The organism is Pseudomonas sp. TH31, from assembly GCF_016650815.1.
Taxonomy (GTDB): domain Bacteria; phylum Pseudomonadota; class Gammaproteobacteria; order Pseudomonadales; family Pseudomonadaceae; genus Aquipseudomonas.
In genome coordinates this window covers 57,672-115,342 of the sequence record NZ_JAEKEZ010000013.1, presented here as the reverse complement: position 1 = coordinate 115,342, position 57,671 = coordinate 57,672, and the positions used below count along the sequence as shown (strand labels likewise).

Sequence of the window (57,671 nt, the reverse complement as noted above, 5' to 3'; positions counted from 1 at the left end):
GCTCGATTCACCTGGCCATCAAGCAAGCCAGCCAGGACGTCGGCCAGCACCACAAATTCAACACCGCCATCGCCCAGGTGATGACGCTGATGAACGTGCTGGAAAAAGCCCCGCAAGGCACCGAACAGGATCGCGCACTGCTTCAAGAAGGTCTGGAAACCGTGACCTTGCTGCTGGCTCCAATCACGCCGCACATCAGCCATGAGTTGTGGAATCAGCTGGGGCATGCCGATCCTGTGATCGACGCCGGCTGGCCGGTGCAGGATGACAGCGCTTTGGTACAGGACAGCCTGACACTGGTCATCCAGGTCAACGGTAAACTGCGCGGCCAGATCGAAATGCCGGCCAGCGCCACCCGCGAAGAAGTCGAAGCCGCTGCTCGGGCCAATGAAAACGTGCTGCGCTTCGTCGATGGCCTGACTATTCGTAAAGTGATTGTAGTGCCCGGGAAACTGGTCAATATCGTCGCCAGCTAATTGGATCAGGCGCCAGGTGAGCCTGGCGCCGCGTAAAACCTTTCGGGCCGCACGGTCGGCCCACATGGTTTCAAGGGGAGCAACAAGATGATCAAACGCAACTTGCTGGTGATGGGCCTCGCAGTCCTGTTGAGCGCCTGCGGTTTCCAGCTGCGCGGCACCGGCACCACTGAACTGGCGATCAAGGAACTCGACGTGAGCGCCCGCAACGCTTACGGCGAAACCGTGACTCAACTGCGCCAGGTGCTGCAGAGCAGCGGCGTCAAGGTCTATACCGGTGCACCGTATAAGCTGATTCTGACCGATGAGCAGGAAAACCAGCGCATCCTCAGTTATGCCGGTGCCGGCCGTACGGGTGAGTACCAGGTGACCACCGTGCTGAACTACGACATCCGTGGTGAACACGATCTGTCACTGATAAGCGACAAACTCGAAGTGCAGAAAATCTTCATTCACGACGGCAACAACCTGGTGGGTTCCGACCAGGAAGCCAGCACGGCTCGCGTAGAAACCCGTCGCGAGATGGTTCAACGCATGATCCTGCGCCTGCAACAGATCACCCCGGCTCAGCTGGATCAGTTGCAAGCGACCGCGAATGCGCGTGCCAAGGCTGACGCCGATGCACTGCAAGCCGCACAGAAGGCTGAAGCGCAAACGCCGCGTCAGTCGCCTGTCGAAATCCCGCAGCAGTAAGACTTACGGGGCGCCCTGGCGCCCCGTTTGCCCTCTCTTATGAAACTCGCCCCCGCCCAACTCGCTAAACACCTGCAAGGTGCCCTTGCGCCGGTCTACATCATCAGTGGCGATGACCCACTGCTGTGTCAGGAAGCGGCCGACGCCATCCGCGCGGCTGCCCGCCAGCAGGGTTTCGATGAACGCCAGGTCTTCGCCGCCGACGCCAGTTTCGACTGGGGAACGCTGCTGCAGGCTGGCGCCAGCATGTCGCTGTTCGCTGAAAAGCGTCTTCTGGAACTTCGCCTGCCATCAGGCAAGCCGGGTGACAAAGGCGCCGCCGCGTTTATCGAATACTGCGCGCGCCCGGCCGAAGACACCGTGCTGCTGATCAGCCTGCCCAAGCTCGATGGCGCCGCTCAGAAGACCAAGTGGGGCAAGGCGCTGGTTGAAGGTCCACAAACCCAGTTCGTGCAGATCTGGCCGGTGGATGCCAACCAGTTGCCGAGCTGGATTCGCCAGCGGTTGTCTCAGGCTGGCCTGTCTGCCAGCCAGGACGCCGTCGAGCTGATCGCCGCGCGGGTCGAGGGCAACTTGTTGGCCGCCGCCCAGGAAATCGAAAAGCTCAAGCTGATGGCCGAGGGTGGCCAGATCACTGTCGAAACCGTGCAAGCGGCCGTAGCCGACAGTGCACGCTTTGACGTGTTCGGCCTGACTGACGCGATTCTGAACGGCGAAGCCGCCCACGCCTTGCGCATGCTCGAAGGGCTGCGTGGCGAAGGTGTCGAACCACCGGTGATTCTCTGGGCCCTGGCCCGTGAGCTGCGCTTGCTGGCCAGCCTGGCGCTGCAATACAGCCAGGGCGTGCCGCTGGACAAGGCGTTCAGTTCGGCCCGACCACCGGTCTGGGACAAACGCAAACCGCTGATGAGCAAAGCCCTGCAACGCTACTCGGCGCAACGCTGGGCGCAGTTGTTGCTGGAAGCGCAGCGCATTGATGCGCAGATCAAGGGCCAGGCGGCGGGTTCGCCGTGGATGAGTTTGAGTCGGCTGTCGTTGTTGATGGCCGGGCAGAGATTGTCGTTGCCGGCCGAGTAAGATCAAAAGCAAGATCAAGAGATCGCAGCCTTCGGCAGCGCCCACAGGCGCGTAGGAGCTGCCGAAGGCTGCGATCTTTTGATCTTTCTTCCTACAAAACTCACATCCATCTGCCCTATAGACAGAACCCGAACTTCGGCAGATTATTTCCCCCGCAAAACCCACTCATCCGAGAGATCTGATCATGAGCAAAAAGCCACCCAGGCATGGCCCCAACAAGGCCAAATCCATTATCGCCCAGCCACTGTTCCGTAGCCGCCAGGAACCCGCCGGCAAGGGCAAAGGCAGCTACCGCCGCGAAGCCTTCCAGTCTAATAGCTGGGAGGCTTCTTACTTTCTGGCCGCTTAAAGCAGAACACCCCTTCTCCATGTTAAGGTCTGCACCTGATTCGTATTCTCTGGACCTGTGCATGCCCCTTTGTCTTTCCCGTCGTTGGCACCTTCGCCAATTGATTGCTGCCTCCAGCCTCATACTGCTTGTCGCCTGCGCGGAAAAACCGACCGCCGCCGACGCCCAACCGCTTCAGACTGTCCCCGTCGCAACGGCCCCTGCGGTCATACCGCCAGTCGTGCCGACAGGTGAAAACCTCGACATCCAGCCGACGCAAACCTTCGCTGAATGGCAGGCCGGTTTTCGCAAGGAGGCCCTGGCCGCCGGCATCCGCGCCGATGTGTTCGACCGTGCGTTCGCCAACGTCAGCTTCGATGAGAGCGTCATCCGCGCCGACCGTAGCCAGCCAGAGTTTTCCCGCCCGGTGTGGGAATACCTCGATGGCGCGCTGTCACCGTTGCGGGTGCGTAAAGGCCAGGCGCTGATCAGCCAGTACGCCGATACCCTGCAAGCCATCGAACAGCGCTATGGCGTTGATCGCCAGGCACTCGTGGCGGTGTGGGGCATGGAAAGTAACTTCGGGCAGTTCCAGGGCACCAAGTCGGTGATCAATTCCCTGGCGACCCTGGCCTATGAAGGCCGACGCCCGGGCTTTGCTCACGCGCAGTTGATTGCCGCCCTGCAGATCCTGCAACAGGGCGATATCACACCGGAGAAAATGCTTGGCTCCTGGGCCGGCGCCATGGGCCAGACCCAGTTCATTCCAACCATATACAACACCCTCGCCGTAGATTTCGATGGCGACGGTCGTCGCGATATCTGGGGCAGCCCGGCCGATGCCCTGGCTTCGACCGCGCACTACCTGCAAAGCTCCGGCTGGCAGAAAGGCCAGCCGTGGGGCTTCGAAGTGCAACTGGCTGGCGGCTTCAATTACGCCCTGGCCGACGGCGCCATCCGCAAAAGCGTTGCCGAATGGCTGCAACTGGGCGTGACGTTGCCCAATGGCGAACAGATGCCGGCCGGTGCTGAACACCTGTCTGCCGCCCTGCTGCTGCCGGCAGGTTATCGCGGCCCGGCGTTCCTGATCCTTGATAACTTCCGGGCGATCCTCAAGTACAACAACTCGTCGTCGTACGCCTTGGCAATCAGCCTGTTGTCCGAGCGCTTCAGCGGCGGCGGACTGGTCAGTGGCACCTGGCCAAAAGATGATTTACCGCTGAGCCGGAGTGAGCGGATCGAGTTGCAAAACCTGCTGAGCACCCAGAATTACGAAGCGGGCAATGCTGATGGGATCATCGGCGCCAATACCCGCAAGGCGATCCGTAGTGCCCAGCAGTCGTTTGGCTGGCCAGCGGATGGGTATCCGACGCATAAGCTGCTGGAAGGTTTGCGTAACCGCTAAAAGCAAAGATCGCAGCCTTCGGCAGCTCCTACGGGTGTACACAAAACCCTGTAGGCGCTGCCGAAGGCTGCGATCTTTTGGCGACGCGGTACTACCTGACCACCACATCCTGCTCCAACACCAACACCTTGTTCCCCGCATCCAGCCGCACCAACGCGCCCATCGGCAACGTCAGGTTCGGATCACAATGCCCGCTGCGCCAACCGGCGAGCACCGGAATCCGAAACGGCTCGAAGGTTTGCTTGAGCAGCAATGCCAGCGCACCCGCATCAACCCCCGCCACATCCCCGACCAGAACCCCACGAAGCTTGGCCAACGTGCCCGCCAGGCGCAATTGCGTCAGCAGCCGGTCAATGCGGTACAGCGGCTCGTTGACGTCCTCGATGAACAGAATCACACCCTCTGCATCCATTTCGTAAGGCGTGCCCATCGTCGCGGCAATCATCGACAGATTGCCGCCCAGCAAGCGCCCATGAGCGATGCCAGGCTCGATCGTGATCAACGGGTAGGCCACCGGATGGGACAACACGCTGCCCGCCTTCACCTGCCCGCGCAGCATGCTGAAGAACGACGACTCGGTCGGCTGCTGTTTGTCGTCCAGCAGGTCAGCGTTGAGCAGCGGACCATGAAAGGTCACGAAGCCTGCATAACGACTGATCGCCAGGTGCAACGCGGTGATGTCGCTGTAGCCGATAAAGGGCTTGGCATTGGCACGTAACAAGTCGAAGTCGATGCGATCCAGCAAACGCGGAGTACCGTAACCGCCACGCAGGCAAATGATGGCGTCGACCTCGGTGTCGGCGAAGGCCCCGTGCAGATCATTGAGCCGCACATCGTCACTGCCGGCCAGGTAGCCATCTTTCTCGTAAACGCCAGGAAACACCCGCAACGCATAGCCCCGGGCGCGCATCCATTGCAGCGCCCTGTCAGTGTCCAGCGGCGCGGGGCCGGCGGGCGCAATCACGCCGATCAACCCTTCCGGCGGCAAGGCCGGTACAGGTGCGAGAGGAAAAAGGGTGTGGGTCGGTCGAACGGTCATCCATGAATCTCCCTGCGTGACAACGTCTGCACACAGTAGTCAGGAACGGTAACAAACAGAAGAGGCTCAGTTGCGCCGCGCATTACAGGAAAAGCCTCTGCTGGACGTAGGCAAAGCAAAAAAACGCCCGCAAGGCCTGAAGAGCCATGCGGGCGTTTTTTGTGTCATCGGCCAATCACAAGGACGACATCAGCTCGGCTTTAACCAGCTTCGCCTGCTCGTCGGCATGGTACGAGGAACGTACCAACGGGCCGGAAGCCACGTTCTTGAAGCCCATCTTGTAACCTTCCTCGGCAAACCAGGCGAACACGTCCGGGTGGACGAAACGCTGCACCGGCAAGTGGCTGCGGGACGGTTGCAGGTACTGGCCGAGGGTCAGCATGTCGATGTCGTGTTCGCGCATGCGCTTCATGACTTCGATGACTTCTTCGTCGGTCTCGCCCAGGCCAAGCATCAGGCCGGACTTGGTCGGAATGTGCGGCATCATCTGCTTGAAGCGTTGCAGCAGCGTCAGCGACCACTGGTAATCCGACCCAGGACGCGCAGCCTTGTACAGGCGCGGCACGGTTTCCAGGTTGTGGTTGAACACATCCGGCGGCTCGGCGGCGGTGATTTCCAGTGCCACGTCCATGCGGCCACGGTAGTCCGGGACCAGGGTTTCGAGTTGCACGTTCGGCGACAGCTTGCGGATCTCGCGGATGCAGTCGGCAAAGTGCTGGGCACCGCCGTCGCGCAGGTCGTCGCGGTCCACAGAGGTGATCACCACGTACTTGAGTTTCAGGTCGGCGATGGCAATAGCCAGGCTTTGCGGCTCGTTGACGTCCAGTGGTTTCGGACGGCCGTGGCCGACGTCGCAGAACGGGCAGCGACGGGTGCAGATGTCGCCCATGATCATGAACGTCGCGGTGCCGCCGGAGAAACATTCACCCAGGTTCGGGCAGGACGCTTCTTCGCAAACGCTGTGCAGCTTGTGTTTGCGCAGCAGGGCCTTGATGCGATCGACTTCCGGGGATACCGGGATGCGCACGCGGATCCAGTCAGGCTTCTTCGGCAGTTCGGTGGTCGGAATGATCTTTACCGGGATGCGTGCAACCTTCTCGGCGCCGCGCAGCTTGACGCCGGCTTCAACCTTGGCACGCGGGGCCGGGCGCTCGGTAACATCCAGCGTCGGGATCATGGTTTGCACTGCATCAGTAGTCATATCAGTCGATTCCGCCCGTGAGGGTCGTCTGCTCAGCATAGTCGAGGTGTTTGACGAGCTGCGCGCGCAGCCGGGCACTTACCTCGGCAAATTCAATCGATCCTGCGTGATCGCTCAGCTGGGTCATCGCCAGCCCGGCGTAGCCGCAGGGATTAATCCGTCGAAACGGTTCCAGGTTCATGTCCACGTTCAGGGCCAGGCCATGAAAGGAGCAACCATGGCGGATCCGCAGACCCAAGGACGCGATTTTCGCCCCGTCGACGTAGACGCCCGGCGCGTCGGGCTTGGCTGCGGCAGTAACGCCATAGCTGGCCAGCAACTCGATCAGGCAAAGCTCCATGCGGGTGACCAGGTCACGCACGCCGAAACCCAGTTTGCGCACATCCAGCAACAGGTAAGCCACCAATTGGCCTGGGCCGTGATAAGTCACCTGACCGCCGCGGTCAACCTGCACCACCGGGATATCTCCCGGCAGCAACAGGTGCTCGGCCTTGCCGGCCTGGCCCTGGGTGAACACCGGAGGGTGTTCCACCAGCCAGATCTCGTCCGCCGCGTCAGTGCCGCGTTCGTTGGTGAAGCGTTGCATGGCATGCCAGACCGGCTCGTAAGCCATCTGGCCGAGCTCACGAAAGCCCAGCGCGCCAGACATCACAACACCATGTGCACGAAACCGGTAGCCCGCAACTCGCTATTGATGTCGTACAGCTGGTCTTGACCGGTGGCGATGATGTGCAGCTGGATGGTGGTGTACTTGCCGTTGCTGCTTTGGCGTTCGTCCACACGCTCATCGTTGACCGTCGCGTGTTTCTTGACGATGTCGATGATCTTTTGCTTGATGTCGACAATGGTGTCGCCGATCACTTTGATCGGGTAATCATTGGCGGGAAATTCGATCTTTGGCGCCTTTACTTCGGTATCTGTCATGGCGTAACGGCCTCGTAAGCGTAAGCCGTGGCAACGAACATGGCCCCGCTCCGGATGGGAACGGGGCCATGCTGGTCCACACTAATTCAGTTGAACAAGCCGTAGAAGAATAGACGGATGCTATCCCACATGCGGCGGAAGATACCACCCTCGTCGACCGCGTCCAGAGCGATCAGGTCAGCGCTGTGCACTACCTTGTCGTCCAGTTTCACTTCGACTTTACCGATCACGTCGCCCTTGGCGATTGGCGCAACCAGTTGCGGGTTCATGGTCATGCTGGCGGCGAGCTTTTTCAGCTGGCCTTTTGGCAGGGTCATGGTCAGGTCTTCAGCCAGGCCGGCCTTGACTTGATTGGTGGTGCCTTTCCAGACAGGGGCCTGAGCCAGCTCGGCGCCTTTCTGATAGAAGGTCTGGGTTTCGAAGAAGCGGAAACCGTAGGTCAGCAGTTTTTGCGTTTCGGAAGCACGAGCCACTTCGCTGTTGGTGCCGAACACCACGGCGATCAGGCGCATGCCATCACGTACAGCCGAAGACACCATGCAGTAGCCGGCTTCCTCGGTGTGACCGGTTTTCAGACCATCAACGGTCTTGTCGCGCCACAGCAGCAGGTTGCGGTTAGGCTGCTTGATGCCGTTCCAGAAGAACTCTTTCTGCGAGTAGATCGCGTAGTGAGCCGGGTCTTCGTGGATGATCGCGCGAGCCAGGATTGCCATGTCATGAGCTGTCGAGTAGTGCTCAGGGTTCGGCAAGCCGGTCGGGTTCATGAAGTGGGTGTTGGACATGCCCAGATCAGCGACCGTTTTGTTCATCAGGTCGGCGAACGCGTCTTCGCTACCGGCGATGTGCTCGGAGAGCGCAACACTGGCGTCGTTACCCGACTGAATGATGATGCCGTGCAGCAGGTCGCTGACAGTGACCTGCGAGCCAACCTTGATGAACATCCGCGAACCGCCGGTACGCCAGGCGTTCTCACTGACCGTCACCGGGTCGTTCTCGCCGATCTGGCCGCGACGGATTTCCAGGGTCGCGATGTACGCGGTCATCAGTTTGGTCAGGCTGGCGGGCGGCAGACGCTGGTCACCGTTGTTCTCGACCAGCACGTTGCCGCTGCTGGCGTCCATGAGCACGTAGGATTTAGCGGCCAGTTGCGGTGGCGACGGCATCATTTCTACCGCAAAAGCGGCAGGCGTGATGAACAGCGGGACTAACAGGCACAGGCGTTTGGCAAAGGTGGTGATGTTCATCCGTCTCTCGAAATCGCTAATGGAAACTGCCCAGGGGCAAAACTAATCAGACAACCGTCTAACGGGTTGTCGCGTGTTCAGTTGCTCACTCTGTAACCCTTGCCGGGCTTTTATTCTTAACGAGCCAACAACCCGGTTCACCCCCCAAAACGCAAGCGAACCGTCAATCAAGTACTGCGTGTTACTCGGCGGTGACCAGGCTCGGCGAACCGAGATTGGCCATACGCACGCTGTTCTGCACTTGCTGGATCTCACCCTGAGAACCGATCGGCCCCATGCGCACCCGATGCAGTGTCTGTTGGTTGCGCACGATCGAGCTGATGAACACTGGAGCGCTCACCATCCCGCTGAGCTTCGATCTCAGGAGTTCTGCAGCGTCCGGGTTGGCGAACGCGCCCACCTGCAGATACTGGCCAGAGGCTGGTACAGAAGCGTTTTTTTGCATTGATCTGCACAGGCACAGTGTCCGAGGCGTGTTGCTGCGCCGGTGGCGTCCACTGCTCGACAGTCCCCGCAGAAGCGGTAATCGTCGGCGCGGCATTTTGCGCTACTTGAGGCTCATTGAGCATCAAAGGCGCCGGACGGCCCTTGGCAGCCCACCACTCTTGCGGATCAATCCCTTCAACCTTGACCCGCGCGGTACCGATTTCGGCATAACCGAGCTTCTTGGCGGCAGCGTAGGACAGGTCGATGATGCGGTCCGAATAGAACGGCCCACGGTCATTGACCCGCAGGATCACGCTCTTGTTGTTGTCCAGGTTGGTCACCCGAACGTAACTCGGCAGCGGTAAGGTCTTGTGGGCGGCACTCATGCCGTACAGGTCATACACTTCGCCATTGGCGGTGTTCTGGCCGTGAAACTTGGTGCCGTACCAGGAGGCGGTGCCGGAAGCGACGTAGCGCTTGGAGTCGCTCAACGGGAAGTAAGTCTTGCCCAGCACCGTGTACGGGTTGGCCTTGTAAGCGCCAGTGTGCAGGGTCGGCGTGGCGTCCGGGATGCGCGAAACGTCGACATCCCACCACGGCGCGCCGTCTTTGTGGGCACGGTTGACGTCCAGCCCCGGCATGGCGCGCACAGCGGTCCCAGAGGACTTCTGAGTCGGCGCACGGCTGGTCGAACAACTGGCGAGCAGCACCGCCAACGCGGCGAATGCCATCAGCTTCAGGGGTTTTTTCATAGGCAATGCCCGCATTACTTGACGCCCCGTGCTTGGACCAGCTGTTCAGACAGTTGATGTACGGCCATGGCGTACATCACGCTGCGGTTATAACGCGTGATCGCGTAAAAATTCTTCAGGCCCATCCAGTATTCAGGGCCATTGTCACCTTCCAGGCGGAAAGCGGTGACCGGCATATCGTCGCGCAGCGCATCATGACTCGACCACCCCAACGCCCGCAACTCCCCGACGGTTTTTGTCGGCTCGATGCCGGTGGTCAAACCGTCGTCGACCTGATCGCCACGCACGTCGGCGCGGCTGACCACAGGCTCACCGGCCACCCAGCCGTGGCGCTTGAAGTAACTGGCGACGCTGCCAATGGCATCGTCCGGGTTGGTCCAGATATTAATGTGGCCGTCACCGTCGAAGTCCACAGCATAAGCGCGAAAACTGCTCGGCATGAACTGCGGCAAGCCCATGGCGCCGGCGTAAGAGCCTTTGAGGGTCAACGGATCAACCTGCTCTTCCCGGGCCAGCAGCAGGAATTCACGCAATTCCTTGCGGAAAAACTCGGCACGGGGAGGATAGTCGAAACCCAGGGTCGACAACGCGTCGATCACCCGGTAATTGCCGGTATTGCGGCCGAAAAAGGTTTCAACGCCGATGATCGAGACAATCACCTGGGCCGGCACACCGTATTCCTGTTCGGCACGGGCCAGTACCGCCTCGTGCTGACGCCAGAAGTCCACACCACGGGCAATACGCGCGTCGGTGATGAACATCGGGCGATATTCTTTCCACTGCTTGACCCGTTCGGCGGGTTTGGAGATGGCGTCCAGAATCGCCTGCTTGCGTTCGGCTTCACGGAACACAGCCATCAGTTGCTCCCCGGCAAAGCCATAGTCGCGGGTCATTTCACCGACGAATTCAGCCACCTGGGGTGAGCCTTCGTAATCGCCGGCCCGCGTTTGTTCCGCGGTACCAAGGATGCCTACCAGGCCGACCCACGGCGCGTATCGAGTCGCCCAGCCACGCATTGCTTGCATTGAAATCTTCACCTTATTCAAACCTGTGCGATCCACTTACGATGGGTATGGATCGACATCAAAACCCCAAACGCTGACAGCAGCGTCACCAGCGAAGTTCCACCGTAGCTAATAAACGGCAACGGCACCCCCACAACCGGCAACAGGCCACTGACCATACCGATGTTGACGAAAACGTAAACAAAAAACGTCATGGTCAGGCTACCGGCCAGCAATTTGCCGAATAAAGTCTGGGCCTGGGCGGTAATCACCAAGCCGCGACCGATCAACAACAGGTAAATCAGCAACAGCGCGCAAATGCCCACCAGGCCGAATTCTTCGCCCAGTACCGCAATAATGAAGTCAGTGTGGCTTTCCGGCAGGAAGTCCAGGTGCGACTGGGTGCCCAGCAGCCAGCCCTTGCCGAATACGCCGCCGGAACCAATGGCCGCCTTGGACTGAATGATGTTCCAGCCAGTGCCCAGCGGATCGCTTTCCGGGTCGAGGAAGGTCAGGATTCGCTGCTTCTGGTAGTCGTGCATGATAAAGAACCACATCGCCACCGCCACCGGGATGACCGCGACCAGCACGCTGAGAATCCAGCGCCAGCGCAAACCACCCATGAACAGCACGAACGCGCCACCCGCGAGGATCAGCAGCGAGGTGCCGAGGTCCGGCTGGCGCACGATCAGGATAAACGGTAACCCGATAAGGAACAGACTGACGCCCACATGCTTGAGCTGCGGCGGCAAAGTACGTTTGGACAGATACCAGGCGATCGTCGCCGGCATCAGGATCTTCATGAATTCCGACGGCTGGAAGCGAATCACCCCGGGGATGTTGATCCAGCGCGTGGCACCCATGGCGTTGTGGCCCATGACGTCCACCACCACCAGCAACAGCACGCCCAGCACATAACCGATCGGCACCCAGCGGGCCATGAATCGCGGTTCGAACTGGGCAATCACGACCATCGACACCAAACCAATGCCGAACGAAGTGGCTTGCTTGGCCAGCAGGTCCCAGCTCTTGCCACTGGCCGAATACAGCACGAACAGGCTGCCGGCGGCGAGGGTCAGCAGCAGGATCAGCAACGGGCCGTCAATGTGCATGCGTTGCAGCAGCGTCGCACGGCGACGCATCACGTCCTCGCTGGAGAGGATGCGATCGAAATTACTCTTCACGGGCCGTAGCCTCCGCGCTGATAGGGCCGGCGTATTCCGGTTTGAGTCGGCCATCCTGGTCCAGGAGCCAGGCATCCATCACTTGTCGCACCACGGGCGCCGCAACGCCAGAACCGGACTCGCCGTTCTCGACCATCACCGACACCACGATTTTCGGGTTGTCTGCCGGCGCAAAGCCGACGAACAAGGCATGGTCGCGGTGACGTTCCTGAACCTTGGAGCGGTCGTACTTCTCGCCCTGCTTGATCGCGACCACCTGGGCCGTACCACTCTTGCCGGCAATCCGGTATTGCGAACCAACGGCCGCTTTACGCGCGGTGCCGCGAGCGCCGTGCATCACTTGCTGCATGCCGTGGTTGACCTTGGTCCAGTCGGACGGGTCGCGCAGGACGATGTCAGGCATCGGATTGTCATCCTTCGGCCGCTCGCCCTCGACAGTCTTGGCCAGGTGCGGACGGTTCCAGACACCTTTGTTGGCGACCAGCGCCGTGGCTTGCGCCAGTTGCAGTGGCGTGGATTGCATATAGCCCTGGCCGATCCCCAGAATCAGGGTTTCGCCCGGGAACCAGGCCTGCCGCCGGGTCGCACGCTTCCACTCGCGGGATGGCATCAGCCCCGGGACTCTTCGAACATGTCCAGCGAGACCTTTTGGCCAATGCCGAACTTGCCCAGGTACAAGGACAACCGATCGATGCCGAGCTTGTGGGCCAGGTCATAGAAGTAGGTGTCGTTGGAACGCATGATCGCCGTGTCCAGGTCCACGTAGCCGTCGCCGGTACGGTTCCAGTTACGGTATTTGTGATCGTAGTTGGGCAGCATGTAGTAGCCGGGGTCGAAGACTCGGGTCGAGGCCGTGACCACGCCCGAATCCAGACCGGCAATCGCCACTGCGGGCTTGATGGTCGAGCCCGGCGGGTACAAACCACGTAGCACGCGGTTGAACAGCGGCCGATCGATGGAGTCGCGCAGCTCGGCGTAAGCCTTGAAACTGATGCCGGTGACGAACAGGTTCGGGTCGAAACTCGGCTGACTGACCATGGCCAATACTTCGCCGGTATTGGGGTCCAACGCCACCACGGCACCACGGCGACCACCGAGCGCCGTTTCCGCGGCTTCCTGCAATTTGATGTCCAGGCTCAGGACGATGTCCTTGCCGGGAATCGGATCGGTACGCTTGAGTACGCGCAATACGCGGCCCCGAGCGTTGGTCTCGACTTCTTCGTAACCCACCTGGCCATGCAGCTCGGGCTCGTAAAAGCGCTCGATGCCGGTCTTGCCGATGTGATGAGTGCCGCTGTAATTGACCGGGTCCAACGACTTCAGCTCTTTCTCGTTGATCCGGCCCATGTAGCCCACGGAGTGCGCAAAGTGCGCGCCCTGCGGGTAATGCCGCACCAACTGCGCGACCACCTCAACACCCGGCAGCCGGAACTGGTTCACCGCGATCCGGGCGATCTGCTCTTCGGTCAGCTCAAACAGAATCGGCACCGGCTCGAACGGCCGACGCCCCTGTTTCATGCGCTTCTCGAAGATCCCTCGATCCTCGGGGGTCAGTTCCAGCACCTGGACGATCACGTCGAGTATTTGCTGCCAGTCGCCGGAGCGCTCGCGAGTCATGCTCAGGCTGAAGCTGGGCCGGTTATCGGCCACCACCACGCCATTGCGGTCGAAGATCAACCCGCGAGTCGGCGGAATCGGCTGCACGTGGACGCGGTTGTTCTCCGACAGGGTCGAGTGGTACTCGTACTGGATGACCTGCAGGAAATACAGCCGCGCGATCAACACACAAATCAGCGCAACCACCGCAATGGCCCCGAACACGACGCGGCCACGCACCAGACGGGCGTCTTTTTCGTGGTCCTTGATGCGGATCGGCTGGGGCATGAGGGCAGAGCTACTTGTGGTAAGGGTGGCCGGACAGGACTGTCCAGGCACGATACAACTGTTCGCCGATCAGAATCCGCACCAGCGGATGCGGCAACGTCAACGGCGACAACGACCAGCGCTGATCGGCCCGGCACAGACTTCCGGCGCCAGCCCTTCGGGGCCACCGACCATGAAATTCACCGTGCGCGAGTCCAGCCGCCAGCGATCGAGTTCGACCGCCAGTTGCTCGGTGCTCCAGGGCTTGCCGTGGACTTCGAGGGTGACAATCCGCTCGTTCGGCCCGACCTTGGCCAGCATGGCTTCGCCTTCCTGACGGATGAAGCGCGCCACGTCGGCGTTCTTGCCACGGGTGTTGAGCGGTATTTCCACCAGTTCCAGCGCCAGCTCGGACGGAAGACGCTTGGCATATTCATGCCAGCCTTCTTCCACCCATTTGGGCATGCGTGAACCGACGGCGATCAGTCGCAGTCGCACAGCGGTCCCTTACTGCTGGTCTTTGTTGAGCTTGATGAAATGCTCGTGGGTGTTTTCCGGGCTGTGGTGAGCCGCGTTCAGAGCACGGCTCTGTTCGGCGCCGGACCACAGACGCTCCAGGTCGTAAAACTGACGAGCCGAGGCAGTCATCATGTGCACGATGACGTCATCCATATCCAGCAACACCCAGTCGCTGTCGCCCTTGCCTTCTTCACCCAGTGGCTTGACGCCCAGGGCTTTGACCGCTTCGCGGACCTTGTCCAGCATCGCGCCGATCTGACGGTTCGAAGTACCGGTGGCGATGATCATGAAGTCAGTGATGCTCTGCTTTTCACGAACGTCGATGACCTGGATGTCCTGGCCTTTCACGTCTTCCAGGGCTGCAACGGCAACCTTGACCAGCTCTTCACCACGCAGTTCCGGTCCGGTTGGGACCTCTACTGGCAGCGGGGCGCTCTTGAACGTGCCTTTGCGCTTTACTTTAGTTACGTCTTTGTTCGTCATATAAAACTCGTTTTGCTCGTATGTTCGGGCGCTTCGTTACACGTGATCACGTGCCGTGAAGCGTGCCCTTTTTTTCAGTTCGACGCACGGTACAGACCGTGCGCATCGATGTAGGCCAGGACCGCGTCGGGCACCAGGAAACGTACCGACTTACCGCTGGCCAGCAGTTGACGGATCTGGGTGGCGGATACCGCGAGCGGTGTCTGCCAGACGAATGCAATCTGTCCGCTCGGCCCTTTGAGGGCCAGCGGGTCGCTCACCGAGCGTGCCGCCAACAGATTGCGCAAGGCATCCGGCGGTTCGCTGTCGGCATCCGGGCGTTGCAGCACCAGGATGTGGCAATGCTGGAGCAACTCTTCCCAGCGGTGCCAAGTGGGCAGGCCGCAAAATGCGTCCCAGCCCAAAAGTAGAAAAACCTGGGTCTCAGCGGCCATTTCGGCGCGCATCAATTCCAGGGTATCGATAGTGTAGGACGGTTTGTCCCGCTGCAATTCACGGGCGTCCACCACCAACGGCGCCACACCGGCTACCGCGCACTCAACCATCGCCAGACGGTCCTGCGCCGACACCTGTGGCGTGTCCCGATGCGGCGGCCTGGCACTGGGTGTCAGACGCAGTTCATCGAGGTCCAGCGATTCGGCGACTTCCAGCGCACCGCGCAAATGGCCGATGTGCACCGGGTCGAAGGTTCCGCCCAGCACGCCAATGCGTCGAGGCTCAGCCTCGCCGGCAGTGACCGGGGCTGACGGGTCGAGGTCGCCCAAGTCAGACCGACTCCTGTCCGCGCAACTGGCCGTCGCCAACCACGATGTACTTCTCGCAGGTCAGACCTTCGAGGCCCACCGGGCCGCGGGCGTGCAGCTTATCAGTAGAAATGCCAATCTCGGCACCCAATCCGTATTCAAAGCCATCGGCGAAGCAGGTCGGCGTGTTGATCATCACCGACGACGAGTCGACTTCAGCCACGAAACGCCGGGTGTCAGCGAGGTTTTCACTGACGATCGAATCGGTGTGGTGAGAGCCGTACTTGTTGATGTGCTCGATGGCCTGATCCAAACCGTCGACCACGCGGATCGACAGAATCGGCGCCAGGTACTCGGTGTTCCAGTCTTCTTCAGTCGCGGCAACGGCCTCGATGATCGACCGGGTGCGTTCGCAACCGCGCAGTTCAACGCCTTTTTCGCGGAACTGTGCAGCCATCGATGGCAGGAAATCTTTGGCAACGCTTTGATCCACCAGCAAGGTTTCCATCGCGCCGCAGATGCCATAACGGTACGTCTTGGCATTGAAGGCGATGCGCCGGGCTTTCGGCAGATCGGCGTGGGCACTGACGTAGACGTGGCAGATGCCGTCCAGGTGTTTGATCACCGGCACCCGAGCGTCGCGACTGACCCGTTCGATCAAGCCCTTGCCGCCGCGCGGCACGATCACGTCAACGTATTCAGGCATGGTGATCAGCGCGCCGACGGCAGCGCGGTCAGTGGTTTCGACCACTTGCACCACGGCGGCAGGCAGATCGGCCTCGGCCAGGCCGCGCTGGATGCAGGCGGCAATGGCACGGTTGGAATGAATCGCTTCGGAGCCGCCACGCAGGATGGTTGCATTGCCGGACTTCAGGCACAGGCTGGCGGCATCGATGGTCACGTTCGGGCGGGACTCGTAGATGATCCCGATCACGCCCAGCGGCACACGCATCTTGCCGACCTGTATACCGGACGGGCGAAAGCTCATGTCGCGGATCGCGCCGACCGGGTCAGGCAATGCCGCGACCTGACGCAGGCCAACGATCATGCCGTCGATCCGTGCCGGGGTCAGTGCCAGGCGTTCCAGCAAGGCAGGTTCAAGACCATTGGCCCGGCCGGCGGCCAAATCCAGTTCATTGGCCGCCGTCAGCTCGCCGCGTGCAGCATCCAGCGCATTGGCAGCCGCCTGCAAGGCGCGGTTTTTCTGCGCAGTGCTGGCACGGCCGATGATGCGCGACGCTTCACGGGCAGCGCGACCCAGGCGGGTCATATAGTCGAGGACGGACTCAGTCATGGTCTGGAGTGGTCTTTGCTGGATTTTGGAAAAGAGTAAAGCGGCAGATTATAGCTGTCGCGTCCCTGGACTAACAGCGGTGACGGGCGGATGGTCGAAATGGAGGGCAATTTGCCGACGTTCAGCCGTGATTAAGCTGCAAATTGTTATCATCGTGACTCAATCAGCCCTGATAAACGCCGTTCATCATGTCCAACCTGACTGTTCGCGCCTCCGTTTCGAGCCTGCCCACGGCGCTCCCGGACGGTTTTTTCGACCGCGACGCACAAATTCTGGCCCGGGAGTTACTCGGCAAAGTCATCCGTCACCGGGTCGGTGACCTGTGGCTCAGTGCCCGGATCATCGAAACTGAAGCGTATTACTGCGAAGAAAAAGGCAGTCACGCCTCCCTTGGCTACACAGAAAAGCGTAAGGCTTTGTTTCTGGATGGCGGCCACATCTATATGTATTACGCCCGGGGTGGCGATTCGCTGAACTTCAGCGCCCAAGGGCCGGGCAATGCGGTGCTGATCAAATCCGCTTATCCGTGGGTCGATGAATTGAGTGGGCCAGCGAGTCTGGCGCAGATGCTGGTGAACAACCCCGACGCTCAAGGTCGCCCTCGCCCCTCGCAAAAACTCTGCGCCGGGCAAACACTGCTGTGCAAGGCGCTGGGGTTGAAAGTGCCGGTCTGGGACGCCAAGCGCTTCGATCATGAAGTGTTGCTGGTGCAAGACGTCGGCCCGGCCCCCGCCCACATCATTCAAACCACCCGCCTGGGCATTCCCCATGGACGTGACGAACATCTGATGTACCGCTTCGTTGATGCGGCTTATGCGCCGTATTGCACGCGGAACCCGCTGCGCCGGGGGCAGGTCGAAGGTCGCGATTATTTTTTGTTGTAAACACAATCCCCCCCTGTAGGAGCTGCCGAAGGCTGCGATCTTTTGATCCTGTTTTCAGCGGTATCAAAAAGCTGAAGATCAAAAGATCGCAGCCTTCGGCAGCTCCTACGCGGTGGTCAATTCGTAAAGTGGAGTTGTAGGTATGGGCCCATGGCTCGATAGCATTACCGGTTGGTTGACGGTCAATCCGCAGTGGCTGGCCGCCGCGGTGTTCATAGTGGCCTGCGTGGAATGCCTGGCGATTGCCGGGCTGATCGTGCCCGGTACCGTTTTGCTGTTTGCCGTGGCGGTGCTGGCCGGCAGCGGCGCGCTGCCACTCGGCGAAACACTATTGCTGGGTTTTCTCGGTGGTTTGTTCGGGGACATGGTTTCGTACTTTCTTGGGCGACATTTCCACCAGAACATTCGCCGCCTGCCAGGCTTGCGCAATCACCCGGAATGGATCGCCGGGGCCGAGTCTTATTTCCAGCGGTATGGCATCGCCAGCCTGTTAGTCGGGCGCTTCATCGGGCCGTTGCGGCCAATGCTGCCGATGGTCGCCGGGATGTTCGACATGCCCTTCCCTCGCTTCGTCGCCGTCAGCCTGCTGGCCGCCGCGGGCTGGAGCGTTGCCTACCTGCTGCCCGGCTGGGCCACGGGCGCGGCGATTCGCCTGCCATTACCGGAAGGTTTCTGGCCTGAAGCCGGGATTGTCGCCGGCAGCATCGCGGTCATGATCGGTTTGAGTGTCACCAGCAGCCTGCGTCGTCATCGCCACGCCAGCGCCTTCATTGCCAGCGTGGGCCTGTTGATTCTGCTCGGGCTGTTTTTCGGCTACCCGCACCTGACTGCGCTCGATCAAGGCTTGATGGCTCTGGTGCAAGAACACCGCAGCCCGATGATGGATGAGGTGGCCGTCATCTTCACGCTGATCGGCGAATTCCGAAATATGCTGGTGTTCAGCGCCCTGCTGACCGGTCTGCTGTTGCTGACACGGCAATGGCGCCAGGCGATTTTCGTTGGCGGCGCGCTGTTGTGTACGGCGATTGGCAACACGGTGACCAAGCACTTTTTCGCGCGCCTGCGTCCGGAAGTGCTGACAGATCCACTGACCAGTTACAGCATGCCCAGCGGCCACGCCTCGGGCTCATTTGCACTGTTTCTGGCGCTCGCCGTTCTGGCCGGACGCGGACAACCACCCCGAATGCGCCTGACTTGGCTGTTGTTGGGCTGCATGCCGGCGCTGGCGATTGCCTTGTCGCGGGTCTATCTAGGGGCGCATTGGCCGACGGATGTACTGGCCGGCGCGATGCTGGCGGCCTGTGTCTGTGCGGCGAGCCTGTGGCTGAGTCAACGCCAGACACCACTCAACCCAATGCCAGCCAAAGTCTGGTGGCTGGTGTTGCCGTCGATGCTGGCGTTGTTTGCGTTTTTTGCGCTGCGGCATTTGCCGCATGCGATGTTGCGGTATGCGTATTAAGGCGAGCCCTTTAAAGATCAAAAGATCGAAGCCTTCGGCAGCTCCTACAGGGTGAACACATATCCCATGTAGGAGCTGCCGCAGGCTGCGATCTTTTAGGGCTCAAGCAAACAGTTCGCCCTGCAACTCATCCAGCAACGCCTGAATCGCATCCAGCCGTTGTTGCGGATCATCGAGCTGCAGCAGATCAATCTTGTCCACTTCTGCGAACGGCAGCAGATACGCCAATTGATTGGCCAGTGACTGTTGCCCGGTTGCTTCGGTACCCATGTTCAGCGCCTCGACCATCGGGTGTTCGGCCAGGGCCTTGAGCAGCGCAACCAGGTCAGCGTCTTCATCCTGCAACGGTTGTTCAGGCTCGTCTTCCAGCCACTCGACATCGGCCACGGTCAGGTGATCGCGCTGGACTTCGGTGTGCAATACGTTAAAGCGCCGCCCACCCTGCACCTGAATCCCCAGCAGGCCGTTGTCCTGCTGTTTGAAGTCGGTGATCAATGCTTCACAGCCCACCAGCGCATAACCCGCCGGGGCGATACCGACCTCTTCGCCGTCGAGGATGCACACCACGCCAAAGCCGCCGCCTTGTTTCATGCAGCGGCTGATCATGTCCAGGTAGCGCGCCTCGAAAATCTGCAGGTCGAGGATGCAACCAGGGAACAGCACCGTGTTCAGCGGGAAAAGCGGCAGACTCATAGACATTTCCTTACACCACCATCGACACCGCCAACGGCAGGAACACCGCCGTGGCCACACCCATCAGACTCATCGCCAGCGCCGCGAAGGCACCGCATTCTTCACTTTCCTGCAAGGCCACCGAAGTGCCGACCGCGTGGGCGGTCATGCCCAGGGCCATCCCGCGGGCCTCAGGGCTATGGACACCGAGCCGGGTCAAAAGACTCGGGCCGAAAATCGCACCGATCACGCCAGTAATCAACACGAACACCGCTGCCAGTGCCGCGACACCACCAATCTGCTCGGCTACCAGCATCGCAATCGGCGAGGTCACGGACTTCGGCGCCATGGTCATCAGGATCATATGTTCGGCACCAAACCACCAGCCCAGCAACACACCCATGCCCGTGGCGACCACGCCACCTATCACCAGCGTAGTAAAAATCGGCCAGAACAACTGCCGAATCCGTCGCAGGTTCAAGTACAGCGGCACCGCCAACGCAACCGTGGCAGGGCCGAGCAGGATGCTGAGAATCTCGGTGCTCTTGCGGTACTCGGCGTAGGTCAGGCCGCAGCCCACCAACACGCCGATCACCAGCACCATCGAGACCAGCACCGGTTGCAGGAAGATCCAGCGAGTTTTCTCGAACGCCGCGAGCACCAGTTGATAAGCGCCCAGCGTAATGCCGATGCCAAACAGCGGATGGTGAATCACCGAATCCAGGGCACCTTGCCAATCGAGGATCATTGGCCGTCTCCGCGATGGGCGTGGCGTTTGATCAGGCGCTGCATCAGCACCCCGACGAAGGCCATGGATAGCACCAACGACAACACCAGTGCGCCGGCGATGGCCCAGAAGTCTGCGGCAATGTCCTTGGCGTAAACCATCACACCCACGGCCGGCGGCACCAATAGCAATGGCAGGTAACGCAGCAAACTGCCAGCGGCCAGGTTCAGCGGCTCACCGACCTCGCCGCGAATAATCAGGAACACCAGCAACAGCAGCAGGCCGATAATCGGTCCCGGCAGCACCGGCAAAAACAGGTGGTTGATGGCTGTGCCCAGCAATTGGAACAGCACCAGCCAGGTCAGGCCACGTAACAACATCCGGCATCTCCCGCAACGCTCGCCCCACAAAGAAGGGGCCGGGCATTATAAGCACGCCGACGCTATACACCGGCATTCGCCAAAAGCATGGTCAGTTGACCGGAGCAATTTGTCATGTTGATCTAAAGTAGTAAGCCGGGAGGTCAAATCCCCCCCGCCTCAAAACTATAAAACCGATGAAACCAAGGAGAGTCTCAATGCCCTATGTTCCTGTTGCAGAGCTCAAAGATTATGTCGGCAAGGAACTTGGACGTTCCGAATGGCTCACCATCGATCAGGAGCGCATTAACCTGTTCGCCGAAGCCACAGGGGATTATCAGTTCATTCACGTCGACCCGGTCAAAGCCGCGAAAACCCCATTCGGCAGCACCATTGCCCACGGTTTACTTTCGCTGTCGCTGATGCCCAAACTGATGGAAGACATCCTGATCCTGCCGGAAGGCGTGAAAATGGTGGTCAACTATGGCCTGGACAGCGTGCGCTTCATCCAGCCGGTGAAAGTCAATTCACGGGTACGGCTCAAGGTCGACATGAACGAAGTCACCGAGAAGAAACCCGGACAATGGCTGCTCAAGGCCACCGCAACACTGGAAATAGAAGGCTCGGACAAACCGGCGTACATCGCCGAACCGCTGTCCCTCTGTTTCGTATAAAGCCTCTGGATGCGAAGCAGCTCATGCTGTTTCGCGACTCTATTTATTCCCTCGCTATATAAGGTCGCATAGCTGCGGCATACTCGGTCGCCTAACTGCCCGGATCCCGCTATGCGCTCACTTGCACCCCTTGCTTTGACCCTGTTGCTCACCGCTTGCGGCAATGGCGAATCGCTGCTGTCCCCTGACGCCCGACTGCCGGATGGCGGACGCTATCGTGGCGATTTGGTCAATGGGTTGCTGCAAGGCCAGGGCCGCATCGACTACCCAAACGGCAGTTGGTACGCCGGCCAGTTCGACAAGGGCCAATGGCATGGCCAGGGCGAGTGGCACGGCAGCAACGGCGAGGTGTATCGCGGGCAGTTCCAGCAAGGGCTGTTCGACGGCCAGGGCACACTGACCACCAATGGCAGCAGCTACAGCGGCGGCTTCAAACTCGGCCGGCGCGACGGCGAAGGCACCCTCAAAGAAAACGGCATGACTTACCGTGGTGAGTTCAAGGCCGATCAGTATTCAGGGCTCGGCCGTCTCGAACTCGAAGACGGCAGCTCGTATCAAGGTCAGTTTGCCCACGGCAAGCCCAACGGCGAAGGCCAGCGCGGCGATGCCAGCGGCAATCAGTTCAGCGGGCATTTCGTCGACGGTCAATTGGAAGGCAACGGCACCTTCAACAGCGCCGACGGTGATATCTACGTCGGCGCCTTCAAAGACAACCAGCTCAACGGCAAGGGTCGCTACGAGAACGCCGATGGCGATGTCTGGATCGGTCAGTTCAAGGAAGGCGTGCTCAACGGCAAAGGCGAGCTGATCGGCACCGACGGCAGCCACTACATCGGCCAGTTCAGCGATTGGCGCTTCACTGGCCCGGGCCGCTTGAACCTGGCCGACGGCAGTTTCTACGTCGGCGGATTCGACGCTGACAGCTATCAGGGTCGCGGCACGCTGGTACTGACCGACGGTACCGTCATCAGCGGCACCTGGATCAACGGCCAACGCGTACGTGATGCCGACGGCAAGTTGTTGCCCGACACCCTTGAGCTCGGCTTGCTGGCCCAGGGCCGCTTGCTCGACGAGGCGCTGGGCAACGTGCCCGCCTCGACCCCGGCGGTTGAGCTGTACAGCCTGACGCTCGGCGGCGACGGCAAGCAGAGCGTGTTCCTGCGCGAGTCCGACTACGTCGCCAACATGCTCGCCAGCCGCTTCGGTGCTTATGGCCAAATCCGTCTGGTCAACCACCGCGACCACCTCACCGACCGGCCGATGGCCACCCGGAAAACCTGCGCCGCGCCGCCCAGACCCTGGCCGAACGCAGCGGCCCCGAAGACCTGATCTTCATCTACCTGACCAGCCACGGCACCAGCGAACACGAACTGGTACTCGACCAGCCACGAATGGAGCTGGCCGACCTGCCCGCCGACGAACTGGCTGCGGTCCTCGCGCCCCTGAAGAATCGCGACAAGATCATCGTGATTTCATCCTGCTATTCCGGCGGTTTTATCCCGGCGTTGAAAGACGAACGAACCCTGATCATGACGGCCTCGCGGGCTGACCGGGTGTCCTTCGGCTGCTCGGAAGAAGCCAACTTCACCTACTTCGGCGACGCGCTGTTCGCTCAGGCGCTGAACCAGACCGACGACCTGGAGCAAGCCTTCAAACTGGCCAAGGCCACCGTTGCCGAGCGCGAGCTGGCGGACAACTTCGAAGCCTCCGAACCGCAGATCTGGGCGCCGAAAACCGTGCTCGCCCACTGGCAATTGCTACGCAAACAACAAGCGCGCAAAGCATTACAAAGTGCGGCTATCAGCAGCAAGGACGCCAAGAGCAACTAAGCTGAATAGTATCAAGGGGGAAACACTATGTACTTGACGCCTCAGCATGTCTTGCTTGCCGGAGCTACGGGTTTAACCGGCGAACATTTGCTCGATCGCCTGCTCAATGAGCCAACGATTACGCGGGTCCTGGCACCGTCACGCCGGCCACTGGCCGAGCACCCTCACCTGGAAAACCCGGTCGGCGACCCGGTAGTGTTTCTGCCGCAACTGAACGGTCGCGTCGACATCGCCTACTGCTGCCTCGGCACCACGATCAAACAGGCCGGCTCCGAAGAGGCGTTTCGCGCGGTGGACCTGGACATGGTGGTGGCGTTCGCCAAGCGCGCGCGGGAAATGGGGGCGCGGCACCTGATCGTGATCAGTGCCTTGGGGGCCGACCGGAGATCCTCGATTTTCTACAACCGGGTCAAAGGCGAGATGGAACACGCATTGCGCGCGCAGGACTGGCCGCAGTTGACCATTTGCCGTCCTTCGTTGCTGCTGGGTGAGCGCCTCGAACCGCGGCTGGCCGAGCAATTCGCCGGGCCGTTGTCGCGATTGATTCCGGGCAAATACCGCGGCATCGAAGCCTGCCAACTGGCCCGCGCCATGTGGCGACTGGCGCTGGAAGAGCAGGATGGCGTGCGGGTGGTTGAGTCGGATGAGCTGCGTAAGTTAGGTAAATAAGATCAAAAGATCGCAGCCTACGGCAGCGCCCTAAGGCGCGTAGGAGCTGCCGAAGGCTGCGATCTTTTGCTTTGGCTTTTTACAACCCACCCGTCGCCTGAAACCCAACCCCAATCACCGTCAACACCGACAACGGCAACAACAGCGTGTCGAGCAACGCACTGGCCGGCAGGTCGACATTGGGATAACTCGGGGCTTCTGCACCGAAACGGTCCTTGGCGCAACAACCACCGTTCATCGCATACAAATCCAGCCGAGTCCCCGAATACACCACCGGCGCACCCGGTTGCGCGGCATTCAGGGTGCGTGCGGTGGCGCATCCGGCCAGCTGCAACGCCAGTAGCACCATCAGCAGCTTATTCATCGCTGCTCAAATGATGCTCGCCCCAACGCGGCAGCATGTCCTGAGGAATGTTCAACAGATTGAGAATCCGCGCGACGACGAAGTCGATCAGGTCATCAATGGTCTGTGGCTGATGATAGAAACCCGGCGACGCCGGCAAAATCGTCACGCCCATGTTCGATAACTTGAGCATGTGCTCCAGATGAATACTCGAGTACGGCGCCTCACGCGGCACCAGAATCAACTGGCGGCGCTCCTTCAAGGTCACGTCGGCGGCGCGCTCGATCAGGTTATTGCAGGCACCGGTCGCGATGGCCGACAAGGTCCCCGTCGAGCACGGCACCACCACCATCGCCGCTGGCGCACCGGAGCCCGACGCCACCGGCGACATCCAGTCTTCCTTGCCGTACACCTTGATTTGCCCGGCGGCAGCCCCGGTGTATTCGGTCAGGAACGCCTGCATGGTTTGCGGTTTGGGCGGCAGCGTCACGTCAGTCTCGGTGGCCATCACCAGTTGCGCAGCCTTGGAGATCAGGAAGTGCACCTCCCGGTCCTCGCGCACCAGGCAATCAAGCAGGCGCAAGCCGTACTGGGCGCCGGAAGCACCGGTCATCGCCAGCGTAATGCGCTCCGGGCCATTGTTCATTGCAGCGCCTCGGCGAGTTTGCCGTGCAGGCCGCCGAAGCCGCCGTTGCTCATGATCACCACGTGAGTGCCGGGCTGGGCCTGGCTCTTCACGCGTTCGATGATGCCCTCGAGTGAGTCGCTGACAATCGACGGCACGGTGCACAGCGCTGCTGTCCCCGCCAGGTCCCAGCCGAGATTGGCTGGCGCGTACCAGATCACCTGATCGGCATCGACCACGCTTTCCGGCAAACCGTCACGGTGCGCGCCGAGCTTCATGGAGTTGGAGCGCGGCTCGATGATCGCGATCAGAGGCGCATCGCCAATGTGTTTGCGCAGACCATCGAGCGTGGTGGCAATGGCAGTCGGGTGGTGGGCGAAGTCATCGTAGATGGTGATGCCACGCACTTGCGCGACTTTCTCCATCCGGCGCTTCACGCTTTTGAACGCACTCAGCGCCGCAATGCCCATGGACGGCACCACGCCGACATGGCGGGCCGCCGCCAGGGTCGCCAAGGCGTTGGCGACGTTGTGCTGGCCGGTCATGTCCCACTCGACCACGCCCTGGGCAACGCCTTCGAACATCACTTCAAACTTGGAACCGTCTTCACTCAGCAGTTTGACCTGCCACTGACCGCCGGCACCGGTAGTTTGCACCGGGGTCCAGCAGCCCATTTCGATCACGCGCTTGAGCGCCGGCTCGGTGGTCGGATGGATCACCAGGCCTTCGCTCGGAATGGTCCGTACCAAATGGTGGAACTGCCGCTCGATGGCTGGTAGATCGGGGAAGATGTCGGCGTGATCGAACTCAAGGTTGTTCAGGATCGCCGTGCGGGGGCGGTAGTGAACGAACTTGGAGCGCTTGTCGAAGAATGCGCTGTCGTATTCGTCGGCTTCGATCACAAAGAACGGGGTACCCCCCAAACGAGCGGACACCGAGAAATTCTGCGGCACGCCGCCGATCAGGAAACCCGGGCTCATGCCCGCGTGCTCCAGCACCCAGGCGAGCATGCTGCTGGTGGTGGTCTTGCCGTGAGTACCGGCAACGGCCAGCACCCAGCGACCTTGCAGCACGTGATCCGCCAGCCATTGCGGGCCGGAAACGTAGGGCAGGCCTTTGTTCAGTACGTACTCGACGGCCGGGTTGCCGCGAGACATGGCGTTGCCAATCACCACCAGATCCGGAGCCGGATCGAGCTGGGCGGGATCGTAGCCTTGGGTCAACTGAATGCCCTGAGCCTCAAGCTGAGTGCTCATCGGCGGATAGACGTTGGCATCGGAGCCGGTCACATGATGGCCCAGTTCTTTGGCCAGAACCGCCATCGACCCCATGAAAGTGCCGCAGATACCCAGAATATGAATGTGCATAGTCGACCTCGTAAAACATGGCCGCAGGTTAGCGTAGGGAGGGGAAAATCGCACCTTGTGTTTGAAGATCAAACACCGCCGCCCCCGTAGGAGCGAGGCTTGCCCGCGAAGGCCATCATGCGGTTTGACGGGTAAACCGCGTTATCGTTGTTCGCGGGCAAGCCTCGCTCCTACGAGATCGCGCACATGGTCGTTCCCACGCTCTGCGCGGGAATGCACCCCATCCAGGGCCGAACGCGGTGCGTCCGTTGAGGCATTTCCACGGGGCGCGTGGGAACGATCAGTTACGCAGAACGGGCGATGCCGTGTTTGCGCAGTTTTCTATAAAGGGTATTGCGGCTGACACCGAGCTGTTCAGCGGTGTGCGTCATATGCCAGCGCGTCTGCTCCAGCGCATTCAACAGCGCCAGCCGCTCGGCATCATCCAGCGGATGCTCCGACGGTTCCTCAACCACCAACGCAACCGCCGGCCGGGCCTGACGAATCATCGCCGGCAAATCCTCCAGCCCGATCCGCCCGCCATCACACAACGCCGCCAGGGTGCGCAGCACATTACGCAACTGCCGCACATTCCCCGGCCAGGCAAAACCAAGCAAGGCCTGCCGCGCCGGTTGATCAATCAGCACTGTTTCCCCGCCCGCCTCTTCGGCCAACAAAAAATCGAGCAACTGGGATTTATCGCTGCGCTCACGCAAGGCCGGCAACGCGACTTCCAGGCCATTGAGTCGGTAGTACAAATCCTCGCGGAAGCTGCCGTCCTGCACCCGATCGAGCAAATTCCGGTGGGTGGCGCTGATAATTCTGACGTTGACCGACTCCGGTTCACCGCCAATCGGCACCACCTGGCGATCTTCCAGCACCCTTAATAGCCGAGTCTGCAAGGCCAGCGGCATGTCGCCGATTTCATCAAGGAACAACGTACCGCCATCGGCCTGCTGCAACTTGCCGCGCATGCCTTCCTTGCGCGCACCGGTAAAGCTGCCACCGCGATAGCCGAACAGTTCGCTTTCGATCAGGCTTTCGGGGATGGCCGCGCAGTTGAGGGCGACGAAGGACTTTTCGGCCCGTTGGCTGGCGTGGTGCACGGCTTTGGCGAAAGCTTCCTTGCCGGAACCGGTTTCGCCATTGATCAGCAGCGGCACGTCCCGTTCGAACACCCGCAGGGCCTTGCGGAAGTCTTCCTGCAATGCCGCATCGCCCAGGCAGATGCCGGACAAACGCGGGCGTTCGGCAATCACCGGACGTTGCACCAGCGGCACCGGAATACTGCGCGGCTGGCCGCGCAACACGGCAAACAGACTGCGCCCATCACGAGTGCGCAACGGCCAACTGGTGCTGGCATTTACGCTCGCGCAGCCGAGCAACTCATCCAGCGAGCAATCGAAAAACGCTTCCACCGGTTTACCCAGCAGTCCGCCGCGTATGTGTCCCAGCAGGTTCAACGCGCTCTGGTTGACCGCACTGATCCGCCCTTCGCCATCGAACGCCAGCAGACCTTCACTGAACAGCCCGACGGATTCGGCCTGCAAGTGAAAACGCAGCAACCATTGATTGTCGAAGTAACGCAGGAAATAACAGCTCTCGATCATCTTCGCCGAAAGATTGACCAGCGCCATGGTGTGGAACTGGCTCTGGCGCGAGACTTCGTGGCGCGCGGAAGAGACGTCAAGCACCGCCAGCAGTTCGCCATGCGGGTCGAACACCGGGCTCGCCGAGCAGGTCAGGCCGGTGTGGCGGCCGCGAAAGTGTTCGTCCTGGTGAATCGTCAGCGATTGGCGCTCCACCAGGCAGGTGCCGATGCCGTTGGTGCCTTCGCAGGCTTCGCTCCAGTCAGCGCCGAGCCAGAGCCCGGCGCGCTCGAAGATCTTCCGTTCGGCGGGGGCCGTGACGCAATTAAGGATCACCCCGCGGGCGTCGGTCAGCAGCACCGCGTGGCCGGCGCCGGAGAGCTGCTGGTGGAGGCTGGTCATTTCGTTGCCGGCGATCTGCAGCACTTGCTGCAAGCGTTCGCGGCTTTCCAGTACGCGCCCGTGTTCCAGCACCGTCGGCGCAATGGTCAGGGCCGGGTCGAGGTGATAGTCCTCAAGACAGCGCAGCCAGGAACGGGCAATCGACGGATCGCTGCCGGGGCCATGCAGGTGCGATTTGCCCTGGGTAACGGTCAGGACTTGCTGGGCATGGCGACTCAAATGGTTGTCGTGCATTTCTTATTATTCTCCCCGAGCCGCTTACACCACACGTGTCGGAGCTGCCGAGTGAAACGAGGCTGCGATCTTTTGATCTTGTTTCTTCAAAAGCAAAATCAAAAGATCGCAGCCTCGTTTCACTCGGCAGCTCCTACAGGGGTTATGCAGCAGCCATCAAAGGTGTGCATCCCAATGACGTAGTCATATGAATACGGAGCATCCTCCAGCCAAGCCTTCATTGCAATGCTGGCAAGACCGCCCGGTCACAGGCTGTGCCACAAGCGGTACAAAGTGTCACCCAGGCTGTACCGAAACCGTCACAGGCGCTGCCCGCTTGTCCGACATAAACTGCGCAAGGCCTTGATTTGCCTGACCTGCAAGGCAGTGGCCCAACCTTTGCTCTACGCTTATAACAAGCGCACATGCGCTCTCCCCAGGGTCGGTACGAAAACTCGCCGAGCGGCGATCAGGCAAGGCAAAAACAGGCGAGGAAGCGGAGTGCAGGGGACCTACATGAGCATTCCGAGTCTGTTTTTAACGCAGCATGATCGTCGCGCAGGCAGTTTTCGTACTGAGCCTGATAAGCACAAAAGCCAAGGAGAATCCACCATGCGTTACGCTCACCCCGGTACTGAAGGCGCTATCGTTTCGTTCAAGAGCAAATACGGTAACTACATCGGCGGCGAGTTCGTCGCGCCTGTTAAAGGTCAGTACTTCACCAATACCTCGCCAGTGAATGGCCAACCGATTGCCGAATTCCCGCGCTCCACGGCTGAAGACATCGACAAAGCCCTGGACGCTGCCCACGCCGCGGCCGATGCCTGGGGCGCCACGTCCGCCCAGGCGCGCTCGCTGGTGCTGTTGAAAATCGCCGACCGCATCGAGCAAAACCTGGAACTGCTGGCAATCACCGAATCCTGGGACAACGGCAAAGCCGTTCGCGAAACCCTCAACGCCGACATCCCGCTGGCGGCGGATCACTTCCGCTACTTCGCCGGTTGCATCCGCGCCCAGGAAGGCAGCGCTGCCGAGATCGACGGCAACACGGTGGCGTATCACATCCATGAACCGCTGGGCGTGGTCGGGCAGATCATCCCGTGGAACTTCCCGATCCTGATGGCCGCCTGGAAACTCGCCCCGGCCCTGGCTGCCGGTAACTGCGTGGTGCTCAAGCCTGCCGAGCAAACCCCGCTGGGCATCACCGTGCTGATGGAACTGATCGGCGACCTGCTGCCACCCGGCGTGCTCAACGTGGTGCAAGGGTTCGGCAAAGAAGCCGGCGAAGCCCTGGCCACCAGCAAGCGCATCGCCAAGATCGCCTTCACCGGCTCGACCCCGGTCGGCTCGCACATCATGCACGCAGCCGCCGAAAACATTATTCCGTCCACCGTGGAGCTGGGTGGCAAGTCGCCGAACATCTTCTTCGCCGACATCATGCAAGCCGAACCGACTTTCATCGAGAAAGCCGCTGAAGGCCTGGTGCTCGCGTTCTTCAACCAGGGCGAAGTCTGTACCTGCCCGTCCCGCGCACTGGTTCAGGAATCGATCTACGACGACTTCATGAAAGTCGTGATGAAGAAAGTCCTGTCGATCAAACGTGGTGACCCGCTGGACACCGACACCATGGTCGGCGCCCAGGCATCCGAGCAGCAATTCGACAAAATCCTTTCGTACCTGGAAATCGCCAAGGGCGAAGGTGCCGAGCTGCTGACTGGCGGCAAGGTGGAAAAACTCGAGGGCAACCTGGCGACCGGGTATTACATCCAGCCGACCCTGCTCAAGGGCACCAACAAAATGCGCGTGTTCCAGGAAGAAATCTTTGGCCCGGTGGTGAGCATCACCACGTTCAAGGACGAAGCCGAAGCCCTGGCCATCGCCAACGACACCGAGTTCGGCCTGGGTGCCGGCCTCTGGACTCGCGACATCAACCGCGCCTACCGCATGGGCCGCGCCATCAAGGCCGGTCGTGTGTGGACCAACTGTTACCACCTGTACCCGGCGCATGCCGCGTTCGGTGGCTACAAAAAGTCCGGCGTCGGCCGTGAAACCCACAAAATGATGCTCGACCACTATCAGCAGACCAAAAACCTGCTGGTGAGCTACGACATCAATCCGTTGGGCTTCTTCTAAACCCGGCGCGATACCGCGTAATGGCTATCGCGGGCAAGCCTTGCTCCTACAGGATTGCGTTGTACCCGTAGGAGCAAAGCTTGCTCGCGATGACGCCCCCCATGACACAACGAACATCGCCCTGCCGCTCTGGCACGGGCTTTGCGTGCCCGCTCCACAGATAAACCGCTGCGTGAACAGCGTTCATCAACCCAACTGCTGCACCCGAAAGTCCAACAGATCAAACAATAAAAAACAGAGAGGACTTATGACTTCGACGACACAGCTCAAACCCACACTCGGCACCCTGCACTTATGGGGTATTGCCGTCGGCCTGGTGATTTCCGGCGAATACTTCGGCTGGAGTTACGGCTGGGGCACCGCAGGCACCCTGGGTTTTCTCGTCACTGCGTTGATGGTGGCGACGATGTACACCTGCTTCATCTTCAGCTTCACTGAATTGACCACCGCAATCCCCCACGCTGGCGGGCCGTTTGCCTATAGCCGGCGGGCGTTTGGTGAGAAAGGTGGATTGATCGCCGGCATCGCCACCCTGATCGAGTTCGTCTTTGCGCCGCCGGCGATTGCCATGGCCATCGGCGCTTATCTCAACGTGCAATACCCGGATCTGGACCCGAAGATTGCAGCGGTCGGCGCCTATTTCGTGTTCATGGGCCTGAACATTCTCGGCGTCAGCATTGCCGCGACGTTTGAACTGGTGGTCACCGTGCTCGCGGTTGCCGAGCTGCTGGTATTCATGGGCGTGGTGGCGCCGGGCTTCAGCTTCAGCAATTTCGTCCTCAACGGCTGGTCGGGCTCCAACGAATTCACCATGGCCTCGATCCCCGGCATCTTTGCGGCGATCCCCTTTGCGATCTGGTTTTTCCTGGCCATTGAAGGCGCGGCCATGGCGGCCGAGGAAGCCAAAGACCCGAAACGGACGATTCCCAAAGCCTATGTCAGCGGCATCCTGACCCTGGTGTTCCTGGCCATCGGCGTGATGGTCATGGCGGGCGGCGTGGGCGATTGGCGTCAACTGGCGAACATCAACGACCCACTGCCCCAGGCGATGAAAGCCGTGGTCGGCAACAATTCGAGCTGGATGCACATGCTGGTCTGGATCGGCCTGTTCGGCCTGGTGGCGAGTTTCCACGGGATCATCCTTGGCTACTCGCGGCAGTTCTTCGCACTGGCCCGCGCCGGTTACCTGCCTAAAGGCCTGGCCAAACTCTCGCGCTTCCAGACCCCGCACCGGGCGATCCTGGCTGGCGGCGTGATTGGCATCGCGGCGATCTACAGCGACGGCCTGGTCAATCTGCAAGGCATGACCCTGACGGCAGCGATGATCACCATGTCGGTATTCGGCGCCATCGTGATGTACATCATCAGTATGCTGAGCCTGTTCAAACTGCGTAAAACCGAGCCGAACCTGGAACGCACCTTCCGCGCACCGGGCTATCCGATTGTGCCGGGGATTGCGTTGTTTCTGGCGGTGGTGTGCCTGGTGGCGATGGCGTGGTTCAACACGGTGATTGGCCTGGTATTCCTCGGTTTCATGGCTGCCGGCTACCTGTATTTCCAACTGACCGCCAAGCAGCGCTCCGACGCACCGGCGGACGCTATGCTCACAGGTAACTAAGTTGCACCGGCGCCGGGCTCAGTGCCCGGCGCCTGCTACATCGAAGTGCACGCGGCCGCCCCTGCAGGAGCTGCCGAAGGCTGCGATCTTTTGATCTTGTTTTTTAACAGGCAAGATCAAAAGATCGCAGCCTTCGGCAGCTCCTACACCGGGATAGCGGTGTATTTGAGTCATTTACAGAATCAGGAGGACCCCGTCCCATGGCCGCATTTGCCCATTCCGTCGGCGCCCAGACCTACCGCTTCGAGAGCCTCAAGGAAGTCATGGCCAAGGCCAGCCCGGCGCGCTCCGGGGACTTTCTGGCCGGCGTTGCCGCACTCAACGATGGTGAACGTGTGGCCGCTCAAATGGCTCTGGCGGACATTCCGCTGAGCCACTTCCTGCAAGAAGTACTGATTCCTTACGAGGCCGATGAAGTCACCCGACTGATCATCGACACCCACGACAAACAAGCTTTTGCCGTGGTCAGCCACCTGACCGTCGGTGGCTTTCGCGACTGGCTGCTCAGCGATGCCGCCGACGAGCAGAGCCTGCGCGCCCTCGCGCCCGGCCTGACGCCGGAAATGGCCGCCGCCGTGTCGAAGATCATGCGCGTGCAGGACCTGGTGCTGGTGGCGCAAAAAATCCGCGTAGTCACCCAGTTCCGCGGCACGATGGGCTTGCGTGGCCGCTTGTCTACACGCCTGCAACCCAATCACCCCACCGACGAACCGGCCGGCATCGCCGCGAGCATTCTTGACGGCTTGCTGTACGGCAATGGCGACGCGATGATCGGCATCAACCCGGCCACCGACAGCATCGCCTCGATCTGCGCCATGCTGGAAATGCTCGACGCGATCATCCAGCGCTACGACATTCCGACTCAGGCTTGCGTGCTGACCCACGTCACCACCTCCATCGAGGCGGTGAATCGTGGCGTGCCGCTGGACCTGGTATTCCAGTCGATCGCCGGCACCGAAGCGGCCAACGCCAGTTTCGGCATCAACCTGAATGTTTTGCAGGAGGGCTACGACGCCGGCTTGAGCCTGAACCGCGGCACCCTCGGGCAAAACCTGATGTATTTCGAAACCGGCCAGGGCAGCGCGCTGTCGGCCAACGCCCACCACGGCATCGACCAACAGACCTGCGAGACTCGGGCCTACGCCGTGGCGCGCCACTTCAAGCCGTTTCTGGTGAACACCGTCGTAGGCTTTATCGGCCCGGAATACCTCTACAACGGCAAACAGATCATCCGCGCCGGCCTCGAAGACCACTTCTGCGGCAAGCTACTGGGCGTGCCGATGGGTTGCGACATTTGCTACACCAACCACGCCGAAGCCGACCAGGACGACATGGACACCCTGCTGACCCTGCTGGGCGTGGCCGGGATCAATTTCATCATGGGCATCCCCGGCTCCGACGACATCATGCTCAACTACCAGACCACTTCGTTCCACGACGCCCTCTACGCTCGGCAAACCCTGGGGTTGAAACCGGCGCCAGAGTTTGAACAGTGGCTGGCGAAAATGGGCATCTTCACCCAGGCCGACGGCAAGGTCCACTTCGGCAACAACCTGCCGCCGGCCTTCCGCCAGGCTTTGGCGCAACTGGGATGAGTGTTGATATGGATAAACCACCCGTCGATCCACAGAACCCTTGGCTGGAACTGCGTCGCCTGACCCCGGCGCGCATTGCCCTGGGCCGTACCGGCACCAGCATGCCGACCAGCGCACAACTGGATTTCCAGTACGCCCACGCCCAAGCCCGGGATGCGGTGCATTTGCCGTTTGACCACGCCGGGCTGGGCGCGCAACTGGCCGAGCGCGGCCGGGAGAGTTTGCTGCTGCACAGCGCGGCCACGGACCGCAACAGCTATCTGCAGCGCCCTGACCTGGGACGCAAGTTGAGTGATGAGTCGGCGCAGACCTTGCAGGACTACGCCTCGGCCCATCCGGGCGGCGTGGATTTGGTGATTGTGGTCGCCGATGGGCTGTCGGCGCTGGCCGTTCATCGCCATACCGTGCCCTTTCTGACACGCATGGAAGAACAGGCCGCCGCGGATGGCTGGTCCGTTTCACCAGTCATTCTGGTGGAACAGGGCCGAGTGGCCGTGGCTGACCAGGTCGGTGAGCTGCTGGGTGCGAAAATGGTGGTGATCTTGATTGGTGAACGTCCGGGACTCAGCTCGCCTGATAGCCTGGGTTTATATTTCACCTACAATCCTAAGGTCGGCCTCACGGATGCCTATCGCAATTGCATCTCCAACGTGCGGCTCGAAGGCCTCAGTTATGGCATGGCGGCACACCGCTTGCTGTATTTGATGCGCGAAGCCTGTCGGCGGCAGTTATCAGGGGTCAATCTGAAGGACGAAGCCCAGGTCCAGACGCTGGGGTCGGACGCCGGTGCGGGCATAAAGGGAAATTTCCTACTCAGTCCGCCGGATGCCTGAACCGTTTCCGCATTGCGTTTCTGCTGTGCTTTCAGGCAGGATCGAAGCACGGCTGCCCGAGTAGCAAATTGCCGTCAGAGCACGTGAAGACAGCCACTTGAAGACGAGACCTACCATGCGGATTATTCAAGCGACCCTCGAACACCTGGACCTCCTGACTCCGCTGTTCGTCAAATATCGTGAGTTTTATGGTTCCCTTGCGTATCCGGATTCGTCCCGTGCGTTCCTCGAAAAACGCCTGCGTCGCAAGGAATCGGTGATCTACCTGGCCTTGTCCGATGACAACAACGCCAAGCTGATGGGCTTCTGTCAGCTGTACCCAAGCTTTTCGTCGCTATCGCTCAAACGCGTGTGGATCCTCAACGACATCTACGTCGCCGAAGAGGCCCGCCGCCAACTGGTCGCCGACAATCTGATTCGCACCGCGAAGAAAATGGCCAAGGAAACCAACGCCGTGCGCATGCGTGTTTCCACCAGCAGCAACAACGAAGTGGCGCAGAAGACCTACGAGTCGATCGGGTTCAAAGAAGACACCGAGTTCAAGAACTACGTGTTGCCGATCAGCGACGAGCTCTGATCCGCCTCATACCTGTGGGAGCGAGCCTGCTCGCGATTCAGACACCTCGGTATTTCAGTCATACCGAGGCGATGCTATCGCGAGCAGGCTCGCTCCCACAAAAGCGTTCCATACCCTTCATCGTTCCACCGACATCCCCCGCTACAATCTCGACGCGCTTTTCACTTTCCCCCCCGTATAATCCCGAGCTTCCCGGCTTGTAAGAAAAACTACACCCGCATGTAGCCTTACACGAAGTCATCCGCACAGGTCTGCTGAGTCGGACCATCACCACAGGTGCCCCCCATGGATTTCAACCCGATCGACTTAATCCTGCATCTCGATGTGTACCTCGACATGCTGGTAACCAATTACGGTCCATGGATCTACGCCATCCTGTTTCTGGTGATCTTCTGCGAAACCGGCCTGGTGGTGATGCCATTCCTGCCGGGCGACTCCCTGCTTTTCATCGCCGGCGCCGTTGCGGCCGGCGGCGGCATGGATCCGGTATTGCTGGGCGGCCTGCTGATGCTGGCGGCGATCCTCGGTGACAGTACCAACTACGTGGTCGGACGAACGGCGGGCGAGAAGCTCTTCAGCAACCCGAACTCGAAAATTTTCCGTCGCGACTACCTGCAACAAACCCACGACTTCTACGACAAGCACGGCGGCAAAACCGTAACCCTGGCGCGCTTCCTGCCGATCATTCGTACCTTTGCACCGTTCGTCGCCGGCGTGGCGAAAATGCCTTACCCACGCTTCTTCGGCTTCAGCGTGCTCGGCACGATCCTGTGGGTCGGCGGCCTGGTGACCCTCGGTTACTTCTTCGGCAACGTACCGTTCATCAAGAAAAACCTGTCGCTGCTGGTGGTGGGCATCATCCTGCTGTCGCTGGTACCGATGATCATCGGTATCGTGCGCAGTCGCCTGGGCGGTTCGAGCTCCAAAGCCGAAACCCGCTGACCGTCCATGTGGTCCCTGAGCGCCTGGCGTCGCCGGCGCACCTTGGCCAAGCACCCGATTGCCGACGACATGTGGCAGCGGGTGCGCCATCACTTGAGCTTCCTTGACGGCCTCAGCGCCGCCGAAGACCAGTGGTTGCGCGAAGCCTGCGTGCTGTTCCTCGATGAAAAACACCTGACCGCCCTGCCCGGCGTCGAACTCCACCAGGAGCAACGCCTGCTGCTCGCCGCCCAGGCGCAATTGCCGCTGCTGAACCTCGGCGATTTGAACTGGTATCAGGGCTTCCACGAAATCGTCCTCTACCCTGACGACTTCCTCAGCCCCCAGCGCCATCGCGATGCCAGCGGCGTCGAACACGAATGGAACGGCGAACACAGCGGTGAAGCCTGGCAGCAAGGTCCGATCATCCTCGCCTGGCCCGGCGTCATGGCCAGCGGCGACTGGGAAGGCTACAACCTGGTGATCCACGAACTGGCGCACAAGCTCGACATGCTCAACGGCGATGCCAACGGCCTGCCGCCGCTGCACCCGGACATGCGCGTCAGCGACTGGGCCAAGGTCATGCAACAGGCCTACGACGACCTTAACCGGCAACTGGAGCGCAATCCGGACACCGAAACGGTCATCGACCCCTACGCCGCCGAGAGCCCGGCGGAGTTCTTCGCCGTCACCAGCGAATACTTCTTCAGCGCCCCGGATTTGCTGCACGAGGCTTATCCACAGGTTTACCAGCAGCTGAAGCTTTTCTATCGGCAGGATCCTTTGGACAGGTTGCGGCAACTTCAGGCGCATGACCCGGTCTATCAGGCACACGACTAAGGTCTACACGACCTCTGGCACATAGCAACGGTGGCGGAATATGCCTATAATCGCCGCCACTTTTTTGTCAATCCGGCCAAGTGTTTTTGGTCAACTAACGGGGGCACCGCCCAATGAGCTACAGCAAGATTCCGGCTGGCAAAGACCTGCCGAACGACATCTACGTCGCGATCGAGATTCCGGCCAACCACGCGCCGATCAAATACGAAATCGACAAAGACAGCGATTGCCTGTTCGTTGACCGTTTCATGGCCACCCCGATGTTCTACCCGGCCAACTACGGTTTCATCCCTAACACCCTGGCTGACGACGGTGATCCCCTCGACGTGCTGGTTGTGACCCCTTACCCGGTTGCGCCAGGTTCGGTCATCCGTGCCCGCCCAGTCGGCATCCTGCACATGACCGACGACGGCGGCGGCGATGCCAAAGTCATCGCAGTCCCACACGACAAGCTGTCCCAGCTGTACGTCGACGTGAAAGAATGCAGCGACCTGCCACCGCTGCTGATTCAGCAGATCGAGCACTTCTTCGCGAACTACAAAGACCTCGAAAAAGGCAAATGGGTGAAGATCGAAGGTTGGGGCGACGCAGAAGCCGCTCGCACCGAGATCATGAAGTCCGTTGCTGCCTATAAAGGCTAAGACGCCATGGGCCTCGCGCCTGTGATGACTTGAAAAAACCCCGGTTGATCCGGGGTTTTTTGTGGGCGTTGACAAATGCCTTTAAACACGATGTTTAGTAAATCTTGAATTTGGTTTTTCTTGTTTAATTTTCAAGAAAAACGTCTTACATCCGGTCTTAAAATTCCCGCGTAATTTGAACAGGTTGTTTATTCAAACCCCTATTCCAGACAAGTAAACTCGCGTTCATGAAAAAGAACACGAGCGGTCCACGATTCAAAGCACTCCTGGAAGAGGCGAAGATCACGACAACGGGATTCGCCGCTTTCTGGGACACCGGAGCCCAGAACATCCACAACTGGTACACCCGAGGTGTGCCCGCCTACCGCATGGAAGAGGTGGCGAGAATACTGTCCGTCCACAGCCATTGGCTGATAACCGGCGAAGGTCCAAGAGACGCCTCGATCCTGCGTGTGCTCGATGAGTCCGGAAACACCTTCGACGCCCAGGCCATTCGCGGTATCTACACCGTCATTGAACCCGTCGACGTTGAACTGCCTTTTTACAAAGAAACCCTCAAAGCCAACGGTTCCAACAAAACCCACGTCATCGAAGACCCCGAGCAATCCATCCGCCTGCCCCGCAGCCACCTCGACACCCTGGAAATCAACCCCAGCGACGCCATCTGCACCCGTATGATCGGCAACAGCATGGGCGAAAAGATAGAAGACGGCTCAACCCTGGCCATCGATCGCGGGCTGACCCAGATAATTGATGGGGAGATCTATGCGATCGAGCACGACGGAATGCTGCGAATCAAATACCTGCATCGCATGCCGGGGAATGCGTTGCGGTTGCGCAGTCACAACAAGGCTGAATACCCGGATGAAATCTTCCGGGCCGAGCAAATCGAAGAGCAGAACATCCGGGTAATCGGCTGGGTGTTCTGGTGGTCAACCCTGAACAAGCGACGGCCGCCGGTGCCGTTCCTTTAAGCGCTAAAAGATCGCAGCCTTCGGCAGCTCCTACAAAGCGCAGGCCCTCGTAGGAGCTGCCGAAGGCTGCGATCCTGGTAATCAACCCGGCACCACCAATGCCGACCGATGAATCGTTGCAGACCCCAACACAGCCCAGATCGCTCTACCCGGCACTTCCCACTGGGAATTCCCCAAAAAAATCAGTATGCTGCGCCCCACATTTGCGCATCACCCCGCCCCGCGGCGCTGATCGCACCGACAAGGCAGATCACTATCTCGCCAAGTCCCACAGCCGGACGCAAGATCCGGGTGTACGTTTTGAAGGCTGGCGCGGTTTACCAAAAATGAACCAAGCCAGTCCCCGAGAAGCCGGCCACAAGCCGGCTTTTTAATGTCTGGAAAAAAGTCACTATCGGAGGTAGCTCAAAATAGCCCCCCACCAATCCCTCAGGCGAAGAAAGCTCAAGTCAGCACTCACCCGTAAAACAAAAGACGTTCATCGAAGAAGATGAGGTGCTTATAGCGGTGGTCAGGGAACGGCTTGTAGCACCTCAGCGAGTAAAGGTCTGCCTGGATAATCTCGACTGTTCAGCCGCGAAATTAGACGACGCCTGAACACTCCGAAATTGGTCAGCAGCCTGCTAAGCCATTCTGTCTACCTTCACTCAAGCAATTGTGCAGCAACCCCTTGCACAATTTGAAAGCCGCGTAAGTAATGCGACTTTTCACCACTCACGGATAACTAAACGACCTGACCAACGTCAACTCCCCCACCGCCCGCATCGGCACCACAAACGTCTCCATCTTTTCATTCGGCGTCCCTTCCTCCGTAATCACCGTCACCTGCGCAGTCGTCAGCGGCTGAACCGCATCCGCCTGCCCGTCCTCATCACTGCGATACCCGCCACCAAAGTAGTTCACATAGATCAAATATTGACCTTTGATCGGCGCCGGCATGGAGAAAATTTCCGGGCCGTAGCCCGTGGTCACGTCAACATCCAGCGCCGCGCCGTTGGGAGCCACGCGATCGCCGTACCAAATATGCGCGCCATCCGGCGTCACAAGGTGCAAATCCAGATCCGTGTTGTCGCTGTCCCACGACAACAACACCCGCAATTTGGCCGGTGTCGCCCCGCCGCTGGCGTGGAGAAACTGCGTGCGATGCCGCTGCTGCCCATCCGGACTACGAACTTCAACACTGTTGCTGCCATTCGGAAACGAGTACGGCCGATCAAAGCGTCCGGCGGCGTCGATTTTCAGCGGCATGCTGATGCCGTTGACGATCAATCGGCCAGGCTCAGCCGACTTGGGTGTGGCTTTGATCTGACCGCTGATGCGTGCGGTGTTGGCCTGGCCGACCGGTGTGTTCACCGAGGAGGCCGGGTAGTTGACGGTCTGGCGGTAGTTTTCACCTTCGCCTTCAACTGCGCCGGTGCGCCAGCCGCCAACGGGAGTGTCGAGGGTGACGGTGACGGCGTCGGCGTCGGCGTCGGCGTCGGCGGCGAAGGTCGGCGGCAGTGCACAGAAGGAGCAGAGGAACAGGAAGACCTGTGGATAACGGAGTTTCATGGCCTATTCCAGCAAGAGGTGACGGGCGAGCCCTTCGATGTAGGTTTCATCCTGGCCGTTCGGGTGTGCTTCGAAGGCCAGGTGCAGGTATTCGTGGGTCAGGTCGAGGCGGTCTTGCAGTGACTGCACGCCGCGCACGTAGATGCGTTGGCGTTCGCGGTCGACAAAAGGACGGCCGAAGGCGAGGCGGCAGACGGCGAAGGTGCTGACTTCGTTGTAGCCGACTTCGTTTTCGAGGCGTTGGCGCCAGCCGCGGCGTTGGTTTAACAACCAGTCTTGGGCGGCGGGCAGCGCTTCGCAGGAGGCGACCGGGTTGTCCCAGCGGCTGAGGCTGGCGCGCGGGTAGGCGTGCAGCAGGATGGCGTCGTAGCGTTGGCCGGCGTTGGCTTGTTCGACGGCTTGCTGCCAGGAGAGTTTGTCCGGGCCGGGTTGGTCGGAGTGATAGGTCACGGTGCTGCCGGCCAGGACCAGGTCGCTGGTCCACGCCGCGATGTTGCGCGATTCGGCGGTGGCCGGGCGTGGGGCGACGCGCTGGCGGCTGCTGCTGTCGTCGATGCTCAGGCAGTCGCCGTTGCGGGTGGCGTTTTGCAGCAGGTAGGTTCTGATTGCGATGGCCAGTGCTTTGGCGGCCTCAACAGGTTCGGACTTGGCTTCTCGTTGCAGGACGCGGGCGACGTATTCTTCGCGGTCCAGGCGGGCAACCAGTTTTTCGCCCAGCAAAAACAACTCGCCGTCGCTGTGGATCTCCAGTTGATTGCCGCTGGCGAATTCGACGCGATAGTCGCCCTGCAACGGCCCGGAGTCAGCAACCCGATCCCCCGCCAAAACACGGCTGATCGGATAACGTGAAAACAGCCCCACCTCGACACAACGCCCCGCATCCGCTGGCCAATCCACCGGCAACACCGAAGCCAACGCGTCACCGTAATTGCGCAGCACCATCTGACTGGTCCCGCGCCCACCGGCCCAGATCGGCGTGCCATCCACTGTCCAACCGGCGAACCCGCCCTGACGCGACGTAGGATCCTGATCGCCCAACCAGCTCCAGGTTTTCACCCGTAACCGGCCGCCAAGTTCACCCACGACGTTGCCGTCAGCGGCATTCAATACCACGTCCAGCAACACCCGCCGCGCCTGATCCTGCGCCGGCAGCCCGGCCAGCACCTTAAGCAATTCAGCGACTGAAACTCGGGTGGAAGGCTGCAACGACGGTAAGTTCAGCAACCATTCCGGCGCCTGACGAGCCTGCCAATACGTACGCCAATCAGCTTCAACAATGCCAAGCCGCGCAGGCTCAAAGTACAACCCGCACGACTTCACCAACGCCTGATCACGGCCAATCTTGCCGCCAGCGGTGCAGCAATAAACTTCTTCCTTCGATTGCCCGCGACATTCATAGGGTGATTCATGGGCGCCGGTATCCACCAGCCAACCGTAGACAAACAACTTCCACAAACTCCCTAACGGCGTCTGCAGATCTGAAGGCAACGGTTCACGGGAGATCAATTGCGTCCGGCTCAACGACAGTAACTCACCCTTGAAGCCCAGCCGCAGCGGTTCGTCCTGCGCCGTTGCCAGCGCAGGGATCAAACACAGCAGCAACCAGACCAGAGGCCGGGTCATGTCAGTTGACCGTGACCTGGCCAAGCGCCGGTTTCTGTTCCTGGGCCTGGTGCTGTGGCGCGTAGATCTGGGTGAACCGTACCGGCGGCAGGTTGAACTGGCCTTTTTGCGAGAAGCGCACCAGATGCCGCACGCGCAATTCACCGCTCAAGGCATCCACCGGAATCGCGTAAGCCATTTGCCCCGGCTCGAAACGCGCCTTCTCCAGCGCCGTCGGTTCGGTGCCGGCCTTGCCCATCAACTTGATGCCCCAGGTGGTGCGCTCGACATCGGCGCCCGGTGGCAGCGGCACTTCGATCATGCCGTAGCGCAGCGGCTTCGCGGCTTTGCTGGTGATGATCACTTCGTCCAGGTACAGGCTGTCGCTGGACAACGGCTTGGTGCCGACCGCTTCGAGCTTGAATTCGAACGCTTCGTCACCCGGCACCAGACGCGACAAGCGACGGGTGATGGTCACGGCCATCGGGTCGATGGCCGGCTGCCGGGTCTGGTAGCTCAGCGCGGCACGCAGCGGGCGTTCCTGGGTCCCGGTCAGCGACAACACCGCCGGCACCGGCGCAGGCCCCTGCCATGTCCAGTACATCTCACCGGTATCACCGTAGCGTTTCTTCCAGCCTTCACCCGGCGCCAGGGCGATGGTCGGCGAGGCTTGCTCGATGCTGCGTTGCAACCAGGTCAACGCCAAGGCGCGTTCCAGGGTCGATTGCTGCGGTAACAGACGTTGCAACAGCGCTTGCGCGTGAGTCTGATCGAAGGTTTGCAGCGACAGGTTCAACGCTTCGGCAAATGGCTGCGAACTGACGGCCAATCGTTGCTGCGCATCCGGCAATTGACGATTGAAGGCATCCGGCAGTGTCACCTTGGACTGCTTGGCCAATGAAGCGCTCAACGCACGCGCCGCCGCCAACCCCAGCGCCGAATCCGGATCGCTCATCACGATGCTGTCTTCGCCATCCTCCATCAGGTTCGCCGCGTTACCGTCGCCGGCCTTCGCCAGGTCATCCAGCAAACCGCTGAGCAAGGTGTTCACCGGCAATTGCATCTGCCTGGCGAACGACAGGATCAGCGCCCGCTGCAACAGCGGTGTGTTTTTGGCCTGCTTGGAATAAACCTCCAACACCTGCTGCCAATGTTCCGGCGGCAAGCTCAGTTCCAGCGCTTTGCTGGCGTACCAGTCGGCGTAATAGGCGTAAGCGGTGAGAAATGCATCCGGCTCACCGTCCTGGCCCCACCAGGTGAAGCTCGCCGACGGACCGGCCATTTGTACCAGGCGCAGACGGCTGTTTTGCATGATCAGGCGCAAGCGGTCACGAACCTGTGGGTTCGACGACAGCGATGGATAGGCAATGCTCAGCGGCAGCAAACGGCTGGCCGTCTGCTCAACGCCGCCGTACGGATAGCTCAGCAAATCATCGAGTGCCGAACGGAACAGCGCTTGCGCACTGTCATCCAGGCGCAGGCGAATATCACTCGCGTCGGCCGGCAACGTCAGCGGTGTATCACCGGTGGCCGCGTCGAGGACTTGGCTTTGAGTGACCTGCCAACCTTCACCGGTCGCGGTCAGGCGCACGGCCAGGGCGTCGGCGGTTTTGCCGTCTTGCACCAACTCAGCAGTCCAGTCACCACTGGTCAATGCAAACGCTGGCAACGCGATGTAGTTGATGCCGTTGTTCAGGGTCACCGGCACCCGCTGATCGGCGCCGCCGTATTGAATCACCAGCTCAGCCTTGACCGGTTTCTCGGCCTGGCTGAAGGCGAACACACCGAGATCCGGTTTGTCGCCGGTACGGAATTTGGTCGGGCCGCTCCACTTCAGGTACAGCGGTTTTTCCGAACGCACGAATTGCTTCTTCTGCCCAACCTGACCGTCATCGGCGATGGCCCAGGCGGTGATGCGCCAGCGGGTCAGCGAGTCCGGCATCTTGAAGGTGAAACGGGTTTTACCGTTGGCGTCGGTCACCAATTCTGGCTGCCATGCGGCAGTGTCGACGTCTTCACGACGCGGCCGCTCCAGCACTTTCACCCCACGCTCGCTGCGGTTGGCTTTGCCCGGCGCGCCTGGGCTGCCCGGCAAGGCCACGTCGTAGCTGATGAACGACAGGCTGGCGCTGGTGCGCACGTTGTTGCGGCGCGGGTGGTAGAAGAACTGGTCGATGGTCGGCGCGACTTCCGGTTGCAGCGCGTAGATCATTTCGTCGACGACGCTGACTGTCAGGTGCGCCGGGATTGGCTTGCCGGCGAACTGGGTAGTCAGGTCAACCGACACCGTATCGCCCGGCTGATACGCCTCTTTATCGGTGGCAATCGCCACGTCAATTTGCGGCGAAACCACCTTGATGCCGGCGTTCTGGAAACTGTACTGACCGCCCTTGGTGTAGAGCACGGAGAAGGTCAGGTTCGGCGCGAAGGTATCTTTCACCGGGATCCGCGCGCGGTATTGGGTTTCGCTGAGTTTTTCCATCTTCAGCCAGTCGCCGCCCTTGGACAGCAACGCCGTGGCCTCGACCTTGTCCCGCTCCAGCGACAGCAGCGCATCGCTGACCGGTTCCGGGAACGTGATCAATGCGAGAGCTTCGTCGCCGGCCTTGTACTCGGGTTTGTCGAGGACGATTTCCACGGTGCCCGGCACAGCTTTGACGCCATCGCCGGTGACCGAATGACCGGTGGCACCCACCACACGACCGTGGTCATCCTTCAACGTCAGGTTATAAGTGCCCGGACGGTCGAAGGCCAGGCTGAAACCTTGGTCTTTCGCAGAGAGTTTGCCGTCGCCAGTGGTCTGGTCTTCCAGACGGACCCAGCTGTAGCTGCTCGGGGTGACGCCTTTGCTTTGCTCGCTGCCACCTTCGTTGGCGTAGCTGAACGCAACCTTGTCGCCCACCGCGCTGAAGCGCTGCGGTGCGCTCAAGCGGAAGCTGGCGGCGCCACGGTCGATAAGGATTTCCTTGGTGGTCTTGACCCGATACGCCGCGCCATCGCTGGCGAACACGGTGAGCATGTAGCGGCTCGGTTTGTCGGCGGCCGGCAGGTCGAGGGTCGCGTTGCCTTTGGCATCGGTGGTCAGTTCGGTGCTGGTCAGCTCGATCGGGAATTGCCCGAGGTATTGCAGCTCGTTATCGACCATCGACAATTGCTGGGCGCGCAGGCTCAGGGTCAACTTGGCGTCAGCCACCGGTTTGCCGTCCGGGTACAACAGCACCAGACTGCCCTTCACCGGTTCGCCGGTGCGGTAATCCTGTTTGGCCAGGTTCAGCGAAATCTCAAAGTGCGGCTTGATGTATTCGGCGACACGGAAGGCACTGCTGTAGGCCTGATCCTTGTAGCTGAAACGCAGTTCATAACCGCCCGCCACCGCGTTATCCGGCAACTGGAAACGACCTTGAGTACCCGACTTGGAATCGAGCTTCAGCGCCAGCGATTGCAGCGCCAAGCCTGTGGCATCGAGCACGGTCACGTTGACGTCGGCAGCGGTCGGCGCCACGGAGTCCCGGGCGTTCTTGAACTCGCGACCCACGATCTTCAGCGATACCCAATCCCCGGCCGGTACAGCGGCCGGTCAGTGAAGGCATAGAGTTTGGTGTCGTAGATTTCGCTGTCGTAATAGAAATTCTCGGAGACAAACACCCCGCCCTCTTCGTCCTCGCCAATCACGAACGAACGCTCAGGGCTGACGTGTTTCAAACGCAGCAAACCATCGGTGTCGGTGGCGCCGCTGCTCATCACACCCAGGCCATCGGTCCACAGCACGTTGACCTTAGGCACCGAACTGCCTTCGTGTTTGCGCGCAGCCCAGACCACCAGTTCATCACCGGCAATCTTGCTCACGGCCACGGTGTTGGAGACGAAGACCATGGTGGTCGCGCGGTACTTGCCGATCAGCGCTTCCACCAGATACAGACCCGGCTTCAAGTGGCCCAACGGGATGTACACGTTGCCCGGTGCAACGCTGACGAATTCACTGGAAGAACCGGCCAGGTTGACGCCGGCGGGCGGCTGGATCGGTTTGGCTTCCCACAGCGGATAACGAAATTGACTGACCACCGGCAGGCCCGGAATCAGCGCGAATTGCGGCTGAGCGTCGTAGGGCGTTGGCGCGGAGATCGCGGTGCCCATCTTCAGCTCAGGCACTTCTTCGGTGACTTGTTGACGGGACTCGTAGGAAAACGCCCGTTGCATCACGCGACGGGATTTGCGGTACCAGTTGTCCCACAGGTACGCGAGGGTGTTCGACAGGCCTTCACCCTTGAACTGGCCGTCGCTGACCACGCGATGCAGGTTCTTCTGGCGCTTGAGGAAATCCAGCGGCTTGTCGATGCGATAGACGCGAATGTCGGCGCCGCCGTATGGCTCCATGCGGAACCGGCGATAGTCGCGGCCCGGCGCTTCGAGGCGCACCATCGCCTGTTCGTCGCTGGCGAAACTGCTGTCGGCCAGCAGGAAAAAGCTTTCACCGGCCACTGGCGTGTAGCCGCTTGGCTCGACGCTGTCTTCGGCGTTGACCGTGGCCAAAGGCACCAACATGGCCAGCAGCAGGGCCGGCAATAACGAGAGTCGAGAGCAAATGCGCAGCATGCGGGCACCGATCATTGGGAGAGAAAGTTCAGTCGATAGACGCCGATGAAGTTGGGGTTGGCTGCGTCGGGTATCCATCGGGTGTCCTTCCATGTCATGAGTTGCTGCAGGCTCGCGGATCGCATGCCGTTGTCAGTGGGGGTGGTGGTGCCGGTGTGATAGGCGATGTAGCGCCCCATCCAGATCATCAGGTGCTGGTCGTCGCCCTGATCGAAAAACATCAGGTCGCCGGGCCGGGCCAGCGCCACGTCTCGACCGACCAGATGGCTGTTGAACTGAATCAATTTGATCGCATTGACGTACGGCCCGACCTTGCCGCCGCCCTGCTGCCATTGCTGGGCGAGACCGCGCTGGGCCTCGCTCAATGGCAGTTCCGGCGGCAGGTAACGGTTGGACAGGCCATTGCTGCGCAGCCATTTGTCGTCATGGACTTTCAGCGCTTCGTTGGCGGCGAAGCGCACCAGGCCAGCGCAGTCCTGCTGATACCAGCGCGGGCTCGGGCCTTGGGTCAGTTGCTCCTGGGCGATGCGCACGAACCAGGCGCGAAACACCTGGGATTGCTGCACGTCCAGTGGCGGCGCCTCATTGGCAAATGCCCGACTGCCGAGCAGCATCGCCAGCAGGCCGAGGCCTCGGATAAGTGCTGTCACAGGGCTTTCCATTCCAGCGGCAACCACTGCCAGTGGCCATCCGGCTCACTCCCCTTGGGCAAGGTCAGCGCATATTTGCCGTAGCCGCCGAGCTTGCGCAGTTTCGGGATCAGGTAGGTTTGCGCGGCGTTGTAGAACACCGGTTCCATGTCCTGCGGCAGGCTGTCGAGGGTTTCCTGTTGCATCAGCTGCGCCATGGAGTCCGGGCCGAAGTAGACCGGCATCAGCAGGTCTTTGGGCAACACGTCGGCCAGTGGCGGGAAGCGCTTGTCGAGGGTGCCGAGGGCCTTATCGACCAGTTTGTCGTCGAGGGAGAACAGCAGCGTCGAACCGTGACGGGCCAGGCTGACTTTCATGAACGCCTTGCCGGTGATCGCGTCCGGGTTCTCGGCATCCTTGGCCGCGTACGGGCCGAAGTTGGAACTGACCTGACGCTGCCACTGATGGGTTTCACCTTCCTGCTTCTCGACCACCGGGAACGCGTGTTCATCGACCTTGCCTTCATAGGCGCCAACCATCGAGCCGAACAGATTGCCCAGGTCGCCGTCGAGCTTGGCGCTGTCCTTGTCGTTCAGGCTGGCCACCAGCAGCGGTGTGTACAACCGTGAGTCGGCGTACCAGCACAGGCCAGCAGCACCGGCCACGTGTTCAGTCAGGGCCGCGGCGACTTTTTCTTCGGCGCCGAGTTTTACCAGCAGCGGTTTCTGCTGTTCAGCGGCCAGCGGCAAGGCGACGCAGGCGCTGGCGCCCATCGGCATGGCTTGCCAGATCGGTTTGAAATCGAAGTCCGGCTGGTTGTCCAGCTCGTCCATGGCGAGGAAGCTGTGCCAGCCCTTGTCGTCCATGTCGAAACGCAGGCCGGCAAAGTTCGGGATAAAGCGCTGATAACCCATGGCCAGAACGCTGGAATTGACCGACAGCCGTTGCTTCACCTCAGGCGCGCGGGGTTGCAGGCCGAAAGCTTCAGGGAACAGTTTGTCGCCGTTGAGCAGCGCGGCGATGGCGTTGGTCGAAACGCTGCCCGACTCTTCGGCGGTGCCGCTTTGCGGGTCGTAGAGTTTGGCCGGGTTGGACAACACCACCAGTTTGTCGCCATGGGAAGCGAACAGCAGCGCCTTGGTGGCGTTGTAGGTCAGTTGATAGAGCGCCACCTCATCGGCGCCGACTTTCACAGCGCCGACTTTGCTCAGTTGCGTATCGTCCAACGCCACTTTCGCCAGCGGCTCCAGCACCTTGGCCAGACCACCACGATCCATCACCAACAAAAGTCTTTCAGGCGACCATCCGCCCCACGCCACAGCGCCACATCGGCCGGCTGATCGAAGAGCTGCTCGATCAGGCTGTCCTGCAACTTCAGGTCATGTTCGTAAATGATCCGTCGCAAGCTGCCGATCAGGCCGAGACGGTCGACATGGGCTTCGTAATAGAAGACGAAATCTTCAGTCAGGGTTTCCTTGAGGAACGGCACGGCCAGCAAGTCCTTGGGCAATTGGCTCAGGGAACTGGTTTCCAGCAGACCGTCCGGGCGGCTCATGCCCAGTTTGTCGCTGGCCAACGCCGCCAGCGGCACCTTGGGTTTGTGCATGAACCAGCCCAACCCGCCCGCCACGCCAGCGACCAGGCACAGCCCGACCAACACGGCCGGCCAGCGTCGGGAAGATTTGGCAACCGGTGCGTCAGCGGCCGGGGGAATGGCGGGGGAAATCGTGTTATCGCTCATGTTCACGCTCATGTTCCCAAAGCTCAGCAATTCATCCGTGGAGCGGGATGCTTAATAGTTGAAAGTCTTGACCAGCAACAGGTCACCGATGGCCCGCAGGGGCACGATGAATGTCTCGCGTTTTTCATCGACGGTGTTTTCGTTGAGCACCAGGTTGATCTGCGAGGTAATGACCTCGTTCTGGTTACTGTTCTCATCGAAGTTATAGCCTTCGCTGCCGAAGTTGCCCCAATAGTTCACATAAACCAGATAGGTGCCATGCATCGGCGCGGTCATGGTGAACATTTCCGGACCGGGGCCATCGACGCCGTCCGGGTCCAGGCCGCCGCCGTTGGTCAGCGCCGTGTGGGCGAAGAACGCATGCTGGCCGTCGGGGGTAATGATGTGCAGGTCGAGTTCGGCTTTTGGATCGTCCCAGCCCAACACCACGCGAATCCGCGCCGGCGTGCGCAGGTTGTTGGCTTCATAGAATTGAACGCGCTTGAGAGATTTGCCCTCGGCGCTGCGCACTTCGACGCTGTTGGAGCCAGCGCCAAACGCATACGGCCGGGCGAAACGCCCTTCGTCGTCGGTGTATAGATTCAGCGGATTGCCGTTAACCGCCAGCGTGTGCGGCCCGCGCTGGGTGCCGATGGCCTTGAGTTGGCCTTCGATCATCGTGCGATTGCGCTGCATGCCCCGGTCGATGGGCGGTGTGGGATAGGCGACTTGAGGGTTTTCACTACGATCGAGCAAGCCGTTATAACGCCAGCCGCCCACCGGTTCCGATAACTCGGCCGTTGGCTCGGCCCGGGCAGCGCCGGCCCAGGCCAGCAGCATCAGCAGTGAAAGAAAACAACGCATGTAACGCCTCCTGCCATGCATAACGAAACCTTGCACCCGATCCTCGGCGCGTTACAGATCCAAAAACTGCGTTTCGTCAGAAAGACCCGTGACTATTGGGTCGTAGAAGGTGCGAAGGTTAGCGATTTGGCGATTTTTTAACAATCAGATACATCTTTATTTGTGGTGGGAATCACGGTGATTGTTGGGTGTGAGCCGAATAGCAGCCGTATTCGGCTCACAAAATGAGCCGAATAACCGCTGAGTCGAGCCGTAATGCAATCTGTAGCAGCTGGCGAAGCCTGCGTTCGGCTGCGAAGCAGTCGTAAAACCAGAACCCGCGGTCATCAGGCATACCGTGCAAGCAGGATTGACGACTGCTGCGCAGCCGAACGCAGGCTTCGCCAGCGGCTACAAATCCGCTGGCGCAAATACCCTGTTCATTTGCCCATACCCCCATGTCTGCTAGTGTCGCGCCGGTTTAACGTCAACCGGAAATAGCCGCCATGGCCCGCAAAAAGCTGCACTGGATTTCGAACAATCCCTCGCTGACCTGCAAACGCTGGTCGAGCGACTGGAGAACGGCGAGTTGTCGCTGGAAGACTCGCTGACGGCTTTCGAGCAAGGCATCGGTCTGACCCGCGATTGCCAGGCAGCGCTGGCCCAGGCTGAGCAAAAGGTTCAAGTGCTGCTCGAGCGTGATGGCGAGTTGGCCGAGGAACCCTTCGAAGCGGATCAGCCAGAATGATTGAAGCGTATTCGGCGACCAGCCAGGCCCGGGTCAACGCGGCGCTGGACACCCTGTTCACCGCACCAGGCCCGGAACTCGCGCGCCTCTATGAAGCCATGCGCTACAGCGTGATGAATGGCGGCAAGCGTGTGCGCCCGCTGCTGGCTTACGCCGCGTGCGAAGCGCTGGGCGGCAAGGCTGAGCAAGCCAACGGCGCAGCCTGTGCGGTGGAACTGATCCATGCCTATTCGCTGGTGCATGACGATTTGCCAGCCATGGACGACGACGATCTGCGTCGCGGCCAGCCAACCACTCACAAAAAATTCGATGAAGCCTGCGCGATCCTTGCCGGCGATGGTTTGCAGAGCTTGGCTTTCAGCGCCCTGCTCGACCCGCGCCTGAGCACAATCGATGCGCAAATCAGCTTGCAAATGCTCAGCGCCCTGGCGTTGGCGGCAGGCCCGGCGGGTATGGTCGGCGGTCAAGCCATCGACCTCGGCTCGGTGGGTCTGAAGCTTGATCAAAAAGCCCTCGAATACATGCACCGGCACAAGACCGGCGCACTGATTGAAGTCAGCGTCAAACTCGGTGCCCTGGCCAGTGGTCGTGCCGAGAAAGACGAACTCAAGTCCTTGCAGACTTATGCACTGGCCATCGGCCTGGCGTTCCAGGTCCAGGACGACATTCTGGACGTTGAAAGCGATACTGAGACCCTCGGCAAACGCCAGGGCGCGGATATCGCCCGGGACAAGCCGACCTACCCGGCCCTGCTCGGTCTCGACGCCGCCAAGGCCTACGCCCTGGAACTGCGTGATCAAGCCTTGCATGCGCTGCGACCGTTTGACGCGGCTGCCGAGCCGTTGCGCGACCTGGCCCGCTATATCGTCGAGCGCCGCAGCTGACAGCGGATCCGCCAACTTAAAAGCAACGCGTGGGCAGGGGGCGATGCATCAGGTAAACTGCCGCCTCTTCTATACCTATAACGATTCGCCTGATGCCCACGACGTTTCATGAGATTCCCCGCAAGCGCCCGACCACGCCCTTGCTCGACCGCGCCAATACGCCGGACGGCCTGCGCCGGCTGGGCGAAGCCGAGCTGGAAACCCTGGCTGATGAGTTGCGCCTGGAATTGCTCTACACGGTCGGTCAGACCGGCGGGCATTTCGGGGCCGGCCTGGGCGTCATCGAGCTGACTATCGCATTGCATTACGTCTTCGACACCCCGGACGACCGGCTGGTGTGGGACGTGGGTCATCAGGCTTATCCGCACAAAATCCTCACCGGCCGTCGCGAGCGCATGGGCACCCTGCGCCAAAAGGACGGCATCGCTGCCTTCCCGCGTCGTTCCGAGAGCGAGTACGACACCTTTGGCGTCGGCCACTCCAGCACCTCGATCAGTGCAGCGCTGGGCATGGCGATTGCCGCCCGCCTGCAGAACAGTGATCGCAAGGCGATCGCCGTGATCGGCGACGGCGCGCTGACCGCCGGCATGGCGTTCGAGGCGCTGAACCACGCGCCGGAAGTCAACGCCAACATGTTGGTGATCCTGAACGACAACGACATGTCGATCTCGCGCAACGTCGGTGGCCTGTCCAATTACCTGGCGAAAATCCTTTCCAGCCGTACTTACGCCAGCATGCGTGAAGGCAGCAAAAAGGTCCTGTCGCGCCTGCCCGGCGCCTGGGAAATCGCCCGTCGTACTGAAGAATACGCCAAAGGCATGCTGGTTCCGGGCACCCTGTTCGAAGAGCTGGGCTGGAACTACATCGGCCCGATTGATGGCCACGACCTGCCGACCCTGATCGCCACCCTGCGCAACATGCGCGATCTGAAAGGCCCGCAGTTCCTGCACGTCGTCACCAAGAAAGGCAAAGGCTTCGCCCCGGCGGAAGTCGACCCGATCGGTTACCACGCCATCACCAAACTCGAACCGCTGAACGCCCCGGCAGCGGCACCGAAGAAAGCCAGCGGGCCTAAGTATTCCGGCGTGTTCGGCGAATGGCTGTGCGACATGGCCGCCGCTGATCCACGCCTTGTCGGGATCACCCCGGCGATGAAGGAAGGCTCCGACCTGGTGGCGTTCAGCGAGCGTTTCCCGCTGCGCTACTTCGACGTGGCGATTGCCGAGCAGCACGCCGTAACGTTCGCCGCCGGCATGGCCTGCGAAGGCGCGAAACCGGTGGTGGCGATCTATTCGACCTTCCTGCAACGCGGCTACGACCAGCTTGTGCATGATGTGGCGGTGCAGAACCTCGACGTGTTGTTCGCCATCGACCGCGCAGGTCTGGTGGGCGAAGACGGCCCGACCCACGCCGGCAGTTTCGACCTCTCGTTCCTGCGCTGCATCCCTGGCATGCTGGTGATGACCCCGAGCGACGAAAACGAACTGCGCAAAATGCTCACCACCGGTCACCTGTACAACGGCCCGGCGGCAGTGCGCTACCCGCGTGGCAATGGCCCGAACGCGGTAATCGAGAAGGACCTGCAACCGATTGAAATCGGCAAGGGCGTGGTTCGCCGTCAGGGTAGCAAAGTCGCCCTTCTGGTATTCGGCGTGCAACTGGCCGAAGCGCTGAAAGTCGCCGAGACGCTGGATGCGACTGTGGTCGACATGCGCTTCGTCAAACCGCTGGACGAAGCACTGGTTCGCGAAATTGCCGGCAGCCACGAGTTGCTGGTAACCATCGAAGAGAACGCGATCATGGGCGGCGCCGGTGGCGCAGTCAGCGAGTTCCTCGCCCGGGAAAACATCCTCAAGTCGATGCTGCACCTGGGTTTGCCGGACAGCTACGTCGAACACGCCAAGCCTGCGCAGATGCTGGCCGAGTGCGGGCTGGATGAAGCCGGGATTGAATCTTCAATTCGTCAGCGCCTGCAACTGCTCAACATCTAAACGCAAAACCCTGTGGGAGCGGGCTTGCTCGCGAAAGCGGACGGTCAGTCGACTTAAATGTTGATTGATCCACCGCCTTCGCGAGCAAGCCCGCTCCCACATTGGTTTTGAGCAACCTTCAAATGTGTGTTCGCTGCAGATTGCCAATGGACTGCCAATGAAACTCTCCCGCCTCGCTTTAACGCTGACGCTCCTGCCAGCCGGCCAACTCCTGGCCGATACCTTCGAACGCGATCAAGCCCTGAAGCTCCCCGACGTGTTGATCAGCGCCAACCGCCAGGTCGAAGCACGCAACGACAGCAGCGCCGCCAACACGGTGTTCACCCGCGAAGACATCGACCGCCTGCAACCAGACAGCGTCACAGACCTGTTGCGTCGGGTGCCGGGTGTGCAGGTCGGGCAAACCGGCGGGCGCGGCAGCTCGCCGGGGATTTACATTCGCGGCACCAAATCCGCCCAGACGCTGGTGCTGGTGGATGGCCAGCGCATCGGCAGTTCCACGTCCGGCGACAGCAACCTGCAACACATCAACATCGAACAGGTCGAGCGTGTTGAAGTGCTGCGCGGCTCCCGTTCGGTGATTTATGGCAGCGATGCAATTGGCGGGGTGATCCAGATCTTCACCCGTCGTGGCGCCGAGCAGGGTCTGCAACCTCGCCTGCATATGGGGTTTGGCAGCAACCAGACGTGGGAGCGTAGCCTTGGGCTGTCCGGTGGCGATGAGAAAACCCGCTTCAATCTCGGCGCCAGCCTCGATGAAACTGCCGGGATCAATCGCACCCACGAGTCGTATCCCAGCGATGGCGATCACGACGAGTACCGCAATAAATCGGTGAGTTTGAGCCTGAGTCATGCACTGACCGACGACATCGAAATCGGCGCCAATCTGCTGGATAACACCGGGAAAAGCGAGTTCGACAACCCCTTCGGCCGCTTCGACACGACCACCTTCGAATCCGTCCAGCAGCAGCCCTACAGCGATTTCGACGTCAGCAGCGTCAGCAGTTACGTCGACGCGCAGGTCAATGACCGCTGGAAAACCCGCGTCGAGTTCGGCCACAGCGAAAACCGCGAGAAGACCCTCGACAAGCTCAGCGACGAACGCACGGTGTTCAACACTTACCGCGACTCGGTGAACTGGCAGAACGACCTGACGCTCAACGAGCGCAATAGCCTGATCCTCGGCGGCGACTGGTACGAAGACCGGATCAACAGCAGCACGCCGTTTAACGAGAACAGCCGCTGGAACCGCGCGGCGTTTATCCAGCATCGCTATCAGGCGGACAGTTTCTCCACGGAACTGGGCCTGCGCCGCGACCAGAACCAGCAGTTTGGCGGCCAAAACAGTTGGAGCGGCACGTTCACCCTGCCGTTGAACCCGGACAACGACGTGCTGCTGACCTACAGCGAAGGCTTGCGCGCACCGACCTTCAACGACCTGTATTACCCGGACTTCAGCAATCCGGACTTGAAGCCTGAAACCTCGAAAAGCTATGAGTTGCAGTGGCGCAGTCAGTTGGCCGAGACCAGCCGACTGGAAGCATCGCTGTACCGCACGGACCTGGAAGACGCGATTATCTTCGGCAGCAACAACCGCCCGCAGAATGTCGCCTCAGCACGCATCAACGGTTTCGAAGCGGCGCTGAAGCAGGAACTGTTCGGCTGGCAGAGCAACCTCGGTGTGTCGATCATCGACCCGCGGGATCGCGACAGCGGTCACACCCTGGCCCGTCGTGCCCGGCGGACGTTGAGCCTGGATCTGGATCGACAGTTTGATCGACTGGGCCTCGGCGCCAGTTGGCAGGCAGTCAGCGGCAGCTACGACGATGAGAACAATCAGCAGCCGTTGGGCGGCTATGCGTTGCTTGCTGCGAAGCAGCTGGGCGCTGAACCGGGAAGTGAGGCTGGAGCTGAAGGTGGATAACTTGCTGGACCAGGACTACAGCCGGGCGTTGTACAGCTACGACGGCAGTCAGTATGGGTATCACGAGGAAGGTCGGGCGTGGATGTTTGGGGTGACCTGGACGCCGGAACTCTGATTAAGATTCGCGGTGTTGGAGCCGGCCTCTTCGCGGGCAAGCCTCGCTCCTACGGGTTTAATGTGATCCCTGTATTAACGGTCAGGTGCGATCACTTGGCACAACTTGGCCGCCGCCTCGATCATCTGCCCACTCGGCCGCTCCAACCCTTTATCCGTCACCAACAACAATTGCCCGCGAGCCACCGCCGCCACCTGCGGCCAGGCCTTCCAGGCATCGAGCTGCGCCTGGTCACTGGCCAGGATCACCTCGGGATTGCGCTGTAACACCGCTTCCACGCTCACCTGCGGCGCTGGCAATGCCAGGTCGGCAAACACATTGCGCGCGCCGCACACTTCAAGAGCATCACTGATGATCTGCCCACCGCCAACGGTGTACAGCGGCCGATCCCAGACTTGATAGAACACCTGCAACGGCTTGTCCCGTTGATAGCGCTGGCGCAGGTTATCCAGTTTTTGCCGCAGGAGCGCCGCTAACTTCACGCCCCGCTCCGGCCGGCCGAGTTGTGTGGCGATAGATTCAATCTGCGCGGTGAGTTGTCCAAGGTTATGCGGTTCGGCGACGTAGGTAGGAATGTTCAACCGCTTGAGCTGTTCACGCTGGGCCGGGCCGACGCTGCCGGGCCAGAGCAATAACAGATCGGGTTTGAGGCTGAGCAATCGCTCCATGTCCAACTGACCGTAGCGGCCAACGGAAGGCATATCTTTGAGTTCAACAGGACGCTCGCCGGCATCCAGCACACCGACCAACAGGTCTGCCGAACCCAGTTCAACCACGATTTCAGACAGGGACGGCGCCAGGCTGACCACCCGCTCGACTGCAGCCGCCAAGCCACTGACAGCCAACAGCAAAACCGCCAGCCAATAGCGAAGCATCAGCCGAGTTGACGCGGGATACGGTAGAGGTAGAACAGCACCGTGGTCGACAGCGCCAGTAGCACCAGTGGCACCGCTTCGAGACCGACGAACACCGCCAGCGCACCGATCCAGGCGGGCAGGCCGGCCGCCAGGAACGCCGTGCGGCGCTTGGCCGCCAGGGCAATCCAGGCGGCGGGTTCTTCAGGGGTATCGAGAGCTTTCTGGGTGGCGATCAGTGCATGTTTGTAGCCACCGAAGAACTTCAGGCTGACAAACATCGAGGCCACACCGGCGATGAACAACGGCATCGCCAGCACTGGCAGGATCGCCTCGCTCTGGCCGAACACGCCGTTGAGCACGAACAGCGGCAACAAGGCCAGCGCCAGGTATTGCCACCAGTTGAAGGACAGTCGGCGCCGCACCTGGCCGCGGGTCACGCCCGATCTGCCTCGCCCTGATGCTCGTTGCCCATCATGTGGTCGAGCTTGCTGGCCTTGGTGGCCAGGTAGAGTTTGTTGTGCGGGTTGTGCCCGGTGTGCAGCGGCACACGCTCGGCGACCACGATACCCATGTCGGTCAAGGCTTTGACCTTGCGCGGGTTGTTGGTCATCAGACGCAGGGACTTCACGCCCAGGTGCTGAAGTATCGGCAGGCACATGGCGTAGTCACGCTGGTCGGCGGCAAAGCCCAGACGCTCGTTGGCTTCAACGGTGTCGGCGCCGCCATCCTGCAACTCGTAGGCACGGATTTTGTTCAGCAGGCCAATGCCACGACCTTCCTGACGCAAGTACAGCAACACGCCACGGCCTTCGCGGGCGATGGCCTGCAATGCCGCTTCAAGCTGAGAGCCGCAGTCGCAACGCTGGCTGAACAAGGCATCGCCAGTCAGGCATTCGGAGTGCAACCGGCCGAGTACCGGGGCACCGTCATCGAACTCACCCAGACTGAGCACCACGTGCTCTCGACCATTTTCTTCATCGAGAAAGCCGTGCATGGTGAATTGCGCAAAAGGCGTTGGCAGCTTGGATGCGGCGACAAAAACGACAGGCACCGGTGTGCTCCTGATCAATAAGTACTGGAGATTCGCAGAGGCGGCATTGTAACAGCAGGTTCTAACCGACGCTTAGGCTGAATTATGGGGCATAACGATCAAAAAGTTTGATCTAAGATGCCTTTCCCAGCCTGCGTAAGCTCTGCAGCAGTTGGCGAAGCCTGCGTTCGGCTCGTAGCAGCTGCCGAGCCTGCGAGGCTGCGCAGCAGTCGTGAAATCAGGCAACGCGATGTATCAGGAAGACCGCATGCTCAGGTTTTGCGACTGCTTCGCAGCCGAACGCAGGCTTCGCCAGCTGCTACAGGGTCTGCGTTCAGTCATGACTAAACGGATACGGCTGTTTCCACTTGGCGAAGACCGGTTTCAGCTGTCCGCTTTTCACCAGCAGTTCCATGCGTTGGTCAAACAACGCCATCAACGCGCGGGCCTTTGGGGTGTCGGCAAAACACAGGAACAGCGGCAACTCGGCAATGTGGGTACGGCGAAACTGCGACGGATCCTTGGCCCGGGTGACCATGTAATCGACTTCGGTCAGCGCATCGATGTAAAAGTCGGCGCGGTTGTGGGTCAGCATCGACAGGATTG

The 57,671-nt window shown here is 60.6% G+C and carries 46 protein-coding genes and 7 pseudogenes (2 of these 53 cut by a window edge); 23 read left to right on the top strand and 30 right to left on the bottom strand.

The genetic code is table 11. The features are described 5' to 3' along the window. The 5 genes from leuS to JFV26_RS10060 all read left to right on the top strand — a co-directional run. On the top strand, positions 1–476 hold the 3' portion of the coding sequence (leuS, locus tag JFV26_RS10080) for a leucine--tRNA ligase (protein WP_201191927.1). Its footprint begins 2,131 nt before the window's first position; only the last 476 of its 2,607 coding nucleotides appear in the window; the start codon falls outside the window, past its left edge; its stop codon occupies positions 474–476. A gap of 87 nt (positions 477–563) precedes the next feature. Continuing rightward, the gene (locus tag JFV26_RS10075) at positions 564–1,169 is read left to right on the top strand and encodes an LPS-assembly lipoprotein LptE (RefSeq protein ID WP_201191925.1); all 606 of its coding nucleotides are present in this window, start codon (positions 564–566) and stop codon (positions 1,167–1,169) included. Positions 1,170–1,208: 39 nt separating this feature from the next. Further along, the gene (gene holA, locus JFV26_RS10070; RefSeq protein ID WP_201192013.1) at positions 1,209–2,246 is read left to right on the top strand and encodes a DNA polymerase III subunit delta; all 1,038 of its coding nucleotides are present in this window, start codon (positions 1,209–1,211) and stop codon (positions 2,244–2,246) included. A 184-nt stretch (positions 2,247–2,430) separates the two neighbouring features. Then, the gene (gene arfA, locus JFV26_RS10065) at positions 2,431–2,595 is read left to right on the top strand and encodes an alternative ribosome rescue factor ArfA (RefSeq protein ID WP_201191923.1); all 165 of its coding nucleotides are present in this window, start codon (positions 2,431–2,433) and stop codon (positions 2,593–2,595) included. A 61-nt stretch (positions 2,596–2,656) separates the two neighbouring features. After that, a complete protein-coding gene (locus JFV26_RS10060) occupies positions 2,657–3,979 on the top strand; it encodes a lytic murein transglycosylase (RefSeq protein ID WP_201191922.1) in 1,323 nt (440 codons plus the stop codon). 91 nt (positions 3,980–4,070) lie between these two features. Here the strand turns inward: JFV26_RS10060 and JFV26_RS10055 are convergent, their stop codons facing one another. From JFV26_RS10055 to JFV26_RS09995, 13 genes and pseudogenes are all read right to left on the bottom strand, one after another. Beyond that, positions 4,071–5,018, bottom strand: a complete 948-nt coding sequence (locus tag JFV26_RS10055) for a S66 peptidase family protein (RefSeq protein WP_201191920.1) — start codon at positions 5,016–5,018, stop codon at positions 4,071–4,073. Between the two features lie 175 nt (positions 5,019–5,193). After that, positions 5,194–6,219 (bottom strand): lipoyl synthase, encoded by a 1,026-nt coding sequence (gene lipA / locus JFV26_RS10050; RefSeq protein ID WP_446739911.1) that lies wholly within the window; start codon positions 6,217–6,219, stop codon positions 5,194–5,196. 1 nt (position 6,220) lies between these two features. Further along, positions 6,221–6,868, bottom strand: a complete 648-nt coding sequence (gene lipB / locus JFV26_RS10045; RefSeq protein WP_201191918.1) for a lipoyl(octanoyl) transferase LipB — start codon at positions 6,866–6,868, stop codon at positions 6,221–6,223. Next, a complete protein-coding gene (locus JFV26_RS10040; protein WP_201191917.1) occupies positions 6,868–7,143 on the bottom strand; it encodes a DUF493 domain-containing protein in 276 nt (91 codons plus the stop codon). The genes lipB and JFV26_RS10040 overlap by 1 nt, the downstream gene beginning before the upstream one ends. A gap of 86 nt (positions 7,144–7,229) precedes the next feature. Beyond that, the gene (locus JFV26_RS10035; RefSeq protein ID WP_201191915.1) at positions 7,230–8,387 is read right to left on the bottom strand and encodes a D-alanyl-D-alanine carboxypeptidase family protein; all 1,158 of its coding nucleotides are present in this window, start codon (positions 8,385–8,387) and stop codon (positions 7,230–7,232) included. Positions 8,388–8,568: 181 nt separating this feature from the next. Continuing rightward, positions 8,569–9,580, bottom strand: a pseudogene (locus tag JFV26_RS10030) (septal ring lytic transglycosylase RlpA family protein). Next, entirely contained in the window at positions 9,580–10,590 is a 1,011-nt protein-coding gene (gene mltB / locus JFV26_RS10025) for a lytic murein transglycosylase B (RefSeq protein WP_201191913.1), read from the bottom strand. The pseudogene JFV26_RS10030 and the gene mltB overlap by 1 nt, the downstream one beginning before the upstream one ends. A gap of 17 nt (positions 10,591–10,607) precedes the next feature. After that, positions 10,608–11,711 (bottom strand): rod shape-determining protein RodA, encoded by a 1,104-nt coding sequence (gene rodA, locus JFV26_RS10020; RefSeq protein ID WP_201192009.1) that lies wholly within the window; start codon positions 11,709–11,711, stop codon positions 10,608–10,610. A 31-nt stretch (positions 11,712–11,742) separates the two neighbouring features. Beyond that, a pseudogene (gene mrdA / locus JFV26_RS10015) lies at positions 11,743–13,637 on the bottom strand (penicillin-binding protein 2). 10 nt (positions 13,638–13,647) lie between these two features. Further along, positions 13,648–14,114, bottom strand: a pseudogene (gene rlmH, locus JFV26_RS10010) (23S rRNA (pseudouridine(1915)-N(3))-methyltransferase RlmH). 9 nt (positions 14,115–14,123) lie between these two features. After that, a complete protein-coding gene (rsfS, locus tag JFV26_RS10005; RefSeq protein ID WP_201191911.1) occupies positions 14,124–14,618 on the bottom strand; it encodes a ribosome silencing factor in 495 nt (164 codons plus the stop codon). Positions 14,619–14,692: 74 nt separating this feature from the next. Beyond that, positions 14,693–15,382 carry a nicotinate-nucleotide adenylyltransferase gene (gene nadD / locus JFV26_RS10000; protein WP_201191909.1) on the bottom strand — a complete coding sequence of 230 codons (690 nt, stop codon included), beginning with the start codon at positions 15,380–15,382 and terminating at the stop codon, positions 14,693–14,695. Position 15,383: 1 nt separating this feature from the next. After that, positions 15,384–16,655 carry a glutamate-5-semialdehyde dehydrogenase gene (locus JFV26_RS09995; RefSeq protein WP_201191908.1) on the bottom strand — a complete coding sequence of 424 codons (1,272 nt, stop codon included), beginning with the start codon at positions 16,653–16,655 and terminating at the stop codon, positions 15,384–15,386. 188 nt (positions 16,656–16,843) lie between these two features. On the opposite strand from JFV26_RS09995, the gene JFV26_RS09990 reads away from it, so the two are divergent. Both JFV26_RS09990 and JFV26_RS09985 read left to right on the top strand, forming a co-directional pair. Beyond that, positions 16,844–17,539 carry a DNA-3-methyladenine glycosylase gene (locus JFV26_RS09990; RefSeq protein ID WP_201191906.1) on the top strand — a complete coding sequence of 232 codons (696 nt, stop codon included), beginning with the start codon at positions 16,844–16,846 and terminating at the stop codon, positions 17,537–17,539. A 142-nt stretch (positions 17,540–17,681) separates the two neighbouring features. After that, entirely contained in the window at positions 17,682–18,998 is a 1,317-nt protein-coding gene (locus JFV26_RS09985) for a bifunctional DedA family/phosphatase PAP2 family protein (protein WP_201191904.1), read from the top strand. Positions 18,999–19,100: 102 nt separating this feature from the next. On the opposite strand, the gene JFV26_RS09980 is transcribed toward JFV26_RS09985, so the two are convergent. The 3 genes from JFV26_RS09980 to JFV26_RS09970 are packed head-to-tail and all read right to left on the bottom strand — an operon-like array spanning position 19,101 to position 20,777. Further along, positions 19,101–19,691, bottom strand: a complete 591-nt coding sequence (locus tag JFV26_RS09980) for an LON peptidase substrate-binding domain-containing protein (RefSeq protein WP_201191902.1) — start codon at positions 19,689–19,691, stop codon at positions 19,101–19,103. Positions 19,692–19,701: 10 nt separating this feature from the next. Continuing rightward, positions 19,702–20,418 carry an LrgB family protein gene (locus JFV26_RS09975; protein ID WP_201191900.1) on the bottom strand — a complete coding sequence of 239 codons (717 nt, stop codon included), beginning with the start codon at positions 20,416–20,418 and terminating at the stop codon, positions 19,702–19,704. Next, positions 20,415–20,777, bottom strand: a complete 363-nt coding sequence (locus JFV26_RS09970; protein ID WP_201191898.1) for a CidA/LrgA family protein — start codon at positions 20,775–20,777, stop codon at positions 20,415–20,417. Before JFV26_RS09970 ends, JFV26_RS09975 begins: the two co-directional genes overlap by 4 nt. A gap of 197 nt (positions 20,778–20,974) precedes the next feature. On the opposite strand from JFV26_RS09970, the gene JFV26_RS09965 reads away from it, so the two are divergent. From JFV26_RS09965 to JFV26_RS09955, 3 genes and pseudogenes are all read left to right on the top strand, one after another. Next, positions 20,975–21,430 (top strand): MaoC family dehydratase, encoded by a 456-nt coding sequence (locus JFV26_RS09965; protein WP_201191897.1) that lies wholly within the window; start codon positions 20,975–20,977, stop codon positions 21,428–21,430. A gap of 111 nt (positions 21,431–21,541) precedes the next feature. Further along, a pseudogene (locus JFV26_RS09960) lies at positions 21,542–23,259 on the top strand (C13 family peptidase). A gap of 27 nt (positions 23,260–23,286) precedes the next feature. After that, the gene (locus JFV26_RS09955) at positions 23,287–23,928 is read left to right on the top strand and encodes an oxidoreductase (RefSeq protein ID WP_201191895.1); all 642 of its coding nucleotides are present in this window, start codon (positions 23,287–23,289) and stop codon (positions 23,926–23,928) included. Positions 23,929–24,007: 79 nt separating this feature from the next. On the opposite strand, the gene JFV26_RS09950 is transcribed toward JFV26_RS09955, so the two are convergent. The 4 genes from JFV26_RS09950 to JFV26_RS09935 all read right to left on the bottom strand — a co-directional run bounded on the left by JFV26_RS09950 (position 24,008) and on the right by JFV26_RS09935 (position 28,467). After that, positions 24,008–24,292 carry a YceK/YidQ family lipoprotein gene (locus JFV26_RS09950; protein WP_201191893.1) on the bottom strand — a complete coding sequence of 95 codons (285 nt, stop codon included), beginning with the start codon at positions 24,290–24,292 and terminating at the stop codon, positions 24,008–24,010. Beyond that, positions 24,285–24,917, bottom strand: coding sequence for a flavin prenyltransferase UbiX (gene ubiX / locus JFV26_RS09945; protein WP_169372913.1), 633 nt, complete (start codon positions 24,915–24,917; stop codon positions 24,285–24,287). Before ubiX ends, JFV26_RS09950 begins: the two co-directional genes overlap by 8 nt. Then, a complete protein-coding gene (gene mpl / locus JFV26_RS09940) occupies positions 24,914–26,263 on the bottom strand; it encodes a UDP-N-acetylmuramate:L-alanyl-gamma-D-glutamyl-meso-diaminopimelate ligase (protein WP_201191891.1) in 1,350 nt (449 codons plus the stop codon). Before mpl ends, ubiX begins: the two co-directional genes overlap by 4 nt. Positions 26,264–26,547: 284 nt before the next feature. Continuing rightward, complete coding sequence (locus JFV26_RS09935; protein WP_201191889.1) at positions 26,548–28,467, bottom strand: sigma-54-dependent Fis family transcriptional regulator; 1,920 nt, start codon at positions 28,465–28,467, stop codon at positions 26,548–26,550. Between the two features lie 591 nt (positions 28,468–29,058). Between JFV26_RS09935 and exaC the strand changes: the two genes are divergently transcribed. From exaC to JFV26_RS09890, 9 genes are all read left to right on the top strand, one after another. Beyond that, the gene (gene exaC / locus JFV26_RS09930) at positions 29,059–30,579 is read left to right on the top strand and encodes an acetaldehyde dehydrogenase ExaC (protein ID WP_201191888.1); all 1,521 of its coding nucleotides are present in this window, start codon (positions 29,059–29,061) and stop codon (positions 30,577–30,579) included. Between the two features lie 247 nt (positions 30,580–30,826). Then, positions 30,827–32,197 (top strand): ethanolamine permease, encoded by a 1,371-nt coding sequence (gene eat / locus JFV26_RS09925; protein ID WP_201191886.1) that lies wholly within the window; start codon positions 30,827–30,829, stop codon positions 32,195–32,197. Between the two features lie 200 nt (positions 32,198–32,397). After that, positions 32,398–33,792, top strand: a complete 1,395-nt coding sequence (locus JFV26_RS09920) for an ethanolamine ammonia-lyase subunit EutB (protein ID WP_201191884.1) — start codon at positions 32,398–32,400, stop codon at positions 33,790–33,792. Between the two features lie 8 nt (positions 33,793–33,800). Next, complete coding sequence (eutC, locus tag JFV26_RS09915) at positions 33,801–34,625, top strand: ethanolamine ammonia-lyase subunit EutC (RefSeq protein ID WP_201191882.1); 825 nt, start codon at positions 33,801–33,803, stop codon at positions 34,623–34,625. 115 nt (positions 34,626–34,740) lie between these two features. Continuing rightward, positions 34,741–35,202 carry a GNAT family N-acetyltransferase gene (locus JFV26_RS09910; RefSeq protein WP_201191880.1) on the top strand — a complete coding sequence of 154 codons (462 nt, stop codon included), beginning with the start codon at positions 34,741–34,743 and terminating at the stop codon, positions 35,200–35,202. A gap of 285 nt (positions 35,203–35,487) precedes the next feature. After that, positions 35,488–36,144: a DedA family protein gene (locus tag JFV26_RS09905; RefSeq protein WP_201191878.1), complete on the top strand. Its 657-nt coding sequence runs from the start codon at positions 35,488–35,490 to the stop codon at positions 36,142–36,144. Positions 36,145–36,150: 6 nt separating this feature from the next. Continuing rightward, positions 36,151–36,963, top strand: a complete 813-nt coding sequence (locus tag JFV26_RS09900; protein ID WP_201191876.1) for a M90 family metallopeptidase — start codon at positions 36,151–36,153, stop codon at positions 36,961–36,963. 113 nt (positions 36,964–37,076) lie between these two features. Beyond that, complete coding sequence (gene ppa / locus JFV26_RS09895) at positions 37,077–37,604, top strand: inorganic diphosphatase (RefSeq protein ID WP_046047374.1); 528 nt, start codon at positions 37,077–37,079, stop codon at positions 37,602–37,604. A 227-nt stretch (positions 37,605–37,831) separates the two neighbouring features. Beyond that, positions 37,832–38,578, top strand: a complete 747-nt coding sequence (locus JFV26_RS09890) for a S24 family peptidase (RefSeq protein WP_201191874.1) — start codon at positions 37,832–37,834, stop codon at positions 38,576–38,578. Between the two features lie 714 nt (positions 38,579–39,292). Here the strand turns inward: JFV26_RS09890 and JFV26_RS09885 are convergent. From JFV26_RS09885 to JFV26_RS09860, 6 genes and pseudogenes are all read right to left on the bottom strand, one after another. After that, positions 39,293–40,129, bottom strand: a complete 837-nt coding sequence (locus tag JFV26_RS09885; RefSeq protein ID WP_201191872.1) for a YfaP family protein — start codon at positions 40,127–40,129, stop codon at positions 39,293–39,295. Between the two features lie 3 nt (positions 40,130–40,132). Next, on the bottom strand, positions 40,133–41,752 hold the full coding sequence (locus tag JFV26_RS09880; RefSeq protein ID WP_201191870.1) for a DUF2300 domain-containing protein: 1,620 nt from the start codon (positions 41,750–41,752) through the stop codon (positions 40,133–40,135). A 1-nt stretch (position 41,753) separates the two neighbouring features. Next, positions 41,754–46,339: pseudogene (locus tag JFV26_RS09875) on the bottom strand (alpha-2-macroglobulin family protein). Next, on the bottom strand, positions 46,336–46,986 hold the full coding sequence (locus tag JFV26_RS09870) for a DUF1175 family protein (protein ID WP_201191868.1): 651 nt from the start codon (positions 46,984–46,986) through the stop codon (positions 46,336–46,338). Before JFV26_RS09870 ends, JFV26_RS09875 begins: the two are co-directional and overlap by 4 nt. Then, positions 46,971–48,694, bottom strand: a pseudogene (locus JFV26_RS09865) (DUF2138 domain-containing protein). Before JFV26_RS09865 ends, JFV26_RS09870 begins: the two are co-directional and overlap by 16 nt. Before the next feature lie 51 nt (positions 48,695–48,745). Continuing rightward, complete coding sequence (locus JFV26_RS09860) at positions 48,746–49,537, bottom strand: YfaP family protein (protein ID WP_201191866.1); 792 nt, start codon at positions 49,535–49,537, stop codon at positions 48,746–48,748. Positions 49,538–50,042: 505 nt separating this feature from the next. Between JFV26_RS09860 and JFV26_RS09855 the strand changes: the two genes are divergently transcribed. The 4 genes and pseudogenes from JFV26_RS09855 to JFV26_RS09840 all read left to right on the top strand — a co-directional run bounded on the left by JFV26_RS09855 (position 50,043) and on the right by JFV26_RS09840 (position 55,178). Continuing rightward, entirely contained in the window at positions 50,043–50,264 is a 222-nt protein-coding gene (locus JFV26_RS09855; RefSeq protein ID WP_201192007.1) for an exodeoxyribonuclease VII small subunit, read from the top strand. After that, positions 50,261–51,148: a polyprenyl synthetase family protein gene (locus JFV26_RS09850; protein ID WP_201191864.1), complete on the top strand. Its 888-nt coding sequence runs from the start codon at positions 50,261–50,263 to the stop codon at positions 51,146–51,148. The genes JFV26_RS09855 and JFV26_RS09850 overlap by 4 nt, the downstream gene beginning before the upstream one ends. 92 nt (positions 51,149–51,240) lie before the next feature. After that, complete coding sequence (gene dxs / locus JFV26_RS09845) at positions 51,241–53,139, top strand: 1-deoxy-D-xylulose-5-phosphate synthase (protein WP_201191862.1); 1,899 nt, start codon at positions 51,241–51,243, stop codon at positions 53,137–53,139. Between the two features lie 157 nt (positions 53,140–53,296). Beyond that, positions 53,297–55,178 (top strand): annotated as a pseudogene (locus JFV26_RS09840) (TonB-dependent receptor domain-containing protein). Positions 55,179–55,252: 74 nt separating this feature from the next. Here the strand turns inward: JFV26_RS09840 and JFV26_RS09835 are convergent. The 4 genes from JFV26_RS09835 to JFV26_RS09820 form a co-directional block, all read right to left on the bottom strand. Next, a complete protein-coding gene (locus JFV26_RS09835) occupies positions 55,253–56,053 on the bottom strand; it encodes a cobalamin-binding protein (RefSeq protein WP_201191860.1) in 801 nt (266 codons plus the stop codon). Then, positions 56,053–56,472 carry an MFS transporter gene (locus tag JFV26_RS09830; protein ID WP_201191858.1) on the bottom strand — a complete coding sequence of 140 codons (420 nt, stop codon included), beginning with the start codon at positions 56,470–56,472 and terminating at the stop codon, positions 56,053–56,055. The genes JFV26_RS09835 and JFV26_RS09830 overlap by 1 nt, the downstream gene beginning before the upstream one ends. Further along, the gene (ribA, locus tag JFV26_RS09825) at positions 56,469–57,086 is read right to left on the bottom strand and encodes a GTP cyclohydrolase II (RefSeq protein ID WP_201191856.1); all 618 of its coding nucleotides are present in this window, start codon (positions 57,084–57,086) and stop codon (positions 56,469–56,471) included. The genes JFV26_RS09830 and ribA overlap by 4 nt, the downstream gene beginning before the upstream one ends. 313 nt (positions 57,087–57,399) lie before the next feature. Then, positions 57,400–57,671, bottom strand: partial view of a substrate-binding periplasmic protein gene (locus tag JFV26_RS09820; RefSeq protein WP_201191854.1) — the 3' end only. It continues 463 nt past the right edge of the window; the window shows 272 of its 735 coding nt (coding positions 464–735); its start codon lies off the right edge, out of view — the gene reads right to left on this strand; it ends in the stop codon at positions 57,400–57,402.

What these genes read in the sequence shown, in the direction of transcription:
- JFV26_RS09905 (WP_201191878.1), top strand. Translation starts at nt 35,488, where the DNA reads ATGGATTTCAACCCGATCGACTTAATCCTGCATCTCGATGTGTACCTC.
- mpl (WP_201191891.1), bottom strand. Translation starts at nt 26,263, where the DNA reads ATGCACATTCATATTCTGGGTATCTGCGGCACTTTCATGGGGTCGATG.
- JFV26_RS09885 (WP_201191872.1), bottom strand. Translation starts at nt 40,129, where the DNA reads ATGAAACTCCGTTATCCACAGGTCTTCCTGTTCCTCTGCTCCTTCTGT.
- dxs (WP_201191862.1), top strand. Translation starts at nt 51,241, where the DNA reads ATGCCCACGACGTTTCATGAGATTCCCCGCAAGCGCCCGACCACGCCC.
- JFV26_RS09995 (WP_201191908.1), bottom strand. Translation starts at nt 16,655, where the DNA reads ATGACTGAGTCCGTCCTCGACTATATGACCCGCCTGGGTCGCGCTGCC.
- JFV26_RS09850 (WP_201191864.1), top strand. Translation starts at nt 50,261, where the DNA reads ATGATTGAAGCGTATTCGGCGACCAGCCAGGCCCGGGTCAACGCGGCG.
- JFV26_RS10040 (WP_201191917.1), bottom strand. Translation starts at nt 7,143, where the DNA reads ATGACAGATACCGAAGTAAAGGCGCCAAAGATCGAATTTCCCGCCAAT.
- JFV26_RS09970 (WP_201191898.1), bottom strand. Translation starts at nt 20,777, where the DNA reads ATGTTGTTACGTGGCCTGACCTGGCTGGTGCTGTTCCAATTGCTGGGC.
- JFV26_RS09890 (WP_201191874.1), top strand. Translation starts at nt 37,832, where the DNA reads ATGAAAAAGAACACGAGCGGTCCACGATTCAAAGCACTCCTGGAAGAG.
- eutC (WP_201191882.1), top strand. Translation starts at nt 33,801, where the DNA reads ATGGATAAACCACCCGTCGATCCACAGAACCCTTGGCTGGAACTGCGT.
- JFV26_RS09920 (WP_201191884.1), top strand. Translation starts at nt 32,398, where the DNA reads ATGGCCGCATTTGCCCATTCCGTCGGCGCCCAGACCTACCGCTTCGAG.
- JFV26_RS09900 (WP_201191876.1), top strand. Translation starts at nt 36,151, where the DNA reads ATGTGGTCCCTGAGCGCCTGGCGTCGCCGGCGCACCTTGGCCAAGCAC.
- arfA (WP_201191923.1), top strand. Translation starts at nt 2,431, where the DNA reads ATGAGCAAAAAGCCACCCAGGCATGGCCCCAACAAGGCCAAATCCATT.
- ppa (WP_046047374.1), top strand. Translation starts at nt 37,077, where the DNA reads ATGAGCTACAGCAAGATTCCGGCTGGCAAAGACCTGCCGAACGACATC.
- lipB (WP_201191918.1), bottom strand. Translation starts at nt 6,868, where the DNA reads ATGTCTGGCGCGCTGGGCTTTCGTGAGCTCGGCCAGATGGCTTACGAG.
- JFV26_RS10055 (WP_201191920.1), bottom strand. Translation starts at nt 5,018, where the DNA reads ATGACCGTTCGACCGACCCACACCCTTTTTCCTCTCGCACCTGTACCG.
- JFV26_RS09880 (WP_201191870.1), bottom strand. Translation starts at nt 41,752, where the DNA reads ATGACCCGGCCTCTGGTCTGGTTGCTGCTGTGTTTGATCCCTGCGCTG.
- exaC (WP_201191888.1), top strand. Translation starts at nt 29,059, where the DNA reads ATGCGTTACGCTCACCCCGGTACTGAAGGCGCTATCGTTTCGTTCAAG.
- eat (WP_201191886.1), top strand. Translation starts at nt 30,827, where the DNA reads ATGACTTCGACGACACAGCTCAAACCCACACTCGGCACCCTGCACTTA.
- JFV26_RS09965 (WP_201191897.1), top strand. Translation starts at nt 20,975, where the DNA reads ATGCCCTATGTTCCTGTTGCAGAGCTCAAAGATTATGTCGGCAAGGAA.
- rsfS (WP_201191911.1), bottom strand. Translation starts at nt 14,618, where the DNA reads ATGACGAACAAAGACGTAACTAAAGTAAAGCGCAAAGGCACGTTCAAG.
- JFV26_RS09980 (WP_201191902.1), bottom strand. Translation starts at nt 19,691, where the DNA reads ATGAGTCTGCCGCTTTTCCCGCTGAACACGGTGCTGTTCCCTGGTTGC.
- JFV26_RS09870 (WP_201191868.1), bottom strand. Translation starts at nt 46,986, where the DNA reads ATGGAAAGCCCTGTGACAGCACTTATCCGAGGCCTCGGCCTGCTGGCG.
- JFV26_RS10060 (WP_201191922.1), top strand. Translation starts at nt 2,657, where the DNA reads ATGCCCCTTTGTCTTTCCCGTCGTTGGCACCTTCGCCAATTGATTGCT.
- rodA (WP_201192009.1), bottom strand. Translation starts at nt 11,711, where the DNA reads ATGCGTCGCCGTGCGACGCTGCTGCAACGCATGCACATTGACGGCCCG.
- JFV26_RS09950 (WP_201191893.1), bottom strand. Translation starts at nt 24,292, where the DNA reads ATGAATAAGCTGCTGATGGTGCTACTGGCGTTGCAGCTGGCCGGATGC.
- JFV26_RS10035 (WP_201191915.1), bottom strand. Translation starts at nt 8,387, where the DNA reads ATGAACATCACCACCTTTGCCAAACGCCTGTGCCTGTTAGTCCCGCTG.
- JFV26_RS09935 (WP_201191889.1), bottom strand. Translation starts at nt 28,467, where the DNA reads ATGCACGACAACCATTTGAGTCGCCATGCCCAGCAAGTCCTGACCGTT.
- holA (WP_201192013.1), top strand. Translation starts at nt 1,209, where the DNA reads ATGAAACTCGCCCCCGCCCAACTCGCTAAACACCTGCAAGGTGCCCTT.
- JFV26_RS09990 (WP_201191906.1), top strand. Translation starts at nt 16,844, where the DNA reads ATGTCCAACCTGACTGTTCGCGCCTCCGTTTCGAGCCTGCCCACGGCG.
- JFV26_RS09860 (WP_201191866.1), bottom strand. Translation starts at nt 49,537, where the DNA reads ATGCGTTGTTTTCTTTCACTGCTGATGCTGCTGGCCTGGGCCGGCGCT.
- JFV26_RS09910 (WP_201191880.1), top strand. Translation starts at nt 34,741, where the DNA reads ATGCGGATTATTCAAGCGACCCTCGAACACCTGGACCTCCTGACTCCG.
- JFV26_RS09835 (WP_201191860.1), bottom strand. Translation starts at nt 56,053, where the DNA reads ATGCTTCGCTATTGGCTGGCGGTTTTGCTGTTGGCTGTCAGTGGCTTG.
- ubiX (WP_169372913.1), bottom strand. Translation starts at nt 24,917, where the DNA reads ATGAACAATGGCCCGGAGCGCATTACGCTGGCGATGACCGGTGCTTCC.
- JFV26_RS09975 (WP_201191900.1), bottom strand. Translation starts at nt 20,418, where the DNA reads ATGATCCTCGATTGGCAAGGTGCCCTGGATTCGGTGATTCACCATCCG.
- JFV26_RS10075 (WP_201191925.1), top strand. Translation starts at nt 564, where the DNA reads ATGATCAAACGCAACTTGCTGGTGATGGGCCTCGCAGTCCTGTTGAGC.
- lipA (WP_446739911.1), bottom strand. Translation starts at nt 6,219, where the DNA reads ATGACTACTGATGCAGTGCAAACCATGATCCCGACGCTGGATGTTACC.
- JFV26_RS09985 (WP_201191904.1), top strand. Translation starts at nt 17,682, where the DNA reads ATGGGCCCATGGCTCGATAGCATTACCGGTTGGTTGACGGTCAATCCG.
- JFV26_RS09955 (WP_201191895.1), top strand. Translation starts at nt 23,287, where the DNA reads ATGTACTTGACGCCTCAGCATGTCTTGCTTGCCGGAGCTACGGGTTTA.
- mltB (WP_201191913.1), bottom strand. Translation starts at nt 10,590, where the DNA reads ATGCAAGCAATGCGTGGCTGGGCGACTCGATACGCGCCGTGGGTCGGC.